Origin of the sequence: Nocardia fusca NBRC 14340 (assembly GCF_001618425.1) — a bacterium.
Classification (GTDB): Bacteria; Actinomycetota; Actinomycetes; order Mycobacteriales; family Mycobacteriaceae; genus Nocardia; species Nocardia fusca.
Window position 1 is genome coordinate 1 of sequence record NZ_BDCU01000015.1, and the last position, 56,460, is coordinate 56,460.

The 56,460-nt window shown below is 68.7% G+C and carries 55 protein-coding genes and 1 riboswitch (1 of these 56 only partly in view); of the genes, 26 read left to right on the forward strand and 29 right to left on the reverse strand.

Annotated features, from left to right (window positions below; translation table 11 throughout):
• Positions 1-143 precede the first annotated feature (143 nt).
• Positions 144-1,154 (reverse strand): glucose-6-phosphate dehydrogenase (coenzyme-F420), encoded by a 1,011-nt coding sequence (gene fgd, locus NF4_RS04615; RefSeq protein WP_030524780.1) that lies wholly within the window; start codon positions 1,152-1,154, stop codon positions 144-146.
• A gap of 294 nt (positions 1,155-1,448) precedes the next feature.
• Between fgd and NF4_RS04620 the strand changes: the two genes are divergently transcribed.
• Positions 1,449-2,225: an HAD-IIA family hydrolase gene (locus NF4_RS04620; RefSeq protein WP_084532865.1), complete on the forward strand. Its 777-nt coding sequence runs from the start codon at positions 1,449-1,451 to the stop codon at positions 2,223-2,225.
• Between the two features lie 396 nt (positions 2,226-2,621).
• Here the strand turns inward: NF4_RS04620 and NF4_RS04625 are convergent, their stop codons facing one another.
• The 3 genes from NF4_RS04625 to NF4_RS04635 all read right to left on the reverse strand — a co-directional run bounded on the left by NF4_RS04625 (position 2,622) and on the right by NF4_RS04635 (position 4,914).
• On the reverse strand, positions 2,622-3,836 hold the full coding sequence (locus NF4_RS04625) for an O-succinylhomoserine sulfhydrylase (RefSeq protein WP_063126054.1): 1,215 nt from the start codon (positions 3,834-3,836) through the stop codon (positions 2,622-2,624).
• Entirely contained in the window at positions 3,833-4,249 is a 417-nt protein-coding gene (locus tag NF4_RS04630; RefSeq protein ID WP_063126113.1) for a rhodanese-like domain-containing protein, read from the reverse strand. The genes NF4_RS04625 and NF4_RS04630 overlap by 4 nt, the downstream gene beginning before the upstream one ends.
• Positions 4,250-4,266: 17 nt before the next feature.
• A riboswitch (SAM riboswitch) is annotated at positions 4,267-4,379 on the reverse strand.
• A gap of 64 nt (positions 4,380-4,443) precedes the next feature.
• The gene (locus NF4_RS04635) at positions 4,444-4,914 is read right to left on the reverse strand and encodes an Rv0361 family membrane protein (protein ID WP_157119971.1); all 471 of its coding nucleotides are present in this window, start codon (positions 4,912-4,914) and stop codon (positions 4,444-4,446) included.
• A 228-nt stretch (positions 4,915-5,142) separates the two neighbouring features.
• On the opposite strand from NF4_RS04635, the gene NF4_RS04640 reads away from it, so the two are divergent.
• Together NF4_RS04640 and NF4_RS04645 are read left to right on the forward strand one after the other, a co-directional pair.
• Positions 5,143-6,531, forward strand: a complete 1,389-nt coding sequence (locus tag NF4_RS04640; protein ID WP_063126056.1) for an FAD-dependent oxidoreductase — start codon at positions 5,143-5,145, stop codon at positions 6,529-6,531.
• A gap of 71 nt (positions 6,532-6,602) precedes the next feature.
• Positions 6,603-7,469, forward strand: coding sequence for an amidohydrolase family protein (locus tag NF4_RS04645; protein WP_063126057.1), 867 nt, complete (start codon positions 6,603-6,605; stop codon positions 7,467-7,469).
• Positions 7,470-7,493: 24 nt separating this feature from the next.
• Here the strand turns inward: NF4_RS04645 and NF4_RS04650 are convergent, their stop codons facing one another.
• Positions 7,494-7,976, reverse strand: a complete 483-nt coding sequence (locus NF4_RS04650) for a DUF456 domain-containing protein (RefSeq protein WP_063126058.1) — start codon at positions 7,974-7,976, stop codon at positions 7,494-7,496.
• Positions 7,977-8,010: 34 nt separating this feature from the next.
• Positions 8,011-8,547 carry a TetR/AcrR family transcriptional regulator gene (locus NF4_RS04655; RefSeq protein ID WP_063126059.1) on the reverse strand — a complete coding sequence of 179 codons (537 nt, stop codon included), beginning with the start codon at positions 8,545-8,547 and terminating at the stop codon, positions 8,011-8,013.
• Between the two features lie 94 nt (positions 8,548-8,641).
• On the opposite strand from NF4_RS04655, the gene NF4_RS04660 reads away from it, so the two are divergent.
• Positions 8,642-9,592, forward strand: coding sequence for a quinone oxidoreductase family protein (locus NF4_RS04660; protein ID WP_063814501.1), 951 nt, complete (start codon positions 8,642-8,644; stop codon positions 9,590-9,592).
• 75 nt (positions 9,593-9,667) lie between these two features.
• Here the strand turns inward: NF4_RS04660 and NF4_RS04665 are convergent, their stop codons facing one another.
• Positions 9,668-10,573: a helix-turn-helix transcriptional regulator gene (locus NF4_RS04665; protein WP_063126061.1), complete on the reverse strand. Its 906-nt coding sequence runs from the start codon at positions 10,571-10,573 to the stop codon at positions 9,668-9,670.
• 132 nt (positions 10,574-10,705) lie between these two features.
• Here NF4_RS04665 and NF4_RS04670 point away from each other — a divergent pair, with 132 nt between their 5' ends.
• Both NF4_RS04670 and NF4_RS04675 read left to right on the forward strand, forming a co-directional pair.
• Complete coding sequence (locus NF4_RS04670) at positions 10,706-11,353, forward strand: short chain dehydrogenase (RefSeq protein WP_063126062.1); 648 nt, start codon at positions 10,706-10,708, stop codon at positions 11,351-11,353.
• A 167-nt stretch (positions 11,354-11,520) separates the two neighbouring features.
• Positions 11,521-11,886 carry a DUF4345 family protein gene (locus NF4_RS04675; RefSeq protein WP_063126063.1) on the forward strand — a complete coding sequence of 122 codons (366 nt, stop codon included), beginning with the start codon at positions 11,521-11,523 and terminating at the stop codon, positions 11,884-11,886.
• A gap of 88 nt (positions 11,887-11,974) precedes the next feature.
• On the opposite strand, the gene NF4_RS04680 is transcribed toward NF4_RS04675, so the two are convergent.
• A complete protein-coding gene (locus NF4_RS04680) occupies positions 11,975-12,853 on the reverse strand; it encodes a TIGR03854 family LLM class F420-dependent oxidoreductase (RefSeq protein WP_063126064.1) in 879 nt (292 codons plus the stop codon).
• Positions 12,854-13,796: 943 nt separating this feature from the next.
• Between NF4_RS04680 and NF4_RS04685 the strand changes: the two genes are divergently transcribed.
• The gene (locus NF4_RS04685; RefSeq protein ID WP_157119973.1) at positions 13,797-15,623 is read left to right on the forward strand and encodes a cutinase family protein; all 1,827 of its coding nucleotides are present in this window, start codon (positions 13,797-13,799) and stop codon (positions 15,621-15,623) included.
• A 121-nt stretch (positions 15,624-15,744) separates the two neighbouring features.
• On the opposite strand, the gene NF4_RS39015 is transcribed toward NF4_RS04685, so the two are convergent.
• Both NF4_RS39015 and NF4_RS04695 read right to left on the reverse strand, forming a co-directional pair.
• Entirely contained in the window at positions 15,745-16,122 is a 378-nt protein-coding gene (locus tag NF4_RS39015; RefSeq protein WP_063126066.1) for a YdeI/OmpD-associated family protein, read from the reverse strand.
• 74 nt (positions 16,123-16,196) lie between these two features.
• Positions 16,197-17,150: a helix-turn-helix transcriptional regulator gene (locus NF4_RS04695; RefSeq protein ID WP_063126067.1), complete on the reverse strand. Its 954-nt coding sequence runs from the start codon at positions 17,148-17,150 to the stop codon at positions 16,197-16,199.
• Between the two features lie 95 nt (positions 17,151-17,245).
• On the opposite strand from NF4_RS04695, the gene NF4_RS04700 reads away from it, so the two are divergent.
• On the forward strand, positions 17,246-17,638 hold the full coding sequence (locus tag NF4_RS04700) for a VOC family protein (RefSeq protein ID WP_063126068.1): 393 nt from the start codon (positions 17,246-17,248) through the stop codon (positions 17,636-17,638).
• A gap of 31 nt (positions 17,639-17,669) precedes the next feature.
• Here the strand turns inward: NF4_RS04700 and NF4_RS04705 are convergent, their stop codons facing one another.
• Complete coding sequence (locus tag NF4_RS04705) at positions 17,670-18,215, reverse strand: methylated-DNA--[protein]-cysteine S-methyltransferase (RefSeq protein WP_063126114.1); 546 nt, start codon at positions 18,213-18,215, stop codon at positions 17,670-17,672.
• Between the two features lie 141 nt (positions 18,216-18,356).
• Here NF4_RS04705 and NF4_RS04710 point away from each other — a divergent pair, with 141 nt between their 5' ends.
• On the forward strand, positions 18,357-19,457 hold the full coding sequence (locus NF4_RS04710; protein WP_063126069.1) for a CaiB/BaiF CoA transferase family protein: 1,101 nt from the start codon (positions 18,357-18,359) through the stop codon (positions 19,455-19,457).
• Between the two features lie 156 nt (positions 19,458-19,613).
• Here NF4_RS04710 and NF4_RS04715 read toward each other — a convergent pair whose 3' ends face one another.
• The 5 genes from NF4_RS04715 to NF4_RS04735 all read right to left on the reverse strand — a co-directional run bounded on the left by NF4_RS04715 (position 19,614) and on the right by NF4_RS04735 (position 26,841).
• Positions 19,614-20,789, reverse strand: coding sequence for an aminotransferase-like domain-containing protein (locus tag NF4_RS04715; protein ID WP_063126070.1), 1,176 nt, complete (start codon positions 20,787-20,789; stop codon positions 19,614-19,616).
• Between the two features lie 37 nt (positions 20,790-20,826).
• Positions 20,827-21,279, reverse strand: a complete 453-nt coding sequence (locus NF4_RS04720; protein WP_063126071.1) for a cupin domain-containing protein — start codon at positions 21,277-21,279, stop codon at positions 20,827-20,829.
• 278 nt (positions 21,280-21,557) lie between these two features.
• Complete coding sequence (locus NF4_RS04725) at positions 21,558-23,939, reverse strand: serine/threonine-protein kinase (RefSeq protein WP_063126115.1); 2,382 nt, start codon at positions 23,937-23,939, stop codon at positions 21,558-21,560.
• 524 nt (positions 23,940-24,463) lie between these two features.
• On the reverse strand, positions 24,464-25,486 hold the full coding sequence (locus NF4_RS04730; protein ID WP_063126072.1) for a glutamate ABC transporter substrate-binding protein: 1,023 nt from the start codon (positions 25,484-25,486) through the stop codon (positions 24,464-24,466).
• Positions 25,483-26,841, reverse strand: coding sequence for a GlnX family signal transduction membrane protein (locus tag NF4_RS04735; RefSeq protein ID WP_063126116.1), 1,359 nt, complete (start codon positions 26,839-26,841; stop codon positions 25,483-25,485). The genes NF4_RS04730 and NF4_RS04735 overlap by 4 nt, the downstream gene beginning before the upstream one ends.
• A gap of 185 nt (positions 26,842-27,026) precedes the next feature.
• On the opposite strand from NF4_RS04735, the gene NF4_RS36280 reads away from it, so the two are divergent.
• The 3 genes from NF4_RS36280 to NF4_RS04750 all read left to right on the forward strand — a co-directional run bounded on the left by NF4_RS36280 (position 27,027) and on the right by NF4_RS04750 (position 29,090).
• Positions 27,027-27,782, forward strand: a complete 756-nt coding sequence (locus tag NF4_RS36280) for an NUDIX hydrolase (protein WP_084532860.1) — start codon at positions 27,027-27,029, stop codon at positions 27,780-27,782.
• Between the two features lies 1 nt (position 27,783).
• Positions 27,784-28,488 carry a RibD family protein gene (locus NF4_RS04745; protein ID WP_269749580.1) on the forward strand — a complete coding sequence of 235 codons (705 nt, stop codon included), beginning with the start codon at positions 27,784-27,786 and terminating at the stop codon, positions 28,486-28,488.
• Positions 28,489-28,634: 146 nt separating this feature from the next.
• On the forward strand, positions 28,635-29,090 hold the full coding sequence (locus tag NF4_RS04750) for a deaminase (protein ID WP_063126073.1): 456 nt from the start codon (positions 28,635-28,637) through the stop codon (positions 29,088-29,090).
• An 8-nt stretch (positions 29,091-29,098) separates the two neighbouring features.
• Here the strand turns inward: NF4_RS04750 and dnaE are convergent, their stop codons facing one another.
• A complete protein-coding gene (dnaE, locus tag NF4_RS04755; RefSeq protein WP_063126074.1) occupies positions 29,099-32,638 on the reverse strand; it encodes a DNA polymerase III subunit alpha in 3,540 nt (1,179 codons plus the stop codon).
• Positions 32,639-32,796: 158 nt separating this feature from the next.
• Between dnaE and NF4_RS04760 the strand changes: the two genes are divergently transcribed.
• Entirely contained in the window at positions 32,797-33,783 is a 987-nt protein-coding gene (locus NF4_RS04760) for a LysR family transcriptional regulator (RefSeq protein WP_198165214.1), read from the forward strand.
• Between the two features lie 141 nt (positions 33,784-33,924).
• Here NF4_RS04760 and NF4_RS39020 read toward each other — a convergent pair whose 3' ends face one another.
• From NF4_RS39020 to NF4_RS04775, 3 genes are all read right to left on the reverse strand, one after another.
• Positions 33,925-34,689, reverse strand: a complete 765-nt coding sequence (locus NF4_RS39020) for an adenylate/guanylate cyclase domain-containing protein (RefSeq protein ID WP_063126118.1) — start codon at positions 34,687-34,689, stop codon at positions 33,925-33,927.
• A gap of 563 nt (positions 34,690-35,252) precedes the next feature.
• Positions 35,253-36,020: an ABC transporter permease gene (locus tag NF4_RS04770; protein WP_063126076.1), complete on the reverse strand. Its 768-nt coding sequence runs from the start codon at positions 36,018-36,020 to the stop codon at positions 35,253-35,255.
• Positions 36,020-37,021: an ABC transporter ATP-binding protein gene (locus tag NF4_RS04775; RefSeq protein WP_084532867.1), complete on the reverse strand. Its 1,002-nt coding sequence runs from the start codon at positions 37,019-37,021 to the stop codon at positions 36,020-36,022. Before NF4_RS04775 ends, NF4_RS04770 begins: the two co-directional genes overlap by 1 nt.
• 396 nt (positions 37,022-37,417) lie before the next feature.
• On the opposite strand from NF4_RS04775, the gene NF4_RS04780 reads away from it, so the two are divergent.
• A complete protein-coding gene (locus tag NF4_RS04780; RefSeq protein WP_063126077.1) occupies positions 37,418-38,176 on the forward strand; it encodes a helix-turn-helix transcriptional regulator in 759 nt (252 codons plus the stop codon).
• 111 nt (positions 38,177-38,287) lie between these two features.
• Here the strand turns inward: NF4_RS04780 and NF4_RS04785 are convergent, their stop codons facing one another.
• From NF4_RS04785 to thiO, 3 genes are read right to left on the reverse strand one after another with little or no spacing between them, the layout of a single operon-like run.
• Positions 38,288-39,046 carry a thiazole synthase gene (locus NF4_RS04785; RefSeq protein WP_063126078.1) on the reverse strand — a complete coding sequence of 253 codons (759 nt, stop codon included), beginning with the start codon at positions 39,044-39,046 and terminating at the stop codon, positions 38,288-38,290.
• Positions 39,039-39,287: a sulfur carrier protein ThiS gene (gene thiS / locus NF4_RS04790; RefSeq protein ID WP_063126079.1), complete on the reverse strand. Its 249-nt coding sequence runs from the start codon at positions 39,285-39,287 to the stop codon at positions 39,039-39,041. Before thiS ends, NF4_RS04785 begins: the two co-directional genes overlap by 8 nt.
• Entirely contained in the window at positions 39,284-40,381 is a 1,098-nt protein-coding gene (thiO, locus tag NF4_RS04795) for a glycine oxidase ThiO (protein WP_063126119.1), read from the reverse strand. The genes thiS and thiO overlap by 4 nt, the downstream gene beginning before the upstream one ends.
• A gap of 183 nt (positions 40,382-40,564) precedes the next feature.
• Between thiO and thiE the strand changes: the two genes are divergently transcribed.
• On the forward strand, positions 40,565-41,260 hold the full coding sequence (gene thiE, locus NF4_RS04800) for a thiamine phosphate synthase (protein ID WP_063126080.1): 696 nt from the start codon (positions 40,565-40,567) through the stop codon (positions 41,258-41,260).
• Between the two features lie 292 nt (positions 41,261-41,552).
• Here the strand turns inward: thiE and NF4_RS38440 are convergent, their stop codons facing one another.
• Positions 41,553-41,708, reverse strand: a complete 156-nt coding sequence (locus tag NF4_RS38440; protein WP_198165215.1) for a CG2302 family histidine operon protein — start codon at positions 41,706-41,708, stop codon at positions 41,553-41,555.
• A 178-nt stretch (positions 41,709-41,886) separates the two neighbouring features.
• Here NF4_RS38440 and NF4_RS04805 point away from each other — a divergent pair, with 178 nt between their 5' ends.
• The 7 genes from NF4_RS04805 to NF4_RS04835 are packed head-to-tail and all read left to right on the forward strand — an operon-like array spanning position 41,887 to position 51,026.
• Positions 41,887-43,602, forward strand: coding sequence for an acyclic terpene utilization AtuA family protein (locus tag NF4_RS04805; protein ID WP_063126081.1), 1,716 nt, complete (start codon positions 41,887-41,889; stop codon positions 43,600-43,602).
• A complete protein-coding gene (locus tag NF4_RS04810; protein ID WP_439956732.1) occupies positions 43,599-44,750 on the forward strand; it encodes an acyl-CoA dehydrogenase family protein in 1,152 nt (383 codons plus the stop codon). The genes NF4_RS04805 and NF4_RS04810 overlap by 4 nt, the downstream gene beginning before the upstream one ends.
• The gene (locus tag NF4_RS04815) at positions 44,747-46,345 is read left to right on the forward strand and encodes an acyl-CoA carboxylase subunit beta (protein WP_063126083.1); all 1,599 of its coding nucleotides are present in this window, start codon (positions 44,747-44,749) and stop codon (positions 46,343-46,345) included. Before NF4_RS04810 ends, NF4_RS04815 begins: the two co-directional genes overlap by 4 nt.
• 8 nt (positions 46,346-46,353) lie before the next feature.
• On the forward strand, positions 46,354-48,390 hold the full coding sequence (locus NF4_RS04820; RefSeq protein WP_232330322.1) for an acetyl/propionyl/methylcrotonyl-CoA carboxylase subunit alpha: 2,037 nt from the start codon (positions 46,354-46,356) through the stop codon (positions 48,388-48,390).
• Between the two features lie 3 nt (positions 48,391-48,393).
• A complete protein-coding gene (locus NF4_RS04825; protein ID WP_063126084.1) occupies positions 48,394-49,554 on the forward strand; it encodes an acyl-CoA dehydrogenase family protein in 1,161 nt (386 codons plus the stop codon).
• A 53-nt stretch (positions 49,555-49,607) separates the two neighbouring features.
• Positions 49,608-50,414: an enoyl-CoA hydratase family protein gene (locus NF4_RS04830; RefSeq protein ID WP_063126085.1), complete on the forward strand. Its 807-nt coding sequence runs from the start codon at positions 49,608-49,610 to the stop codon at positions 50,412-50,414.
• A 6-nt stretch (positions 50,415-50,420) separates the two neighbouring features.
• Positions 50,421-51,026 (forward strand): TetR/AcrR family transcriptional regulator, encoded by a 606-nt coding sequence (locus NF4_RS04835; protein ID WP_063126086.1) that lies wholly within the window; start codon positions 50,421-50,423, stop codon positions 51,024-51,026.
• Between the two features lie 23 nt (positions 51,027-51,049).
• Here NF4_RS04835 and NF4_RS04840 read toward each other — a convergent pair whose 3' ends face one another.
• Together NF4_RS04840 and NF4_RS04845 are read right to left on the reverse strand one after the other, a co-directional pair.
• Positions 51,050-51,526 carry a type II toxin-antitoxin system VapC family toxin gene (locus NF4_RS04840; RefSeq protein ID WP_063126087.1) on the reverse strand — a complete coding sequence of 159 codons (477 nt, stop codon included), beginning with the start codon at positions 51,524-51,526 and terminating at the stop codon, positions 51,050-51,052.
• Entirely contained in the window at positions 51,516-51,785 is a 270-nt protein-coding gene (locus NF4_RS04845) for a type II toxin-antitoxin system prevent-host-death family antitoxin (RefSeq protein ID WP_063126088.1), read from the reverse strand. Before NF4_RS04845 ends, NF4_RS04840 begins: the two co-directional genes overlap by 11 nt.
• A 263-nt stretch (positions 51,786-52,048) precedes the next feature.
• Here NF4_RS04845 and NF4_RS04850 point away from each other — a divergent pair, with 263 nt between their 5' ends.
• The 4 genes from NF4_RS04850 (at position 52,049) to NF4_RS04860 (ending at position 54,673) form a co-directional block, all read left to right on the forward strand.
• The gene (locus NF4_RS04850; protein WP_063126089.1) at positions 52,049-52,354 is read left to right on the forward strand and encodes a WXG100 family type VII secretion target; all 306 of its coding nucleotides are present in this window, start codon (positions 52,049-52,051) and stop codon (positions 52,352-52,354) included.
• A gap of 14 nt (positions 52,355-52,368) precedes the next feature.
• Positions 52,369-53,760 (forward strand): hypothetical protein, encoded by a 1,392-nt coding sequence (locus tag NF4_RS38445; RefSeq protein WP_063126090.1) that lies wholly within the window; start codon positions 52,369-52,371, stop codon positions 53,758-53,760.
• Positions 53,761-53,774: 14 nt separating this feature from the next.
• Positions 53,775-54,095, forward strand: coding sequence for an immunity protein CdiI family protein (locus NF4_RS40380; RefSeq protein WP_501193524.1), 321 nt, complete (start codon positions 53,775-53,777; stop codon positions 54,093-54,095).
• Between the two features lie 164 nt (positions 54,096-54,259).
• On the forward strand, positions 54,260-54,673 hold the full coding sequence (locus tag NF4_RS04860; RefSeq protein WP_063126091.1) for a hypothetical protein: 414 nt from the start codon (positions 54,260-54,262) through the stop codon (positions 54,671-54,673).
• Positions 54,674-54,745: 72 nt separating this feature from the next.
• Here the strand turns inward: NF4_RS04860 and NF4_RS37495 are convergent, their stop codons facing one another.
• The 3 genes in view from NF4_RS37495 to NF4_RS04870 are tightly spaced (at most 34 nt apart) and all read right to left on the reverse strand, a layout consistent with a single transcriptional unit that may run on beyond the window.
• Positions 54,746-54,931 (reverse strand): hypothetical protein, encoded by a 186-nt coding sequence (locus NF4_RS37495; RefSeq protein ID WP_157119975.1) that lies wholly within the window; start codon positions 54,929-54,931, stop codon positions 54,746-54,748.
• A gap of 19 nt (positions 54,932-54,950) precedes the next feature.
• Positions 54,951-55,838, reverse strand: a complete 888-nt coding sequence (locus tag NF4_RS04865; protein ID WP_063126092.1) for a hypothetical protein — start codon at positions 55,836-55,838, stop codon at positions 54,951-54,953.
• 34 nt (positions 55,839-55,872) lie between these two features.
• On the reverse strand, positions 55,873-56,460 hold the 3' portion of the coding sequence (locus NF4_RS04870; RefSeq protein WP_063126093.1) for a TetR/AcrR family transcriptional regulator. 30 nt of this gene lie beyond the right edge of the window; only the last 588 of its 618 coding nucleotides appear in the window; its start codon lies off the right edge, out of view; the stop codon is at positions 55,873-55,875.

Sequence of the window (56,460 nt, forward strand, 5' to 3'; positions counted from 1 at the left end):
CACAGCACCTTCGCGAGAGAGTCAACTCGGCATCACCGCCCCGGACCGCCAAGGACCTGTCACAGGCTTATCGAGTGCAGCCCGGCCGCCCCCGCCCGACCGGTGTCTGCGGTCGAACTCGCCCGGCCGCAGTCGGCGTTTTCCTAACCCAGTTTCCGCAGGCGCGGCGCCAGGTCGCGCTGGAACAGGTCCAGGAAGCGCTTCTGGTCGTGTCCGGGTGCGTGGAAGACCAGATGGTTCAGTCCGGCGTCGACGTAAGGCTTTACCAGTTCGACCGCTTCGTCCGGGTCGCTGGCCACGATCCAACGCTTGGCGATCTGCTCGATCGGCAGCGCGTCGGCCGCTTCCTCCATTTCGATCGGGTCGTGGATGCTGTGCTTCTGCTCGGGGGTCAGCGACAGCGGCGCCCAGAAGCGGGTGTTCTCCAGCGCGAGTTCGGGGTCGGTGTCGTAGGAGATCTTGATCTCGATCATCCGGTCGATTGTGCCGACCTCGCGGTCCACCTTCGCCGCGCCTTCGGCCACCGCCGGCATCAGCTTCTCCGTGTACAGGTCCATGCCCTTACCGGAGGTGCAGATGAACCCGTCGCCGGCGCGGCCCGCGTACCGCGCCACCACCGGGCCGCCGGCCGCGATGTAGACCGGGATCCCGCCTTCGGGGACGTCGTAGATGGAGGCGCCGACCGTCTTGTAATAGGTGCCGTCGAAATCGGTGCGGGCGCCGGTCCACAGGGCGCGCATCAGGTCCACCGATTCGCGCAGCCGCGCGAAGCGCTCCTTGAACTCCGGCCATTCCCCGGAGTAACCGGTGGCGATCTCGTTGAGCGCCTCACCGGTGCCCACGCCCAGCATCACCCGGCCCGGATAGAGGCAGCCCAGAGTCGCGAACGCCTGCGCGATCACGGCCGGGTTGTATCGGAAGGTGGGGGTGAGTACCGAGGTACCGAGCAGGATCCGCTCGGTACGCTCACCCGCCGCGGCCAGCCAGGCCAGGGAGAACGGCGCGTGGCCGCCCTTGTGCCGCCACGGCTGGAAATGATCGCTGACCGTGGCGCTGTCGAGGCCGTGTTCCTCGACCAGTACCGCCAGCTCTACCAGTTCCCGGGGTCCGAATTGTTCCGCCGATGCTTTGTATCCGAGCTTCAGTTCACCCATGTGCGCCCACTCCTGTCGCGTTGTGGTCGGACCGTCTCCGTGCCCGGATTCGACACTAATAGGCGCAGTTGGGCCCAGCCCACCCGCAACCCACGGACGACCGGCGTGAAGGCGGAAGCGCGCCCGGGCCCGCCTCGGCCGGGCGCGTCGGTACGCGGGAGCGGCGGTCGCCGACGGGGTCGGTCCCACCGCGTGTTCCCCGCACCGGGCGCGGCATACCCGCCCCGCGCGCCACGAAAGAGCAGAATCGACGGGGTGAGCCCTGATGACCGGATTTTGTCCTACCTCACCGATATGGACGGGGTGCTCGTGCACGAGGACCATATGGTGCCCGGCGCCGACGAGTTCCTCGCCGAATTACGGGCCGAGGAGATCCCGTTCCTGGTATTGACGAACAACTCGATCCGCACACCCCGCGATCTCCAGGCCCGATTGCGCCAGACCGGGCTCGAGATCCCGGAACAATCGATCTGGACCTCGGCGCTGGCCACCGCCAGTTTCCTCAACGAGCAGCGCCCCGGCGGCACCGCCTATGTGGTGGGCGAGTCCGGACTCACGACCGCGCTGCACGAGATCGGCTACGTGCTGACCGAGGTGGACCCCGACTACGTGGTGCTGGGCGAGACCCGCACCTATTCGTTCGAGGCGATCACCACGGCCATCCGGCTGGTCGAGCGCGGGGCACGGTTCATCGCCACCAACCCCGACCCGACCGGACCGTCCCGGGACGGCGTACTGCCCGCGACGGGTTCGGTGGCGGCCCTGATCACCCGGGCCACCGGACGCGACCCCTACTACATCGGCAAACCGAACCCGCTGATGATGCGCTCGGCGCTGCGCCGCATCGGCGCCCACTCCCAGACCAGTGTGATGATCGGCGATCGGATGGACACCGATGTGATCTCGGGGATGGAAGCCGGTATGCGCACCATCCTGGTGACCTCCGGTATCTCGACGAAGGTATCGGTCGAGCAGTATCCGTACCGGCCGACCTCGGTGCTGAGCTCGGTCGCCGACCTGGTCGGGCGGGTCCGCACCCCGTTCACCGAGGTAGCGAATCCGCTGACCTGAGCGGGCTGTCTCCGGGTGTTGTCCGTGGACGAGGTCTGGTCGAGGGCAGAGCTTGTCCGGCGAAGGTCGAGATGCGGGCTTGTTCGTGAAGGTGCTGTGTTTATTTGCGGCGCCTCCGGCGCCGCGGGGTCGAGGCCCCCGAAGGTCCCGCCGTTCAGGCCTCGAGACTCGCGCTTCGCGCATGCGATGTGCGGTGGGCCGTCCACAGAGTGCGACCATTGAGCACCTCCGGCCAAGGGCGGGACGGGCCTCGACCCTTTGTGGGCCTCGCTGAACTCGGCGCCGAGAGGGCGCGGCTGTTTGCAAAGGCAATCGGGTAGGAAGGTGCGGTAGCGGTGCTGGAGCCGAGACCGCCGGTCAAGGTGCACATACCGGCGATCCACGGCCTCCGCGCGATCAGCTCAATGCCTGGTCCAGGTCGCCGAGGAGGTCTTCGATGTCCTCGAGGCCGATCGAGACCCGGATGACCCCGTCGGAGAGGCCGATGCTCGCGCGGCCTTCGGGGCCCATGGCCCGGTGAGTGGTGGTCGCCGGATGGGTGATCAGGCTTTTCGCGTCGCCCAGGTTGTTGGAGATATCGATGATCCGCAGCCCGTTCAGTACCTCGAAGGCGCGTTTCTTGGCGAGGTCGGCGGCGGCCTTCAGTTCGAAGGTCACCACGGTGCCGCCGCCGCTCATCTGCTCGGCCGCCAGCGCGTACTGCGGATGCGATTCCAGGAACGGGTACCGGACCCAGCTCACCGCCGGATGTTCGTCGAGGTAGCGCGCGATCCGCAGCGCCGAATCGGTGGACTGGCGCACCCGCAGCGGCATGGTTTCCAGACCCTTGAGCAGCGTCCAGGCGTTGAACGGGCTCAACGCGGGGCCGGTGTGGCGCATGAGCGTCTTGACCGGGCCCTCGATGTACTCGGCGGTCCCGAGGATCGCGCCGCCCAGCACCCGGCCCTGACCGTCGATGTGTTTGGTGCCCGAGTAGACCACCACATCGGCACCGAGTTCGAAGCCGCGCTGCAGCAGCGGGGTGGCGAACACATTGTCCAGCACCACCTGCGCGCCCGCGGCGTGCGCGAGTTCGCAGACCTTGCGCACGTCGACCAGGGTCTGCATCGGGTTGGCCGGAGTCTCGAAGAACACCGCGGTGGTGGGTACGGACAGCGCCGCTTCCCACTGGTCGAGATCTTCGCCGTCGACGAACACGGTCTCGACACCCCAGCGGGGCAGGATCTCGTTGCACACCACGAAACAGGATCCGAACAGGCTGCGCGCGGCCACCAGCCGATCGCCCGCCTTCAGCAGCGCGCCGAGGGCGACGAAAACAGCCGCCATACCGCTGGCGGTCGCGAAACAGGCTTCGGCGCCGTCGAGCAGGCGCATCCGTTCCTGGAAGGTGGTCACCGTGGGGTTGCCGTAGCGGGAGTACACGTAGTGCGGGTTGTCCCCGGTGAACGCGGCCTCGGCCGCTTCGGCGCTGGCGTAGACGAACCCGGAGTTCAGGTACAGGGCCTCGGAGGTTTCGTCGAACCCCGAGCGGCTCAGGCCGCCGCGCACACCCAGTGTCGCCGGACCGACTCCTTCGGGTAACGGTCGTTCGAACGAACCGCCGCCGATCACGACTGCCGCCAGGGCAGTCCGCGGGCCCGCCAGCCGGAGCCGCCGCGGTGCCCGAGTTCGTCCAGCGGACCCTCGAAGCCGTCGCTGATGTTGTAGGAGGGCGCGATACCCGCGGCGGTCGCGGCGTCGGCCGCATGCGCCGAACGCTGACCGGAGCGACACAGGAAGAGCACGGGCGCGTCCGCGGGGCGGTCGGACAGGGCGCTACGCAACTGGTCCAGAAATTCGGTATTGCGGGTGCCGGTGCCGTCGACCCACTCCACCAGCAGCGTCGGCTTGGCGATGGAGCTGGTGTCGGGTACTCCGACGAACTTCCATTCGGCTTCGGTCCGCACGTCCACCAGGACTGCGTCCGGGTTCTCGGTCAGCAGGTCCCATGCCTGCTCCGGGCCGATATCCCCTGCGTAACTCATACGTGGCACCTCCTGTGAATCCGCACTTGCCGCATCCGATCGATGCGCGCCGGGTCGTCACCCGGAGCACCCCACCGCGGAGGAGGGTTGCCGACCAGCGAGCCGGGGCTTGGCACTGGTACTCATGACCTAACGGAAAAGATTGCCCGGCGAGGTCGGGCCGTGTCAAACATCGGTTGACGCCTTCGGCGGGCTCAGCCGGCCGGCTGGTTGCACACCAGCCAGTCGCCGTCGGACAGGAACAGCCACCAGGTCGCGGTCCGCTCCTCGCCTTCGACCCGGCTGGTCACTTCGATGTTCGCGGTATCGCCGTCGATGTGGACGGGCCCGAACCCGGTGATCTCGATATCTTTTCCGGTTTCGCCGGGTTTCAGCTGTCCGGCCAGCGGCGAGCGGGCGGGAACGAAGCCGGGGCAGACCGCCTGGCGGGGCGGTTCGGGCCCGTAGCGGTTGCTCACATCGGCGAACTCCCGCACCGCTCCCGCGATCCGGTCGGAATCTGTGACATTTTTCTCAGCGGGCGCCACCAGGCCGGCGATGAGTACACCCGCCAGGACCAGGGCCGCGACCGCCGCGGCCACGACGAACGGGGTGATCGAGCGCGGTCGCTCGTCGTCGCCCGATTCGGTGGGCGGCTGCTCGTCGGCTCCTCCTGGATCGCTCATACCGACGATCATCCCTGGTCCCCGGATCGCATCGTGCCCGCACCCCGATAGAATCGCGGGTGCGGCGGGTACCGCAGCACAGCGCTACCCGCGGAGACGTGGGACGACGAACGGTGAACAGCCACCCACGGACGGCGCGATGTAGGTGCATACGAGCCGCCCGTCAAGTTAGCCTAAGCTAACAACAACGCCAGTGATTCTTTCGACCGATAAGGGTGCGCGTAACAGATGACCGAGCAGAAGGAAGCGAACCGCCCGCTTCGGATCGCGATCGTCGGGGCCGGGCCGGCCGGTATCTATGCCGCCGACGCGTTGATGAAATCCGATGCGGACGTCTCGATCGATCTGTTCGAGCGGATGCCCGCCCCGTTCGGACTGATCCGTTACGGCGTGGCGCCGGACCATCCGCGGATCAAAGGCATTGTCACCGCCCTGCACAAGGTGCTGGACAAGGAGCAGGTGCGCCTGCTCGGCAATATCGACTACGGCACCGATATCACGCTGTCGGATCTGCGTCGCTTCTACGACGCGGTGATCTTCTCCACCGGCGCCAACGCCGACCGGGCGCTGCCGATCCCGGGCATCGACCTGGACGGCTCCTACGGCGCGGCCGACTTCGTCTCCTGGTACGACGGGCATCCGGATGTCCCGCGCACCTGGCCGCTGGAGGCGGAGAAGGTCGCGGTGCTCGGTGTCGGCAATGTCGCCCTCGACGTGGCGCGAGTGCTGGCCAAGACCGGTGACGAACTGCTGCCGACGGAGATCCCGCCGAACGTGTACGCGGGCCTGAAGAACAACAAGGCCGTCGAGGTGCACGTGTTCGGCCGCCGCGGCCCGGCGCAGGCCAAGTTCACTCCGTTGGAGCTGCGCGAACTCGACCACTCCCCGACGATCGAGGTGATCGTCGATCCGGAGGACATCGACTACGACGAGGGTTCGGAAGCGGCCCGGCGCCATTCCAAGCAGGTCGATATGGTCGCCAACACCCTGGAGCAGTGGGCCATCCGCGACCAGGGTGACCGCCCGCACAAGCTGTTCCTGCACTTCTTCGAGTCGCCCGCCGAGATCCTCGGTGAGGACGGCCGGGTCGTGGGCCTGCGTACCGAACGCACCCAGCTCGACGGCACCGGCAATGTGAAGGGCACCGGCACCTTCAAGGAATGGGATGTGCAGGCCGTCTACCGGGCCGTCGGATACCTGTCCCAGAACATCTCGGAGCTGCCCTTCGACGATCAGGCCGGGGTCATCCCGAACGAGGCCGGCCGGGTCCTGGTCGACGAGGATGCCGACGGCGCCGCGCGCTATATGCCCGGCACCTATGTGACCGGCTGGATCAAGCGCGGTCCGGTCGGGCTCATCGGTCACACCAAGGGTGACGCGAACGAGACGGTCGCCTGCCTCGTGGACGACAGCACGAATTTCGTGCCGGCCGAGAACCCGGAGCCCGAGGCCGTACTCGAGTTCCTCGAAGGCCGGGGTATCCCGTTCACCACCTGGGCCGGTTGGTACCGGCTCGACGCGCACGAGCGGTCCCTCGGTGAGCCCGAGGGCCGCGAGCGGGTCAAGGTCGTCGAGCGCGAAGATATGTTGCGCGCGAGCGAACCCCACAAGGTCTGATCCATCGTCCGCTGCTCCCGATCCATGGTCGAGAGCAGCGGGCGCCCCGATCTATCAGGCATGCTGTAGCAGTGTTCGACGCCCATGTGCACATCATCGATCCGCGTTTTCCGCTGATCGAGAACGAAGGCTACCTACCGGAGCCCTACACCGTCGCCGACTATCGGCGGCGAATGTCCCGCTTCCGGCCTTCCGGCGGTGCGGTGGTGAGCGCCTCGTTCCAGGGCAACGACCAGAGCTATCTGCGTGCTGCCCTGGCCGAACTCGGACCCGGCTGGGTCGGCGTGACCCGTCTGGACCTGGATGCCTCCGACTCCGAGATCCTCGATCTGCACGAGGCCGGCGTGCGCGCGGTCCGGTTCAACCTCAAACGCGCGGCCGCCGATATCGCGAGTATGACCCGGCAGGCGTTGCGGGCCTACGAATTGGCGGGCTGGCATGTGGAGATCTACGTCGACGGCCAGATGCTGGCCTCGCTGCAACCGGTGATCCTGAAACTGCCGAAGGTGTCCATCGACCATCTCGGGATGTCGGAGGAGGGTCTGTCGTACCTGCTGGACCTGGTCGACCGGGGTGCTCGGGTGAAGGCAACCGGTTTCGGGCGGGTCGATATGGATGTCGCGACGGCGTTGCGCCGGATCCACGCGGTCGATCCGGAGGCGCTGATGTTCGGCAGCGATCTGCCCGGCACCCGCGCGGGCCGGCCGTTCCGGGAATCGGATGTGGAGCTGATCTGCGATGTGGTCGGCACCGATATGAACGCGGTGCTGGAGGACAATGCCCGCGCGTTCTACGGATTACCTGCGATCGACCGCACCACCGAGGACCCCGCCCCCACCCTGCCGCTGTTCGTGCCGCCGCGCGACGACCGGCCGTCGGTTCACGACGGGACGACACGGCCGCTGCCCATCATCGAAAGGCGTTCCGGCCCGAGCTGACTCGGCCCGGTGGTGGCCGGCGGCTCAGGTGGCGATCGCGCCGATGACCCACACTCCGCTCGCGAGTAGTGCGCCGAGTAGTTCCACCAGGATCGAGAGCCCCACACCTTTGATCGCGTGTTTGCTCGATACCCAGGCCTGCCGGTTGTCGGGGAGTCGCTGCAGCTCCGAGAGATATACGCCGACCACGAAACCCACGAACAGGCCGACCACCGGAATGACGAAGAACCCGGCTATGCCGGCGAGACCGCCCAGCAGCAGTGTCCGGTTCGGCACCCCCGCTTCCTTCAGTTTGCGGCCCGGCCAGGTGTACTTCACGACTCCGGAGATGACCAGCAGGACGGTGCCGACCGCCAGTACTGCCCACGCGGTCGTCCCGCCGGTGACGAAGGCCCAGACGGCGATCGCCCCGAAGATCAGGATCACCCCCGGCAGAATCGGCACCACGATGCCGATGAGGCCGACCAGGATCACCAGGCCGACAACGATTTCTCCCCAAGCGCTCACCGCACCAAAGTAGCCCGGATCGGACGCGGTCGCCTCAGGACGGATCGCCGGCGGCCAGCATGCGCGCGGTCAGGTCCAGTACGCCGGCGCGGTGGCGGCGGGCGCCGATCATATCGGTGATCTCCGGGCGCATGCTCGCGAAGATCGCCATTGCCAGGTATTCGGTGTCGGCATCGGGAGTGACCTGCGCGATCAGATCGGCCAGCAGGGTGCGCCAGGGTGCCCAGGTGTCGGATTCGCAGACGTCGGGAAGGGCGCGCATCAGCGGGGCGAGTTCGATCGCGGTGAGGTCGAACACCGCGGCGACGACCGCCGCGATCCGATCCCGCACGGGCACAGCCGTATCCGCCGCGAGTTCGCGCACGGTGTCCCACCCCCGGGCGGTGCGCTCCTCGACCAGTGCGCGGACCAGTCCGTCACGGTCGGTGAACCTCCGGAACAGCGTGCCCTTGCCGACTCCGGTGGCCGCCGCGATGTCGTCCATGGAGACGTTGTCGCGTCTCTCGTCGCAGATCAGCCGCCCGGCGACCGCCAGGATCGCGGCGCGATTGCGTTCGGCGTCGGCACGCACCCGGACTCCTCAGTGTTGACAAAAGCGGACTGTTGGTCCGTATGATACCGAATGCATAAGCGGACTGTTGGTCCGCATGGAGAGGTGGAGTGCGATGCGTGCGGTTCGATATCACGAGTACGGAGCGCCGGAGGTGCTGCGTGTCGAAGAGGTCGAGGACCCGGTGCCGGGAGCGGGCGAACTATTGGTCCGCGCCGCGGCCACCGGCGTCAACTACTTCGAAGTGCAGGTGCGGGCCGGCGTGCTACCCGACCCGCTCGGCTCGCCGTTGCCGCATATCCCGGGGATCGAAGTGGCCGGCACGGTGGTCGCCGTCGGCCCCGGTGTCACGGCACATCGGATCGGTGCGCGGGTGGTCGGAAAGGTCGCCGCCGGAAGTTATGCCGAATTGGTGGTCGTACCCGCGGCGGATGCCGCGCCGCTCGACGACCGGCTCGGCGAGCATCGCGCGCTCGCGCTGCTCGGGCAGGGCGCGACGGCCGTGGGGGTGTTCGAAACCGCCGAGATCGGACCCGGTGACACAGTCCTGGTGGAGGCGGCCGGCGGCGGTATCGGAACCCTGCTGGTGCAGCTGGCCAAACGGGCCGGTGCCCGGGTCGTGGCCGGCGCGAGCGCGGAGGCGAAGCGGCGTCTGGCCGCCGACCTGGGCGCCGACACAACTGTGGACTACTCACGACCCGGCTGGACCGAGGAGGTGGGCCCGGTATCGGTGGTGCTGGAAACCGTCGGCGGGCAGACCGCGCGCGAGGCCTACGGTCTGCTCACCGCGCCGGGCGCCCGGATGGTCGTCTTCGGTTCGGCCAGTGGCAATCCGGTGAAAATCGGTTCGGATCAGCTCCTCCCGGTCGGCGCCGCGCTCATCCCGTTCAGTCTCGGTTACCGTCCGCAGCGCTGGCCGGAACTGGTCCGCCGGGCCGAGGAACTGGTCGTGCGCGGCGAACTCGATCCGGTGATCGGCACGGTACTGCCCTTGGCGGAAGCCGCGGCGGCCCATCGCGCCTTCGAGGCCCGTACCGCGCTCGGTAAGACCATCCTCACCCCCTGAGCGGGCGGGCCGTCCTTCGGCCGGGGTTTTCCACCCAATGGAGACCGGCGTTCATCCGATGCAGGCCCTCCAGCGTCAGCCAGGCCGGTCACCCCTGGCCATCAACGGATTTCGCATTTCCAGCACTTCCAGTCCCTCGGCGGTCAGGTCGGCGAGCAGCCGCAGCGCGGAATCGGACGGCGAACCGGGTTCGGCGTGGAAGATCGCCAACCGCTGCCCTTCGTCGGGCAGTGCCGGCAGTTCGCAGTTCAGTGTCAGTTCGCCCACCACCGGATGGTGGTAGACGCGGGTCGCCGTGCCGCAATCGCCCACGGCGTGCGCGGTCCACAACTTCGCGAACTCCGGACTGCCGACGGCGAGCTCGCCGATGAGGTTGGTCAGGCCCGGGGAATCGGGATAGCGACCGGTGATCAGGCGCAGGTCGGCGACGGTGGAGCGGGCCTTACCGGTCCAGTCGGCATAGAGTTCGCGGCTGTGCCGGTCCAGGAACAGCAGACGGGCGATATTCGGACGATCCTCCGGGCGCTCGGGCGCCGCGCGGTCGAGGTGCCCGGCAAGCAGGGCGTGCGCCATCGGGTTCCAGGCGAGGACATCCAGGAACCGGCCCAGGACCAGTGCCGGCACCGCGCCGAACGATTCGATCATGGTTCGCACACCGGGCCGGACCCGCTCCGGCCGGTCGGGGGTGCGGTGCGTGCGCGGCCGCGGCCGGGCCAAGGTGTAGAGGTGGGTCCGTTCGGTGTCGTCCAGGCACAGAACGCGGGCGACGGCATCGAGTACCGCGTCCGAGGCGTTGGGACTCAGACCCTGCTCGAGGCGGGTGTAATAGCCGGCGCTGACCCCGGCGAGCTGCGCCAACTCCTCGCGCCGCAGTCCCGGCACCCGGCGTCGCCCGCCGAGAACCGGCACGCCGGCCTCCGCCGGCCCGATCCGTGCGCGGCGCGCTCGCAGGAATTCACCGAGTTCGGTCCGTGTCCGCATACCGGCAATTCTGCTCGTCCGGTGGCCGCCGAGCCTGCACCTGCCGGATGTACTCACCGCGCAGGGCTGGGTGCGGCGGGCGGGTCGGCGCACTCTTGTCCGGGAACCGGACTCGTCGGAAGGAGTGCCACGGTGAAGATCATCGTGATCGGTGCGTCGGGAACGATCGGGACGGCGGTGCGCGAGGAACTGGCCCGCCGGCACGAAGTGCTGGCCGCCGCGCGCCGGGGCCCGCTCCGGGTCGATATGGGCGACAGTGCGTCGATCGATGCGCTGTTCGCCGGGGTGGGGCACGTCGACGCGGTGGTGTGCTGCGCGGCGAGCGGGCGGCCGGCACCGCTGGCCACGCGGTCGGAGACCGAGTTCTGGTACGGGCTGGAACCGAAACTGCTCGGCCAGGTGAACCTGGTACGCCGGGCACTCGGTCGGGTATCGGACGGCGGATCCATCACGCTCACCAGCGGCCGGTTCGCCGAGCCGGTGGTGGGCAGTTCCGTCGGGTACCTGGTGAACGCGGGGTTGGAGGCCTTCGTGCACGCGGCCGCCGTGGAGACGCCGCGGGGAATCCGGCTGAACGTGGTCTGCCCGGGCTGGGTGAGCGAAACATTGCGGGCGTTGGGGATGGACGCCACCACCGGTACGCCGGTGTCGGAGGTCGCGGGTGTCTACGCGGAGGCGGTCGAGGGGGCCGCCCATGGCCGCACGCTCACCGTGGGCGTTCCCGACCGGCCCGCGGGCGCCGAGGGCGGCCGTGGGGAACGGGTCGCCGGGTCGCGCTGAGCGGTGGCAGCGAATCCGCGCCGGCCTGCGGTCCGCGGCTGCGCTAGGCGTGTTCGGGGCGGCCGTCCGGCCGGGGCCGCAGTGGTGGGCGGGAGCACGTTTCCGGAAGCCGGGCCGGCAGGCCGGGCGGATGATGGGCCGATCAGTAGACGAACGTGGAGGTAGTGATGCGGCCGGTGGTACTGCTCGTGGCAGCAATCCTTTTCGCGGCAATGGGTCTGTACGCGCTCGCCGTGCCGGCGAAGCTGACCGCGCCCTTCGGTATGCCCGTGACCACGGCCACCGGGCGCGCCGAGGTCCGCGCGGTGTACGGCGGGTTCGGGCTCGCGGTCGCGGGCGCGCTCGGCTGGGCGGCTCTGGACACCGGGGAACTCGGCCGGGGTGTGGTGCTGGCGGTGGCCGTCGCGCTCGCCGGGATGGCGGCCGGCCGGGTCATCTCCCGGGTACTGGACAGCTCGGTCGCGTTCTACCCCATCTGGTTCTACTTCTGGGTGGAGGTGGTCGCGGCCGCCGCACTGGTCGCGGCCGCTTGACGGCTGCGGGGTACGGGCCCGGCCGCGGCTGCCGACCGGCGATCGCTGCTCGGCGTCGGACGAGTCGGCTCGCGCCCGGGCGCCGATCTCAGTTCTGGCGCGGCAGGAGTTCGGTGACGAAACGGTCCAGGAACCCGTCCAGCGGTTTGCCGGCCGCCGGGACCACCACGAACTTGCTCAGCCCGGCGTCGAGGTAGCCGTCGATCAGCCGGTGCAGGTCCGGCCAGCTGCCCGCGACCAGGTCGGCGGGGTCGGTTCCGGGACGTTGGTGCGCGATCCCCGCCGCCAGGTCGGCCGGGATGCCGTCCGGCGCCAGCAGCAGTGTGATCCCGAAATGGTCGGCTTCGATCTCCCGCCCGGCCGCCGCGGCCTCGGTGTTGATCGCCGCCACCCCGGCGGCCGCCTCGGCGGGGGTGAGGAAACTGCCCAGCCAGCCGTCGCCGTACCGGCCGATGCGCCGGAACGCGGCGGGCGCGCGACCGCCGAGCCAGATGTCCAGGGGCCGGGCCGGGCGTCTGCCCACCCGCGCCGCGCGCACGGTGAAGTAGTCGCCGTCGAAGTCGACATCGTCTTCCCGCAGTACAGCGCGCAGCAGCCGCAGGGATTCGTCGAAGACGTCGCCGCGCCGCCCGGCCACCGGGAACAGATCGCGTTCCTGCGGGGTCGCCGGCTGCAAGCCGAACACCGGCAGCACCCGCTTGGGCGCGAGCGCCGCCAGCGAGGCCAGCTGTTCGGCGACCAGAACGGGGTGGCGTCCGGGCAGGATGGCCACCGAAGTCCCGACCTTCAGATGATCGGTGCGCGACAGCGCGAACGCCATCCCGACGGTGGGGTCCACGGCCGGTGCGTAGATCAATTCGGAGAACCACAGGGAATCGATCCCTTCGGCCTCCAGCCGATCCACGAGCTCCGGCAGGTCCTCCGGATCGCTGCCGGAGCCGGTACCGACGCCGAATCGAATCTTCATCACACCACTCCTGGTCTGGACGAATTGCCCGTACCGCGACCCTACGGCGTCGGGTCAGAGGTGGCCCAGCCCCCGGTTCGCGTCGGGGCAGGGTGGATCGGCCGGTATGCCGTAGTGGTCGCCGGCCCGGGCCCCGCGGGATCGGCGGGCCCCTCGGCCGGTCGGGTCGGACGTGAGCACATCGCCGATGGACGCGCGGGAGGGGGTCGCGGTTTACCACCGGAAACACCGGGGAAGTCAGGTGATCGGCTCCTGCGCGGCTCTTGTGTGTGGCGGTTGCGGGCCGTCGCTCGGAGTGCGGAATTCGTTACAGATTCTGCCCATCCATTTGTGAACCGGCGCCGAATATCAGATGGTATGTCTCATAGCTACAAGCCATAACTGCTGCTAGGGAGCTATTTTAGAGCTCGTTCATCGGCTGTCGGGGGCTTGGGTGAGAGCGCAACCGTAAGAGTCCGGGCGCCCGCCCGGGCGGACAACGAAACCAGAGAAACGAGGATTGAAATGGGACTGCTCGGTGGTTTGCTGAATCTCGTCGGTAGCGTCGTCACGAACCTCGCCGGTGTTGTCGGTGGCCTCGGCGGCGTCCTCTTCTGAGTAGGTCGCCCCGCCGGCGGATGCGCTCGTGAACACTGCACCTGACGAGCATTTCCGTGCGGGCGAATTCGTTGTGCGGTGCCCGCTCCGGCCCATCGTTGCGCGGTGACGGCCGGAGCGGGCATTCGGATGTAGCAACTCTTTTCGTGTCGGCATCTCGGATACATCCCGGCGCATTCGCGTTCGTTGTGAGGAGTTCAGTTGCTTCTGAGTGTTGTCGGACAGCTCGTCGGCACGGTGCTGGATCTCGTTATCGCGCTACTCGTTCCCTAGCGAGTCCACGCGAGATCGATTGCCGCGCGGCACTGCCCGGGGCCGCGCCGTTCTGCTCGAGTCGGAGGTCTGGATGAGCCGCGCCCGCACGGTGTTCGAGCGAGTGGTCTGCGCTGTCGCCGGTGCGGTGACCGTATCGGTCGCCGCACCCTCGATCGGACCACCCGCGGTCGCCCGTGCCCAGGACGGCGTCGAAGTGGCGTTGGCGGAGGCAGGGGGCTGCCCCGGCCTTTTCGTTCTCGGTGTGCAGGGGACCGGCGAGTCCACCCCGAACTCCCCGGTGGCCACGGATGCCGGCCTGCTGTCGCTGGTGCTGGGACCGCTGACCGAAATGCTGAGCGGGCCGGCCGTGGGCCGCGCCTATGTTCCCTACCTGGCCGGTTTCGGCGGCGCCCTACCCGGTGCCACCACGGCACCGTATTCCGTCTCGGCGGGCGAGGGGCTGGAACGGTTGCGCGATATGGCCGCCGAGGTCGCCCAGCGCTGTCCGAGTTCTCAGCTGGGATTGGTCGGATACTCGCAGGGCGCGCATGTCGTTTCGATGTTCGCGCGCGAGGTGGGCACCGGCGGGGGTGCGGTGCCGGCCGACCGGGTCGCGGCCGTGGCACTGCTGGCCGACCCCACCCGTGCCCCCGGGGCGGCGGTGTTCCCCGGACTACCGGATGCCGGGCGTCCGGCACCGGCGCCCGGTACCACGGGTGCGGAACTGGCGGCGCTGCAAGAGTTTCCGCGGCATCCCGCACCGGGCGGCGGTATCGGGCCACTGCGTGATATCGCGCCGGACTTCGGGGAACTCACCGGCCGGGTCGCCTCGCTGTGCCTGCCCGGTGACCTCGCCTGCGACGCACCCGCCGACGCCCCGCTGCTGCATATGGTGGTCAACATCCTCGGCCAGGCCGAATTGCTCCCCTCGGACCCGGTGGCGGCGCTGGCGTCGATCGGCGACGGTTTCTCCTCGACGCTCTCGCGCACCGCGACCGCGGTCGTCACCCACGATCTGCGCGGATATTCTTTGGGCACACTGTCGTTGACACCGGAGAAACCGCTCGGCGTCCGACTGGCCGAAGCCGCCGACCCGCGCTCGGACAGCGAACCGCAGGCCCGCGAAGCGCTGCTGAAACTGGGTACCAGCGCGCTCAACACCCTGCTGGCCATCATCGGAATCGCCCTCGAACCCGCCGAGGTCGCCGGTGTCGCCACCGCGCCCGACCCGCTGACCGGTATCGAACGGGCCACCGACGCGCTCGTCGTGGCCGCCCGCCGCCCGCTGCCCCGGCGCACCGTGTTCAACCTGATCAGCAAGTCGTTCGACGCGCTCGGCCAATTGAGCGCCGAGAACGCCGAACTCCTCGACCCCGGACTGTGGCTGCGCTACGCGGATACGGTCCGCAAACACGGCGACTACTTCCACGCCGCCTACACGGCGGACGGCCGCCCCGCGGCCGATCTCGTGCTGAACTGGTTCACCGCGGTCGCCGAAGACCTCGCCACCAATCGCATCCCGGTACCGTCCCCGGTGCAGCCGGCTCCGGCCGCTCCCGCACCCACCGCTCCCGCTCCCGCCGACCCCGGCCCCACGCCTGCGCCGCAGCGGCCGGCGCCGCAGCCGGCTCCGCCCGTCCGCGAGCCCGATATCCGTAATGTCGCGGTAGGCGCCGAATCGCCACCTCGGGCGCGCACGATGGCCGACGCCGCGGCACCGCGACCCCGGCACGGCCTCGCCCTGTATCTGCTCGGGCTGGTGCTACTGGCGGCGGTCTCGGCGGGCGCGTGCGGTGCGATCAGGGTCGCGCATCGGACGCACGGCGGGCGGTCGGTGGCGGCCGCGCTCCGCGTCCTCTGGTACGAGGGCCGAGAACGAGCAGCCGAGTTCGTCCACCGGGTGAGGGAGCGGACGTAGCCTTCGCGGCGACCCCGGCGACCCCGGCGACCCCGGCGACCCCGGCGACCCCGGCGACCCCGGCGACCCCGGCGACCCCGGCGACCCCGGCGACCCCGGCGACCCCGGCGACGAGGCGCAATCAGGACCTGTTCGGCGACCACCGGCCGTCCGCCTTCGCCGATTCGATCGCCGCGTAACCCGGCTCCCGCATCCGGCCCGCGGCGATCAAGCTCTCCGCCTTACCCCGGTTGATCGCCGACCACGGGCTCCTGGCTGTGCGCGGCGAGTAGCGCTGGAGGTAGTGGTCGGCGTCGAAGGCGCGGCGGTGGCTGTCGATCCAGCCGTAGCAGAGGGCGACGTGGAGGGCCTCGGTGATGGTGACGGTGGGGACGGGCGCGTTCTTCTTGGCGATCTTCAACCAGATCTCGGCAGCGGTGGCGTGGTTCGCCGAAAGCCATCTCTCGTAGTCCTCGGCGGCATCGAAGGTGGCGGCTTCGGTGTGGTCGGCGGTGGGCATATGCGGGCCTCTTCCGTCTGGAGTGTGGTGGTCTGCTTCGATCATCCCGCGATAAGTGCGCACCGAATGAGCACTTATTTCCGGGCGCCGCCGTAGCGTTCGACCAATTCCGCGCCCAGCGCCGCGAGCTCACGGCGCACCGAGTCCGGTTCCACGACTTCCACGGTCGCGCCCCAGCCCGCGAGTTGTTCGGCGATCGCCCGCGGTGTGTGCGCGGTGAACCGGACCTGGACGCGTCCGTCGGGCGCGGGCCCGGTGACCTCGCAGTGCCTGCCGTGCCGATCGCGCAGCACCGGCAGCAGCCGTTCGCCGACGAGAACGGTGGCGGAAGTGGTCGCGCGGCGCTGTTCCATCTGTTCGACGACCTCGGCCCAGACGGTCGGCAGATCGAGATCGGCGGGCCGGTGCGCTTCCTGGTCGATGGGTTCGGCGTGCGAAATCCGGTCCAGCCGGAAGGTCCGGCGGCCGTGCTCGGTTCCGGCCAGCAGGTACCAGACGGCGTCCTTGTCGACCAGGCCCCATGGATCGACCACCCGATCGGTGGCGGTACCGGCGCGGCCCCGGTACCGAAACGCGACCCGGCGGCGTTGCACCACTGCCTGCTGCAACAACCGCACCGTCTCGGGAAGTTCGCGTTCGGTGCGGCCCCAGCCTGCCGGATCGATCGCCACCGCGTCGGCGGCGGCCTCGGCCTCGCCGCGGAAGGTCGCCGGGAGGGCGCGCAACAGTTTGCGCAGGGCCGAGCGCGCCTCCGGTACCGCACCTGCGGACGGACCGGTGAGCAGGAACAACGCCCGCGCCTCGCCCGCGGTCAAGCCGCTCAGGTCGGTGCGCGCCCCGCCGACCAGCTGCCAGCCGCCGCCGCGTCCGGGCTGCGGATATACCGGGACACCGGCGGTCGAGAGCGCCTCCAGGTCACGACGCGCGGTCGCCACCGACACCTCCAGTTCGGCGGCGATCTCGGCGGCGGTGACCCGCCCCCGCGTCTGCATGAGCAGCAGGGTGGCCACCAATCGATCGGCTCGCATGGTCACCGATTATTCCCCGGAAAGTGCTCAGAAGTTGAGCACTTTGCTCGAGAAGATGGTTTCACCAGCTCGAACCAAGACCGAGGAGAACGACGATGCTGCGCGGAATGACGACCGTGAACTTCTACGCCGACGACCTGGCGGCCGCCCGGGACTGGTACACCGAATTTCTCGGGACGCCGCCCTACTTCGCGGTGCCGGGGTACTACGAATTCCGGGTCGGCGACTACGAACACGAGTTCGGCCTCATCGACGGCGCGTACCGGCCGCAGCGTGCCGAACCGGGGCCGGGTGGCGCGATTCTGTACTGGCACGTGGACGATTTGGCGGCCACCTACGATCGGCTGCTCGGACTCGGCGCCACCGAATACGAGCCGATCACCACCCGCGGACCGGGTTTCGTCACCGGCTCGGTGGTGGACCCGTTCGGGAATATCCTCGGCATCATGAGCAATGCCCACTATGTGGAGGTGCTCGGCCGGGAATGACGCTTCCCACGTGCCCCCGGCCCGTTTCCGATCAGAACAGGGTCGGTTCGCCGAAGCCGGGGGTGCGTTCGATCGCCAGCAGCTTCGATTTCGTATCGATACCGCCCGGTGCCGAGAAACCGTGCAGGGAATGGTCGGCGGCCAGGACGCGGTGGCAGGGCACGATGAGGGGAATCGGATTGCTGCCGAGCGCCCGCCCGACCGCCTGCGCGGCTCCGGCCGCGCCGCAGCGGCGCGCGACCTCCCCGTAGCTGAGCGTGTGCCCGGGGTCGATGTCCCGGGTGACCGCGTACACGGCGCGGTGGAACTTCGGTGGTCCCGTGAGGTCGAGCGGTATCCAGCGCAGATCGTCGAGATCGCCGTCGAGGTGGGCGCGGATGCGGGCGAGCGCCTCGCCGCGCGGGCCGGTGGTCGGCTCGGGGACCGGGCGGGCGTCGCCGCCGCGGAACCCGGCGCCGGGGTCGTCGCCGGGGAGGGCGAAGTGGGCCACGGCATCCGCCCGCCAGGCGATGGCACAGCGGCCGATCGCGGTGTCGAAATTCGTCGCGTCCAGCGGCGCGACCGCACTGTCCGGCATACCGACAGTCTGCTCGTGCCCACCGACAACCACCGGCCCCGGGGCGGACCGCACCGACCCCGTGACTCGGAGCCGCTGTTGTCATACTGTCAATATGCCCCGCGGGGCTGACACTGGATCGACGACGAACCGAGGTAGGGCGTGAGTACACCATCCACCGCCACCAAGCAGGGCCCGCTCGCGGGCATTCGCGTGATCGAACTGGCCGGAATCGGGCCCGGGCCGCATGCCGCGTTGCTGCTGGCCGATCTCGGCGCCGATGTGGTGCGGGTCCAGCGCGCCGGTCAGCTGCCCGGCGGCGCCGACCGGCCGCAGCTGCGCGGCCGCACGGTCGTGGAGGCCAACCTCAAGGACCCGGCCGATATCGAGAAGGTTCTCGGGCTGGTGGACAAAGCCGACGTCTTCATCGAAGGCTTCCGGCCCGGCGTCACCGAACGGATGGGACTGGGGCCGGACGATCTGCTCGAACGCAACCCGCGCCTGGTCTACGGCCGGATGACCGGCTGGGGCCAGGAGGGTCCGCTGTCGGACCGGGCCGGGCACGATATCAACTACATCAGCCTCACCGGCGTCCTGCACGCCATCGGCCGCAAGGGCGAACGCCCGGTGCCCCCGTTGAACATGGTCGGCGATTTCGGCGGCGGCTCCATGTTCCTGGTGTTCGGCATCCTGGCGGCCCTGGTGGAACGCCAGAACTCCGGTAAAGGCCAGGTCATCGATGCCGCGATGGTCGACGGGACGCTGGCGCTGTCGAATATGATCTGGGCCTTCCGCGGTACCGGTGCCTGGTCGTCGGAACGCGGAACGAACCTGCTCGACACCGGTATGTCGTTCTACGACACCTACGAAACCTCCGACGGCAAGTACATGGCCGTCGGCGCGATCGAGCCCCAGTTCTATGCCCAGCTGCTGGCCGGTCTGGAGATCGACCCCGAAGGTCTGCCCTTCCAGATGGATCCGGCCGGGCAGGACACGCTGAAGAAGCTGTTCACCGAGAAGTTCCGCAGCAAGACCCGCGACGAATGGGCCGCGATCTTCACCGGCACCGACGCCTGTGTGACCCCGGTGCTCACCTTCGACGAGGCGGGCGAGAACGAACATATCGCCGCGCGCGGTTCGCTCATCGAACTGGACAACGTCACCCAGCACGCCCCGGCGCCCCGTTTCTCCCGCACACCCAACGGCGTGCCCACTCCGCCGCCCACCGAGGCGACCCCGATCGAAACCATCTGGACCGACTGATCTACGCGGGCGGGCCGGTGCGCGCCGGCCCGCCCCTGCTCCGGCGGAACGGCGCAAGCGCGTGGCTATGGTGCCGGAATCAGCGCGAATGCGCCGAACCGGCGCTTTCTCGCGACAGACGGACAGCTCCCCATACTCCGGCGAGATCGAAACCGTTCATACCGCACACACCCGGGCCAGCAGTTCGATGCCGTGATCGATCTGTTCCACCGGTGCGCCGGCGAAACTGAGCCGTAGCGCCGGACTCTGGGTCTCCGCCGCGAAGAACACAGAGCCGGGCAGGAACGCCACTCCGCATTCGAGTGCCGGCCCGAGGAGGGCATCGGTGTTCAGGCCGGGTGGGCCCTCCAGCCACAGGAACATTCCACCTTCCGGCTCCGTCCAGCGATACCCGGCGGGAAAATGCCGGGCCAGCGCGGCGGTCATCGTCGCCAGCTTCGCCGCATAGGTCTCGGTCAGCAGTTCGAGATGGTCGGCCGCGGCGGGACCGGCGAGGAACCGAGCCGCGATGGCCTGCGTGAACGCCGAAGTCTGCATATCGATCCCCTGTTTGAGGGCCAGCACATGGTCGACGAGTTCGCGCGGCAGCACCTCGATCCCGATCCGCAGGGCCGGGGCCAGTGTTTTCGACAATGAGGTGATGTAGACGGTGTGATCGGGTGCGAACGACCAGAAGGCGGGGACCGGAGTCCCTCGGTAGCGGAGGTCGGAGTACACATCGTCCTCCACCACCAGTGCACCGCGGCGTAGGACGATATCGGCGATCTCGGCCCGCCGGGATACCGGCATCGTGCGGCCGGTGGGATTCTGAAAGGTCGGCAGCAGATAGATCAACGCCACATCCTGATCCGCCAGTGCCGCGTCCAGCGCCCGCGGCACCATACCCTCGGTATCGGATTCGACCTCGATCACCCGTGCCCCGTGGCTGCGGAACACCTTCACCGCCGGGCCGTAGGTCGGCGCTTCGACCAGCACCACCGCCCCCGGTCCCAGGAGTGCCATGCACAGATTGTGCAGCGCCCCGGACCCGCCCGTCGCGATGTGCAACCGGTCCGTCGGGCAGCCGATACCGCGCCCGGACAGCAGGGTCCGCGCTTGCTCCAGCAGTGCCGGAAAGCCTCGGGTGACGCCGTATTGCAGAGCGGTGCTGCCGTATTCGGCGAGCACCTCACCGGCCAGTGCCGCCACTGTATCGACCGGTAACAGGCCGGGATCCGGTGCACCGACCGCGAACGAGATCACTTCCGGGCGCCCGGCCAGCGTCGCGAAGGCCTCGTCGATCGGGCCGCTGCGTACGACAGGCCGGTGACCGGGCCGCAGAATGGCGGTCATACTGAGTCCCTTTGGGGTTCGTGGAGACCGCAGTCGCTCACGCCGCGGCGCGTTCGCGCCGCAACCGGGCCGCGATCTCGGCGGCGGCCTCGTCGAACTCCGGTGTCAGGATCAGGTCTTCGCTGAACTTCGGGTCGGTGCGGATATCGAGGGCCACCACCTCGTCGGTATCGCTGAGGTTGACCGCGACATGCACGACCCCGGGCGGTACGTAGAGGAATTCACCGGGTCCGTGCTCGTGTGGCACCAGTTCCGGGCCGATCAGTGTCGCGGCATGTCCCCGCGTGCACACCACGATCGTCTCGGAGTGTGCGTGATAGTGGGCGCGGGCGACTTTGCCCGGCGGCATGTTCACCAAACCCGCCGAAATCGCTTCGGCACCGCAGGTGTCACTGGTGACACACGGAACCAAGAACTGGTTGTGCGGACCCACTACCTCCTGGATATCGGCGGTGGATATGACGCGGGCGGTGCTGATCAGGTCCTTCATTCGAACTGCTTTCAAGTTTGTGCTTCGGTCGCCCCGGTGAAGTTACCGACGGCAAACTCCTGGCTGACCCGGCCGGAGTCGCCGGTGCTGGGAGGACGGTGACTCGGGACCGGAAAACTACGGCCGGTGGCCGGGCGGTGCTGAGCGGTGTCGGCCGGTTTCACACCGAAGGCTATGGCCGGGGCAGGCCGAAGACATCCGCCGCCCGTTCCGGAACATCGGTACGGCGGACCATCGCGCTACCGCCGGAACCTTGTCCCGTAAGGGCGCGCGGCGGTTCAGAACCAGGTGTTGGGCCGGATGTAATTGGCCAGATCCACCAGCGCGTAGCGGTGGCGGCGGCCGGGCGCGAAGCGGGCCAGTGTGCGCAGCCCGGACTCGGTGCCGTCGCGCAACGCGTGCTCGGTGAACGCGACGCCCATGAGGGGTGGCCGGGGCCGCCGCGGCGTATTACCGGCCTGCAACCAGGCCAGTGCACAGCCCAGCACCATCACCCGCAGCTGGACGGCCCGGCGTTCGTCCGGCGGGAGGGCCTCCACGCGGGCCGCCGCCTCGCGCAGGGTGTGTTCCGGCAGTTCCGCCACGGGTGCACTGGTGAGCAGCAGCAGGACCACGGTCATCCGGGCGATGGTGAAATAGCGGGAGGAGCCCGGGACCTCGTCCAGGGCGGTGACGGCCTCGCGGTGGCGGCCGGCGGCGGTGAGCAGGCGAGCCGAACCGAAAGCCGCGCTCACCAACCCGTGATCGGTGCGCCAGGTGGTGGCGTAGAAGTTCTCGGCGTAATCGCGCCAGGCGCGGGTCTCGTCCGGTGCCCAGTGCTGGAGCACGAGTTCGGCGGTGGCGGCCAGGGCCAGTTTCGGCGCCAGTTCACCCGGAAGGACCCGCAATACCGCGTCGAACGCCGAATAGGCTTTCTCGTAATCCTGCTCGCGTAGACCGGCCATGCCCGTGTACCAGTCGATCCGCCAATCCCGGCGGGCGGTATGCGGTATGGCCTCGAGCAGATCGGTGGCCTCGGTGACGCGGTCCAGATCCAGCAGGATGCGGGCCTCGGCCAGGCGCAATTCGCGTTCCAGGTTCTCCGGTGCCGCGGCCGGGTCCTCGGCGAGTCGCTCGCGTGCCTCGTGCAGCGCGGCCAATGCCTGGTCCGGATCGGATTGCAGGGTGTCGGTCAGCCGGGCGGCGGCCGGGTCGGTGCGGGGCAGCAGCGGGATCGGCAGCGCGGCGGCGATATCGGTGGCCGAGAGCAGGGTGTCGCGCGCGATCCCATCGGCGTAGGCGTCGGTCTGGGCGATCAGTTCCTCGGCGCCGAACGCGCTGCGCTGTTTCCCGAAAACCGTGGACCGGTGCGGACGCTCCACCCCGGTATCGAAGGCCAGGATCTCCCGCAACACCCCGGACAGCTGGTCGGCCATGGCTCCGGCGGACGGGAATCGCCGGTCCGGGTCGGTATCGGTGGCGCACAGCAGCAACCGGTGGAACGACTCGTACCGGGCCAGGATCGGTTCGTCCTCAGGGGCGGGCAGACCGTCGCGGTAGGCGCCGTGTTCGGTCGGCATGTTCAGGGTGAGCACGGCCAGCGTGCGACCCACCGTGTAGATATCGGACGCGACCGTCGGGCCGGTGCGGGCGATCTCGGGCGCCTGGAAACCGCGGGTGCCGTACAGGTTCCCGTAGGCATCGATCGGTGCGACGGCCCCCAGATCGAGCAGTTTGACCTGGTCCTCGGTCACCATGATGTTGTCGGGTTTGAGGTCGTTGTAGGTCAGCCCGGTCGCGTGCAGGTAGTCCAGCGCGGGCAGCACCTCCAGGATGTAGGCGATGGCCTGCGCCACCGGGATCCGCTCGGGCCGCTTGTGGTCGTCGAGCATGCTGCGCAGGGAACGGCCGCCCACGTACTCCATCACGATGAAGCCGATCGGCTCACCGCCGGGCGGCAGGTGCTCGACGAAATTGTGGATCTTCACGATGCCCGGATGGGCGACCTCGGCCAGGAACTCCCGCTCCGCCACGGCCACCGCCTGCGCTTCGATATCGTCGGCGTGCAGCAGACCCTTCAGTACCACCCAGCGGTCGCTGACATTGCGGTCCACGGCGAGATAGATCCAGCCCAGCCCGCCGTGCGCGAGGCAACCCTGGACCTCGTACTGCCCGGCCACCATATCCCCGGGGCTCAGCGTCGGGCGGAAATCGAACGCGGCGCCGCACTTCGGGCAGATACCGCGGGTGGTGGCCGGACCGCTCGCGCTCGCCCGGCCCACGGGTTTGCCGCATCGCCAGCAGAACCGTTTGCCCTCCGCGACCACCGGATCGGTCAGGACCGCGGCGACCGGGTCGGCGGCTTCGACCGGTGGTATCTCGACCAGACCGGCGACCAGGGTGCGCACCGTGGGCCGGGACCGCACGGTGCGGCTGCTGCGGCCGGTACGCAGCTGGGAACCGCTGCCGCGCCCGGAACTCCCGGTGGCCCCCGAGCCCGTCCGGTCGCCGGTGCCGGCGGACGGCACGGCCGCCGCGGTACCCGGGGAGGCGGCGGTACCCGCGACCGCGGCGGTTTCCGGGGAGGCGGCGGTTCCCGCGACCGCGGCAGTTTCCGGAGCGGAGGCAGATTCGGCGGCAACGGGTTCCGAGTGCACGTCGGAACGGGCGACGGCGGTGATGCTCGGGGCGCCGGCCGGACGCGCGCCGGCAGCGGTTTCCGCGTATGCGGCCGTACCGGCGATGGCAGCGGTTTCCGGGTGCGCGTCGGTATCGGCGGCGGCGGTTGCCGGGTGGTCGGCCACACCCACTTCGGCAGCGGCTTCCGCGTCTGTGACGCCGGCGGTTTCCGAATGCCCGGCGGGACCCGTGCCGGCGGCGGTTTCCGGATAGCCGCCGGTGCCCGCATCGGCAACGGTTTCCGAATATCCGGCCTGACCCGCGACGGATTCCGCGTGCCCGGTCGTGCCCGCTCCCTCAGCGGTTTCCGGGGAGGCGGCGGTACCCGCTGCGGCGGTGGTTCCCGGGCCCGCGACGGACCCGGAAGTGCCGTGATCGTCACGCACGCGGCCCGCCCCGAGCCGGGTGGCCGCACTGGGCTGCCCGTCCGGTTGCCGGAGGCGGGCGTCGACGGCACGGGTCGGCGGCGGCTCCGGAACGTTCCCGGAGCCGGACCGGTCGACCGACTCGTCCGTCGTCACGGCGATCAGTCCCGATAGGTCGGCGGCGGGGGTCCGGGGGAGGGGCCGAGAGCCGAGAGCCACTGGTTGTAGAGGCGGTTCCAGGTACCGTCCGCGCGGATACGGTCGAGGGTGCCGTTCACGAAGCGCACCAGGTCTTCGTCGCCCTTGGGGATGCCGATTCCGTACGGCTCTTCGCTGATACTCGGACCGACCAGCTCGGTGTACGGGTCCTGTTCGGCCAGTCCGGCCAGGATCGCGTCGTCGGTACTGACCGCGTCCACCTGCCGCTGCTGCAGGACCACCAGACAGTCGGCCCAGGTGGGGACGGTGAGAATGGATGCCTGCGGCTGGATCCGGCTGATTTGCTCGAGCGAGGTGGTGCCACGGATCGTGCACACCCGCTTGTTCGCCAGATCCCGCAAGCTCTGGATCCCCGAATTCTGCACGGCCAGCACCCGCTGGTGCGCCTTCAGGTACACGGTGGAGAAGGACACCCTGGCCAGGCGGGCGCAGGTGATGGTCATGGTTTTGACCACCATGTCCACCCGGTGCTCGATCAGCGCCGCTTCCCGCTCCTCGGAACCGAGACTGCGGTATTCGATCTTGTCGGGATCGCCGAACAGGTCCCGGGCCACCTCGCGGGCGATATCGGCGTCGAAGCCGACGATCACCCCGCTCTCGGGATCCCGGAAGCTGAACAGGTTGCTGCCGGTGTCCAATCCGACCACCAGCCGGCCGCGGGCCCGGATCCGGTCCAGTACCGGGCCGATCGCGCCGGGGCCGGTGGGACGCAGGCCGGCGGTGGGATCACCGCAGTTGGTGGGGTCGTCGGGCAGGGGTAGCGGGCCGTCGGCCTCCATCGCCGTCGCCTGTGCGGGCAGGGGCGGCTCGGAGTAGTCGCTGTGCGCTACCTCGTGGTGCGGGCCCGGGCCGGTGGCGCACCCGGCCAGGAGCAGCGCGGTACACGCCACCCCGACCCGCAGCGGCCACGATCGCCGCGACGGCCGGGGGGCCGCCGGTCGGACCGGGTTTCGCGCAAACCTCATCGATACTCCCGCAGTCTTGGCCAGATGCCGAAGGCGATGTACGCCGCGGCGGCGAAGCCGAGGATCAACGCACCTGGTGCCAGATAGTCGAGTACCCGGGCGCTGTGGAAAATATTGCTGCGTAGCGTGTCCCGGGTCTCGGTGATCCCGTTACCCAGCGCGTTGTCCAGAGCTTCCACATGAACGGTAGCGTTCTCGGTGCCCGGCGCGGTGGCGATCGTGGCCGCGCGGGCGAATTCGCCGCGGTTGAGTGCCTCGTTCATCCGCTGGTGCGCCGCCAGCCAGTGCAGCAGCGCGGCCCGCGCGTCGGCGGTCGCCCGGTCGGTATGCCCGGCGAGCAGTTCGTTGAGCCGGGTGACGTTGGCGTCGAACGCGTGATCGTAGTCGCCGGTGGTGTCGCGGCGTACCAGTTTCAGTGTTTCCGCCGAACGCGCCTGCTGTGCCAGGATCCGGCTCTCGGTGAGCCGGGCGGCGGGCACCGTCCCGTCGGCCCGGCCGCTGGACATCGCCACCGACGAAACAGATCCGGCGATCACCGTCCACAGCATCAGCGTGAGCAACGCGCCGGAGGCCAGCAGCAGGCCCGGATTGAAGGTGCGGTGCCACCGCCGGGCCAGCAGCCGTTGCGCCCACACCAGCGCGATCACGGCGACCACGAGCAGCGCGATCGCCGACCACGGCGGCCGGACGTGCCGGTCCTGGGCGGAATCGACCGCGGCCGCGCGCCGCACATACAGCTGTTCGGCGGTCGGCAGCAGCACCGTCTGCATCTCCGACGACGCCTCGCTCATGTAGGCCGCCCCGACCGGGTGGCCCTCCCGGTTGTTCGCCCGCGCGGTCTCCACCAGGCCCGAGTACACGGGTAGTCCCGACCCGATACCCATCCGCTGCAGGACGTCCTGGGGGTCGTCCCCGGACAGCGTCACCAGATCGGCGCCCGCTTCCCCCAGCGCCTGGCTGTAGCGGTCGCGCACCTGTTCGGGTTCCAGGCCGCCGGAGATGAATGCCGTGGCCGCGGCGGCGTCGGCCACCGAGAGCGCGGTGTAGAGCCGATGTGCCGCGTTCGCATCGGGTTCGGTATGGGCGAGCAGCACGTCGAGGTCGCTCTGGCGGTCGTGCACGGCGCCCGCGGTGATCACCCCCGAACCCAGGGAAAGCACGATCAGCAGGAGCCCGACGCCGAGCAGCCGCCCGGGCGAGGATTGGGCGAACAGGCGTAAACGTGCAGGATTCAACCGCTTCCAGGCCTGCGCGAGCCGGGGGCGGACGAGCCTCGCCCGCCCGGGGGCGGGCGCCGGTTCCGGGTGGGCCGGGTCGGGTTCGGATACCACCCGATCCACCGCCAACCGCGTCATGTCCACCCTCCAACTCTGGGCGCCGTGTGCGCTGTATCGCTCCGCCGGTGCCGCGCGAGATCGCTCACACCGCTGCCATGAGCGTATTCGGTATTCTCCACGCGCGCGCCCCGACCTCCACAACGCGCCACCCACCACCACCGGTGGGGCAGGATGGAGGTAACGGTCGACGAGGGCGGTGCGAGATGCGTGGTGACGGTGACGGGTGGTCCATAAGCCCCGGTGGTGTGCGGCACTGGGGCCTGTTCGGTGCGGCCGGCCTGCTGCTGCGCGCCCCGATCGGTAGCGGTGGTTCGGCGGTGTTGCTGCAGCATCGCGCGCTGTGGAGTCACGAGGGCGGGACCTGGGCGTTGCCCGGCGGGGCCCGCGACAGCGACGAGTCGGCGGTGCACGCGGCGGTCCGCGAAGCCGACGAGGAGGCCGGTATCAAGGCCGCGGACATCCGGGTGCGCGCCGAACGGGTCACCGCCACCGCCCCGAGCGGCTGGACCTACACGACGGTGATCGCCGATGCGGGCAAACCGCTGCCGGTGCGTCCGAACATGGAGAGTGTGGAACTGGCCTGGGTGCCGGAGGACGAGGTGGATCAGCGTCCGCTGCACGCCGGGTTCGCGCACGCCTGGCCCGGCTTGCGGGCCACGTTCGCCTGGATGGACCCGGGTGAGTACCCGGCGGCGGACGCGGCGGAGCTGGCCGCGACCCTGCCGCGCACGGTCGACCTGGGTGCGGAGTTCGTCTGGTTGCACGCCGAACCCGACGGGCCCGGTGACCGTGCCGTCCTGCTGAACCCCCCGTACCCGCCGGAGAATCCGGAACCGAGTGGGTCCCCGAATCCGGCGGGCGAAGCGGACGATCCGGGTGCGGGGCTCGGTGGGTCCGCAGACGCGGAGGCCAGAGTGCTGGGGATTCCGCGCAGCGCGGTGCTGGGATCGGAGCGCTGAATTGGGAAACGGCGCGGAGGAAGCCGCGCGGCCGGCCCGGCCGTACGTGCTGCTCTCGGTCGCGATGAGTGTCGACGGCTATATCGACGATATGGAGCCCGAACGCCTGCTGCTGTCCAACGACGCCGATTTCGACCGGGTGGACGGTATCCGTGCCTGGTCGGACGCGATTCTCGTGGGAGCCGAGACGCTGCGCCGAGACAATCCGCGGTTGCTCGTACGCGACGAGTCGCGGCGTGCGCAGCGGATCGCCGCGGGCCGGCCGGAGTACCCCCGCAAGGTGACGGTGACCGCGCGCGGCGAACTGGATCCGGAGGCGCGTTTCTGGCGGTACGGTACCGCCGAACACGCCCCGCTCGTCTACACCACCGACGCGGGCGCACGGCGGCTGCGCGACCGGTTGACCGTACCGGCCGAGATCGTGGCCCTGGGCCCGGAACTCGAATTCGGGCAGTTGCTCGACGATCTCGGCGCCCGGGGCATCGGGCGGTTGATGGTGGAGGGCGGCGGCCGGATCCACACCGCGTTCCTGTCCGCCGGACTGGCCGACGAACTGCTGGTCGCGGTCGGGCCCACGCTCGTCGGCGACCCCGCCGCCCCGCGTTTCCTGCATCCCGCGCGGTTTCCCGGCGGTTCCACCCATCGCATGCGCCTGGTCGAGGTGGAGCGGCTCGGGGATGTGGCAGTGTTGCGGTACAGACCCTAGGCGTACCTCCGCATCCGCGCCGGCCATGCGCTCTTGCGTACCTCCGCATCCGCGCCGGCCGTGCGCTCTTGCGTACCTCGGCATCAGCTCCGGCCGTGCGCGGACTGTGGACGGGTTACGCCCGACAGCGCCATCTAGGAGGCCCGGTGCCCGAACCCGACCACCACTACTGGATGAACCGGGCGATCGAACTCTCGCGGCGGAGTCCGCAGGCACCCGGTGCTTTCTCGGTGGGCGCCGTGATCGTCGCCGACGGCGCCGAAATAGCCACCGGCTATTCGCGGGAAACCGATCCCAAGGTGCACGCCGAGGAATCCGCCCTGGACAAACTGGATCCGCACGATCCGCGGTTGCGGCAGGCCACCCTCTACAGCACCCTGGAGCCCTGTTCGGAGCGGGCGACCAAAACGCGGCTGCCCTGTACCGATCGCGTGCTCGCCGCCGGTATCCCGGTGGTGGTGATCGCGTGGCGCGAGCCGTCCACGTTCGTCGAGAACTGTGTGGGAGTGGAGAAACTGCGCGAGCACGGGGTGCGGGTACTCGAACTCCCGGATCTGGCCGAGGCCGCCATGGCGGTGAACCGCCACCTCGATCTGTCCTGATCGTCTCGTCAGCGCAGACAAGCCGGTCCGAACAGTGCTTTCAGCTCACCCATCAGCGCGGGTGAGGTGGTGATGCGGAAACGGGGGTCCAGGGCGAGCAGCCGGGGACCCCGGGCGCCGATCAGGTCGATTCGCAGGTCGGTGGGGCCGGGATGCCGCTGCAGGGTCTCGCGCAGGGCGCGGACCGTGTGCGGGGTACAGGCCGCCACCGGGAGGGTGAGGGTGACCGGCCGCCCGGCGGTACCGGCGGTGAGATCCGGTGCGGTCACCTGATCGCCCAGCAGCGACCGGCGCCCGTCGCGGACGCTGACCGTCGCGGTGATCACCACGATCGCGTCCTCGGTGAGATATCCGGCGGCGGTGGCGTGGGCAGCGGGGAAGAACAGGATTTCGGCACCGGCCTCCAGGTCCTCCAGACGCACGACCGCCCAGGGTTCGCCCTTCCTGGTGACGCGCCGGTCGACGGCGGCGATGATGCCGGCCAGCCGCACCCGGCGGCCGTGCGGGACGCGACCGTCGTGCAGGGCGGCGAGTGGGGTGTCACCGGCGGCGCCGAGCGCGGCGGCGATATCGTCGAGCGGATGCCCGGAGACATAGAGCCCGAGCATCTCCCGTTCGTAGCCCAACCGCTCCCGTGTTTCCCATTCCTCGTCGGGGACGGGCACCTCGAAAACGGAGGTGTTCGCGGCGGGGTCGGCGGTAGCACCGGAGAAGAGGTCGAATTGCCCGCGTGCCGCGGCTTTCTTGGTGACCGTCACCGCGTCGATCGCTTCGCTGTGGATCGTGTACAGACCTTTGCGGGGATGGCCGAGGGATTCGAAGGCGCCCGCTTTGACCAGTGATTCGACCACCTTCTTGGTGCACGCCACACTGTCGGCTTTCGCCAGGTAGTCGGAGAAGCAGGTGAACGCACCGGCCGACTCCCGCGCCCGGATCACCGCCCGCACCACCGGTTCACCGACATTGCGGACCGCACCCAGGCCGAAGCGGATATCGGGCCCGACGCTGGTGAACGTGGCCGCCGACTGGTTCACATCCGGTGGCAGCACTCGGATACCACGTTTGCGGCAGTCGGCCAGATAGATCGCCGATTTGTCCTTGTCGTCACCGACCGAGGTGAGCAGGGCAGCCATGAACTCCGCCGGATAGTTGGCCTTGAGGTAGGCGGTCCAGTACATCACCAGGCTGTAGCCGGCGGCGTGCGATTTGTTGTAGGCGTAGCCGGCGAACGGCAGCACCGCCTCCCACAGCGCGGTCACCGCCGCGTCGCTGTAGCCGTTGCCGCGCATACCGTCCCGGAAGTTCTCGAACTCCATGGCCAGAACTTCCGGTTTCTTCTTACCCATCGCCCGGCGCAGCAGATCGGCCTGGCCCAGGGAGTATCCGGCGACCTGCTGCGCGATCTGCATGATCTGCTCCTGATAGACGATCAGCGCGTAGGTTTCGGCGAGGACCGCGCGCAGCGCTTCGTCCAGTTCGGGATGGATCGGCGTGACCGCTTCCCGCCCGTTCTTGCGATCGGCGTAGGACCAGTGCGCTCCCACGCCCATCGGCCCCGGCCGGTAGAGGGCGTTGGAGGCCACCAGATCGTTGAACTCGGTGGGGGCCATCCGCAGCAGCAGTTCCCGCATACCGGCCGAGTCCATCTGGAACACCCCGAGATTGTCGCCGCGCGCCAGCATGGCGTAGGTGGGCTCGTCGTCGAGGGCGAGGGTGTCCAGGTCGATCTCGATACCGCGGTTGCCGCGGATATTGTCGAGGCAGTCACCGATCACGGTGAGGGTGCGCAGACCCAGGAAATCCATTTTCAGCAGACCGACGGCCTCACACGACGGGTAGTCCCAGCCGGTGATGATCGCCCCGTCCTGCGGGCGCTTCCACAGCGGCACGATATCGAGCAGCGGTTCGCTGGACAGGATCACCGCGCAGGCGTGGACCCCGGCGCCGCGGACCATCCCCTCGAGCCCGACCGCAGTGTCGTAGATGCGACGCATATCCGGGTCTGCCTCGATGAGTGCCCGCACCTCCGCCGCCTCGCCGTAGCGTTCGTGGCCGGGATCGGTGATCCCCGCCACCGGGATGTCCTTGGCCGCCACCGCGGGCGGCAGCGCCTTGGTGATCCGGTCGGCGAGGGCGAATCCGGGCTGACCGAACTGGACGCGGGCGGCGTCCTTGATGGCCGCCTTGGTCTTGATGGTGCCGAAGGTGATCACCTGGGCGACCTTGTCCGCGCCCCAGCGCTCGGCGGCGTAGCGGATCATCTCGCCGCGGCGGCGGTCGTCGAAATCGATATCGATATCGGGTGCCGACGGGCGCTCGGGGTTGAGGAACCGTTCGAACAGCAGCCCGTGCTCGATGGGGTCGATATTGGTGATCGCCAGCGCGTAGGCCACCAGCGACCCCGCCGCCGAACCACGGCCGGGGCCGACCCGGATACCGACCCGGCGGGCGTGCGCCACCAGATCGCCGACCACCAGGAAGTAGGCGGGAAAACCCTTGTCGCGGATGATGTCCAGCTCGAACCGCGCGCGGCCGTGGTAGCTGTCGGGTACGCCCGCGGGGAAACGCCAGCGCAGGCCCGCGTCCACCTCGCGGCGCAACCAGCTGTCCTCGGTATGGCCTTCCGGCACCGGGAACACCGGCATCCGGTCGCGGAATTCCCACACCTCGTCGTACGGTTCGATGCGTTCGGCCACTGCGAGGGTGGTATCGCAGGCGCCGGGCACTTCCGCGTCCCACAGGGCGCGCATCTCCGCCGCGGACCTGAGATAGAAACTGTCGCCGTCGAACCGGAACCGTGCCGGATCCGACAGCGTCTTGCCCGTCTGCACACACAGCATCGCCTCGTGTGCCGCCGCCTGCTCCCGTAGTACGTAGTGACAGTCGTTGGTGGCCAGTGCCGTGAGCCCGGCCTTCCGGCCGACGGCGAGCAGATCGTCGCGGACCCGGCGTTCGATCGTCAGGCCGTGGTCCATCACTTCCAGGAAGAAGTTGTCCGGGCCGAAGATATCGCGCCAGCGGCCCGCGGCCGCGTAGGCGGCGTCGAACTGCCCCAGCCGCAGGCGGGTCTGGACCTCGCCGGACGGACAACCCGTGGTCGCCAGGACACCTTCAGCGTGTTCGGCGACGAGTTCGGCGTCCATCCGCGGCCATTTCCCCAACTGCCCCTCGAACGACGCGCGCGAGGACAGCCGGAAGAGATTGCGCAGACCCACCGCGTTCCGGGCGAACAGTGTCATGTGCAGATACGCGCCCGACCCCGACACATCGTCGGATTTCTGCCCGGGCTCGCCCCAGAAGACCCGTTTGCCGGAGAACCTGGATTCCGGTGCGATATACGCCTCGATACCGATGATCGGTTTCACCGGCGAATCCCGGGATCGGCGGAAGAACTCCGCCGCCCCGTACATGTTGCCGTGATCGGTCATCCCGACCGCCGGCATCCCCAGGCGCTCGGCTTCCGCGAACAGCGGACCCACCTTGGCCATACCGTCGAGCATCGAGTACTCGGTGTGGTTGTGCAGATGCACGAAAGACGCGCCCGTCATCGATCACCCCGTGCCGTAGAACCGGGCCCGTGGCCGATTCGGTTGTCGAACCGGCGGGCCTATAAGGTCATTTCGGCTACATATGACCAGCTCAAAGGTGCTGAGTCGAACAATCGACACGACAGCGGAGACAACCGATGGATGTATCAGGAGGTGGAGTGCCCGAGCTCGATCTGGCGACGGTCCGGGCTTTCGTCGCCGTCGCCGACGAAGGCCGGTTCGGCGCGGCCGCGGCGCTGCTCGGCATCAGCCAGCAGGCGGTGTCCAAACGTATCGCCCGGCTGGAGAACCAACTCGGCCTCGACCTCTTCGACCGGGCTCCCACCGGCGCGGCCCTGACCGCGTCCGCCGCCCGGTTCCTGCCGCACGCGCGCTCCCTGCTCGCCGTCGCCGACGAAGCCGTGGCCACCGTGGTACGCCGACCGCGGCCGCTGCGGGTGGCGGTGCTGGGCGAGCGGGCGACCGAGATGCGGGCCATGCGGTACTACCTCGGCCGCCACCCCGACCGCGATACCGAGATCGTGCTGACCAACGCCTTCGTCACCTCCCGGGACGCCCTGGTCGCGGGCCGGGTGGACGCGGCCGTCGCCCGCGCCGAGGGCGGGCCCCGGCCCCTGCCGGGGCGGATAGCGGCCGTCCCGTTCCTCTTGGATCCGCTGCATCTACTGGTCGGCAAGGACCATCCGCTCGCCGGACGTGCGGCGGTCTCGCTCGCCGAACTGGCCGGGGTGACGGTGTGGGTGCCGGGGACATCGGTGGAATCGGAGTGGACCGACTACTACCGCGAACTGAGCCGGTACAGCGGAGTCGTGATCGACAGCAGTCGCCGGTCCGAACTGTTCCCCGAGGTCGCCACGGGTCGCGGGCCGGCGCCGATCGCGATGGTGATCGAGCACATCGCCGATTCGGACACCCTCGCGACCTTCAGCGCGGAAGGTTTCGAATCCCCGTGGCATCCGCATATCCGCCGGGTGCCGATTGTGGATCCGACCCCCGCCTACCCGCACGCGCTGTTGTGGGACCGGACCGACCCGCATCCGGGTATCGCGGATCTGATCGCCTATTTCCGCGACAACTACAACCGCGATATCGCGCGCGACTGCTGGATCCCGGAGATCGACCGGCCCCTGTTCGTATCCGCGTAGCCGGGCCGCGCACGCGCGCTACCCGGCACCGCCCCGCGCTGTCGGCGTGGTCCGGCTATCGGAAGCATGCGGACCAGCGGATCGAGCAAACCGCCGGGCGCGCTGCGCACCGGTCGGTGCAGACGTGGACGGGCGGGTGGCTCAGCCCGAGCTGATCCGGTAGATGCGCAGATCCTCCGGTACTCCGCTCAGGGGCGCGGCGAAGAAACTGCGGCGGTAGGGGCGGGCTATCTGCCCCAGCTCGGCCAGGGTTTCGGGCTGCAGCGCGGTCAGCGTGGTGTGGGAGACCATCATCTTGCCGTTGCCGCCGGCCTCCATCACCCGGGCGGCGATGGTGACATCCACACCCAGCCAGTCGCCGCCGATCTCCCGCGGTGAACCGGTGTGCAGGCCGATCCGCATCCGGGGTCGGTAGTCGCCCGCGGTCACCTCGGCCAGATTGCGTTTCGCGGCGATCGCGGCCTGTACGGCCCGATCGGCGGAGGGGAACACCGCCATGACGCCGTCGCCCATCCGCTTCACCACTTGGCCGCCGCGTTCGGCGATGGGGGGTTCGATGGCCTTGGCCACCTTGCGCAGCAGGTCCAGGGTGGCTTCGTCGCCCGCGGTGAGCGACCAGGACGAGAACGACACCAGATCGGTGAACATCACCGTCATCTCCTGGGTGCCCTTACCACGACCGAGGCGTTCGAGCATCGCCTGCCAGACCTGCAGCGCACCGAACCCGATCTCGCGGGCAGCGCTGGGGCTGTCGCCGACCAGCCGGTCCGCGGCTCGTGCCACGGCGCGGGCGCCGCCGGGGCCGGTGACCGACAGCGGGTCACCGAAGGCGGGATCGCCGGGGAGCTGATGACGGGCCCGCCGCAGGACCTCGATCACATCCGGTCGCTGGTTGGCCGCGTTCATCAGGGCCGAGAGCGGATGGACACGGCGTACCGCGCCGACGGCGGCGCCGTTCTCGGAGGCCGGCCCGACCGTCGGCTCGTCGGTGGACGCGTGATCGGCGCCCGGCGCGGCGGCGCTGTCGACCTCCGGCTCCGGTACGGCTCGGCCGGAGGGCTTTTCGTTCACGCCCCGAGGGTATCTCAGGGAATCGGACGTGCGGGGAACGCTGATAATCGTCACCTGTCGCCTCTCTATCGGAGGAGTGCGGCACGCCGTTGGGTCCGCCGATGGAAAACGTTCGGTGCCTGACCCCGATCGTAGCGACGACCGGCGGGCTGCCGGTGAACGCTTGGTTACAGATATTTGGCAAGTCGCGAAGAGTCTCCCCGCCGCCGGCGGCGGCCAGGGGAAACAACCACACTGTGTGATCACGACCACCGGCCCGGTGCGTTGCGCACCGGGCCGGTGGTAAGTGCACTCCGACGACCGGGCAGTGGCCGCCGGCGTGCGGGGCGCGCGATCCTCCCGACAAGGCCGCGCCACCCCATACCCGAGCGGCGAGGGAAGCGGCTCGGGCGATTCGGTCAGGCGTCGCGCTGGTTGACAACCACCAGGGCGGCGCCGGTGACGAGTGCGACGAAGGCGATGAAGTAGACGAGGCTGCCCCATACGCCCCAGTGCCAGTTACCCGACGCCATCGACTCGTCCATCAGCGCGAAGCGGCTCGCATTCTGGAACGGCAGGAACGCGCTGATCTCACGTCCCACTTTACCCAGTGCGCCGACCAGCGGTTCGATGATCAGTTGCCAGAGCACGATCAACGAGATCGCCGCCGCCGACTGCCGGACCAGCACACCGATGGCGATGGCCAGCACCACATTGAGAAAGGCGAGGACCGGTATCGAGTACAGGGCACGCCAGTTGCCCTCCAGGATCAAGGTGGAGCCGGCGTCCCCGGCGACCGCCTTGGCCACCGCGTACGCGGCGAAGGCCAGCACCGTGGTCAACACGGCCGCGTAGAGCCCGACCAGGCCCGCCTTGGTGCCGATCACCAGGATGCGGTTGGGCACGGCCTGGAAGGTGGTCCGGATGATGCCGAACCGGTACTCGCTGGTCACGGTGAGCGTGGCCATGATGGCCAGCACCATCACCCCGAACCCGCTGATCCCGAGGAAGGCGGTGTCCACGGTCAGCGCGGGGGCTCCCGAGGCCTGCGGGTCGTCGGCGGCGATCCGCCCGATCAGCCCGAACAGTGCGGCGAACCCGACCGCGAGGGCCACCACGATCAGCGAGCACCACCACGGCGAGCGGGTCGAGGTGAGTTTGATGCGTTCCGCGGCGATCACACCCATTACTTGGTACCTCCGAGAACCTTGGGCTCGACCGGCTGCGGTCCGGGGGCCCCGGGCGGGGCCGCCGCGACATCGCCCTGCGGGCCTACCTCACCGTGATACTGGACATCCCCGCCGGTCATCCGCATGAACGCCTCCTCCAGTGAGCCCCGCTGCGGGGCGAGCTCGTAGAGGGTGATGTTGTGCTCACCGGCCAGTGCGCCCACCGCGTCGCTGGTGACCCCGTTGACCACGAGTGCCGCGCCGTCGGCGTTGCCCTCGTTCTGTTTCACGGTCATCCCGTTGGAGGTGAGCAGGCTGCGCAGCTCGTCGAGCTGCGGACTGCGCACCCGCACCGACGACTCCGACGCGCGTTCGATGAACTCCGCGGTGGTGGAATCGGAGATGAGCCGGCCGCGGCCGATGACCACCAGATGATCGGCGGTCTGCGACATCTCCGAGAGCAGATGGCTCGACACCAGGACGGTGCGGCCCTCGGCGGCCAGTCGCTGCATGAACCGCCGGATCCAGAGGATGCCCTCCGGGTCCAGGCCGTTGACCGGCTCGTCGAAGAGCAGGACTTTCGGATCGCCCAGCAGGGCGCCCGCCAGGCCCAGTCGCTGCGACATGCCCAGGGAGAATCCGCCGGCCGATTTACCGGCGACCTCCGACAGACCCACCAGCCGCAGTACCTCTTCCACCCGGGATTTCGGCAACCCGTTGGAGGCCGCCATCCATTCCAGATGGGCTCGCGCCGACCGGTTGGGATGCACCCATTTCGCGTCCAGCAGCGCGCCGACTTCACGTAACGGATGCTTCAGCTGCCCGTACGGTCTGCCGTTGATGAGCGCGCTGCCCGCGGTGGGGCGATCCAGGCCGAGGATCATGCGCATAGTGGTGGATTTACCGGCGCCGTTCGGTCCCAGGAACCCGGTGACCTGACCGGGTTGCACGGTGAAGGTCAGGTCCTGGACCGCGACGGTCTGCCCGTAGTGCTTGGTCAAGCCCCGGACTTCGATCATGCCGACCAGCATGCCCTATCCAGGGAGCGCTCGCGTCGCCCGATGGTCGCCATCCGCACTCATCCTGGAGGATGACGGCCGGACCGTTTTGGTGGGTACAAGTCCGTACGGGGCAGTGCGGTCACGCCGCCGGATAGATATCCAGCCGCCTCAGACCCGCGGCGACCCGACCCAACGTCCGCAAATCGGTAAGCCATTCCCCAACCACTACACACCCCTGCATCCCCGACCCCCTGCAGATTGGAAGGCACCCGCCGCCGGGGAGTCGGGGTCACACCCGGCGGCGGGGCTCCCTTCACATTGGCTGTCCTGCCTCGGGTGATACGACGACGGTTGAGGCGTCAATATGTACATATTTCAGACGACATTCAGGCGTCCAAGCATTACTGTCGGGACATGGCCACCACACCGAACACTGCACTGCGGGCGGCCCGTAACGCTCGCCTGATGAGCCAAGACGATCTCGCGCGGGCACTACGGGAAGCAGGATGCGCCAGCGCTACCAAACGACTCGTACAGCGCTGGGAGGCCGGACGCACACTCAACCCGCGGCCCTCGCACGCACGGGCACTGGAGAAGGTCATGGGTCTACCGATCGAAACGCTCGGGTTCGGCGCGGTCATGGCCGGCCGGAGCCTGTCCGGCCCGGACGGAAGCCAGAACGTCGAATCGCCCATCGGCGCTGTCGATCCCGGCCAGGCGACCGCGGCGGCGGGCGGTTCGCGCGCCCGACTTCCAGGCTCGTACTCGGGCGTCTGGCTGTCCCGGTACGAGTACTACTCCAGCGGCCGGGATGCGACATTCACCACAGCGCATTACGTGGTGATGTTGCAGCACGACGACCGGCTCACCGTGCGCAGTCTGCCCGGCTCGTCTCCGTCATCACTGGAGATGGATCTGACAGTGGACGGCCATGTGTCGACAGGCACATGGAGCGAGATCACCGCGCAGGAAGGCTACTACCGCGGCGCCCGGTACCACGGTTCGGTCCAACTGCTGATCGAGTTGACCGGTAGCCGGATGGCCGGGAAGTGGGTCGGTTTCGGGAAGAATTTCGAGGTGAACACCGGGCCATGGGAACTGGTATTGCAGGACTCTTCCACCACGAAGGCGACCATCGACGCCTACAACAAACCCCCAGAGCTGGACACCTGATGTCACCGTGACACCTGGTGTCCAGCTGGAGCGGACATCAGACCAGGGCGTCACCGAGGATGGCCCGAGCCCGCACCGGTACCCACTGGTGGAGTTGCCGGTCACGGGGATCTACCGGCCGGGTGAGGACGCCTGGGCCCAGAACCGCTTGGGGATCCGGCCCGCTTCCCGCGCCCGGTAGCCGGCCCGTACCGCGTCGGCCATGGCGGCAGCCATCAGGGCCGGATGCTTGGCCCGGGTCACCGCGGTGGCCAGCAGGACCGCGGAGCAGCCGAGTTCCATGGCGAGCGCGGCGTCGCTGGCGGTCCCGATACCGGCGTCCAGGATCACCGGCACCTGGGCGCGGCTCACGATCATCTCGATATTGTGCGGATTGCCGATACCCAGGCCGGTGCCGATCGGGGCACCCAGCGGCATCACCGCCGCGCACCCGGCGTCCTCGAGCCGCCGCGCCAGCACCGGATCGTCGTTGGTGTAGGGCAGCACAGTGAAACCGGCGTCCACCAGTTGTTCGGCGGCGTCGATCAGTTCTATGGGGTCGGGCAGCAGCGTCCGGTCGTCGGCGACCACCTCGAGTTTGACCCAATTCGTATCCAGCGCCTCGGCTGCCAACTGCGCGGTGAGCACCGCCTCGGCGGCCGTGCGGCAGCCCGCGGTATTGGGCAGCGGCGCGATATCGAGCTGTTTCAGCAGGTCGAGTACACCGGTACCGCCCGCGGCGTCGACCCGCCGCATGGCGACCGTGGTCAGCTCCGTACCCGAGGCCAGCAGGGCCTCCTCCAGCACGGTCAGATTCTCCGCGCCGCCGGTGCCCATGATCAGCCGGGAGCCGAAGGTGCGGTCGGCGATGCGCAACGCTTCGTCAGCCACCCTGGACCGCCGTGAGCACATCGATCTCCCAGCCGCGACCCACCGGCTCATCCCAGCGGGAGCGCGGGAACACGGCGCCGTCGACCGCCAGCGCCACGCCCTGGCACGGCAGTTCGAGGCGTTCCAGCAGTTGGCGCACCGTCAGCTGTTCGGTGAACTCGTGCTCGGTCCCGTTCACCGTGACCCCGATCGGCGCGGACGATCCGTGCGCTGGTGAGCCCTGTGTGGACGACTGTGTCATCGACTACCTCCTGAGGGTGTGGATGCCGTGAACCGGTTCGGATCGGCCGCCGCGACCTCGGCCAGTGGTTGCCCGTTCAGCTCGGCCACCACCGCTTCGGCGGTGAGCGCGCTGGTCAGCATGCCGTTGCGGCCGTGCCCGGTGGCCGCGATCACGCGGTCCGACAGCCGCCCGACGAGAGGGAGATTGTCGGGGCTGCCGGGTCGCGCGCCGGCGGCGGCTTCGAGCAGTTCGTATTCACCGATCCCGGGCAAAACGGTCTCGGCGTCCCCGATGAGGTCGCGGACCCCGGCGACCGTGACCGCGGTATCGAAACCGGCCTCGTACTGGGTGGCGCCGAGCACCAGACCGTCGGCGCGGGGCACGAAGTACACGGGCCGCCCGTGCACGCGGGCCCGCACGACCCGGGTGGGCGGCGGTTGGGCGCCGGGGCGGTGGCGTAGGCGCAAGATCTCGCCCTTCACCGGGCGGACCGGCAGTCCGGGCCACAATTCGGCCGAGGCGGCGCCCGCGGCCAGCACCACCTGCCGCTGGTCGAGTGCGGTCAGGTCGCGGACCCGGTCCGCGCGCACGGTCACCCCGGCTCCGGCCACGGCCTTGCGCAGCGCGGTCAGCAGCCGGCGGTTGTCGAGGGCCGGTTCGGTGGGTGCGAGCAGCCCGGCCCGCACTGTGCGGGCCAGCGCCGGTTCCAGCTCCCGGACCCCGGCCCGGTCCAGTACCCGGAGTTCGTGGCCGCGCTCGCCGACCCATTCGGCGACCGTGCGCAGGTCGGCGGCATCGGCGGCGTCCTGGGCGATCGTCAGGGTCTCGGCGGCGACGAAGACGTCCACGCCGGTGACGGCCTCGAGTCGCGCCGCGAAATCCGGCCAGCGGGCCAGTGCCGCGGCCCCGAACTCCAGGACTGCGTCTTCGCCGGGCCAGCCCTCCGACAGCGGTGCGAGCATCCCGCCGGCCACCCAGGAGGCGCCGCTGCCCACCGCCGGATCGAACAGGGTGACCGTCCAGCCCGCCTCGGCGGCCCGCCAGGCCACGGCCAGCCCGATCACCCCACCGCCGACGACGGCGAGGGTCGAATCGGTGGCCTGGCCGCTCACCTGCGCCACCTTCTCCGCAAACCACGGTGGACGGCGTCGGCGGTACGGCCGGATCGATGGACCGGCGCCGGGCTACATCGCACCGGTCGGGCCCGGCTCGCCGCCCGCGCCGCGCGCGCGGATGTTCGCACTACGTTCCACCTCCTGCAACTTCTCCACGTTAGCGCGGTTACGGTGGCAACTGTGCAACCGTCCTCCGCTCGCCGACCGCTGCCCCCGCGCGACCGCCTCGCGACCGCCCGGCTGTACCTGTGCACCGACGCCCGCCGGGAGAGGGGGGATCTCGCCGAGTTCGCGGAAGCGGCCCTCGCCGGTGGCGTGGACATCATCCAGCTCCGGGACAAGGGTTCGCCCGGGGAGCGGCAGTTCGGCCCGCTCGAGGCCAAGGGCGAACTCGCGGCGCTCGCCGAGCTGAAGGCCGCGGCCCGCCGTCACGGCGCGCTGCTCGCGGTCAACGATCGTGCCGATATCGCGCTGGCGGCGGGTGCCGATGTGCTGCATCTGGGTCAGCAGGATCTGCCGCCCTGGTACGCCCGCAAGATCCTCGGCCCGGATGTGGTGATCGGGCGGTCCACCCACGACCGGGAGCAGGCCCGGCTGGCCGCGGGTGACGAGAACCTCGACTATTTCTGCACCGGCCCGGTGTGGGCGACCCCGACCAAACCGGGGCGCACACCGGCCGGGTTGGAGCTGGTACGCGAGACCGCGGCAGCGGCGCCGACCCGGCCGTGGTTCGCCATCGGCGGTATCGACGCCGCGACCCTTCCCGAAGTTCTGGCGGTGGGCGCGGAACGGGTGGTCGTGGTGCGCGCCATCACCGCCGCCCAGGATCCGGAGTCCGCGGCGCGTGCACTGAAGGCCGCGCTGCTGCACGCCTGAGCCGCGCTGCCGGAAGCCCGGCCCGAGGGAAAGCGCGCCGGCCGTGCCCGGCGCAGAGGGGCAGGGCCGGCGCGTGTTCCGGCGGTGCCAAGGGGAGGTGCCCGGTGGAGCCCGGTCGCATCCCCGGGCTCTGGTTCACCGCGACGTCCCGCCTGTCGCGCAACGCGCCGTGCCCTGAGTGTTGACCCCGACGGCGCTTCGGAAACATGTCCGGGCGCCGGCTCCTGTAACGGGTGGTCACCGGGCTGCGGTCCGGGCTGTCCAGCGTTCGGTGCCGACGTCGTCTCCGGCGTCAGAGCAGCCAGAGCACCGCGCCCAGTGCCGCGAGCACAGCGCAGATCCCCAGGGCCACCGCGAGCGGCCGAGCGGTCTTCCAGGTGGTGTAGGCGCCGCCGATGAGAAATCCGGCGAGGGTGAACAGCAGAACTACGGCGACATCGGTGGACACGGAGCCCTATTGTGCCTGGTCTCGGCGCTGCTCGAGGCTTCGACCCGAAGTCCGGAAATTAACAAGCACGCGTGCTTGATTTTTTACCGGTCGCCTGTGATGCTGGGGCGGTACGCGGACAGCCACGGGCGCATATCGGCGACCCCGCCCGGTGCCGCGGTAGGAGGCGAAACCGCTGATGGGTGGTCTGGCGGCCGATCCCGACCTGATCCGGATCGGCAACTGTTCGGGGTTCTACGGTGACCGGTTCGGCGCGATGCGCGAAATGCTCGAGGGCGGGCATCTCGATGTGCTGACCGGTGACTATCTCGCCGAACTCACCATGTTGATCCTGGGCCGCGACCGGATGAAGGATGCCGGTCTCGGCTATGCCAAAACCTTCCTGCGCCAGCTCGAGGAATGCCTCGGGCTCGCGCTGGAACGCAATGTGCAGATCGTGACCAATGCCGGTGGCCTGAATCCGGCCGCGCTGGCGGAGAAGGTGGGGGAGCTGGCGGACCGGCTCGGCCTCGAGGTCCGGATCGGATACGTGGACGGCGACGATCTCACCGGCCGCGCCGCCGAACTCGGCCTCGGCACCCCGCTCACCGCCAACGCCTATCTCGGGGCCTGGGGTATCGCCGAATGCCTGGCCGCGGGCTCGGATGTGGTGGTCACCGGCCGGGTCACCGACGCGTCGGTGGTGGTGGGCCCGGCCGCCGCCCACTTCGGTTGGCAACGCACCGATTACGACCGGCTGGCCGGCGCGGTGGTGGCCGGTCATGTGATCGAATGCGGTACTCAGGCCACCGGCGGCAACTTCGCATTCTTCCGCGAACTCCCCGACCTCGGCCGCCCCGGATTCCCCCTCGCCGAGATCCGCGCGGACGGTAGCAGCGTCATCACCAAACACGCGGGCACCGGCGGCGCGGTCACCGTGGACACCGTCGCGGCCCAGCTCATGTACGAGATCCAGGGCGCGCGTTACGCCGGCCCCGATGTCACCGCCCGGCTCGATACGGTCGATCTCGCCGCCGACGGCCCGGACCGGGTGTCGATCCGCGGCGTCGTGGGGGAACCGCCGCCGCCGACGGTGAAGGTTTCGCTGAACACTCTCGGCGGATTCCGCAACGAAATGGAGTTCATCCTCACCGGTCTCGATATCGAGGCGAAAGCCGATCTGGCGCGGCGGCAGCTGGAGTCCTGGTTGCCCGAACGTCCGGCCGAACTGGACTGGACCCTGGCCCGGCTCGACCGCCCCGATGCCGACACCGAGGAGAGGGCCAGCGCCCTGCTGCGCTGTGTGGTCCGCGACCCCGATCCGAACAAGGTGGGTCGCGCGTTCTCCGGCGTCGCGGTCGAACTCGCGCTGGCCAGCTATCCGGGCTGCAGTTTCACCGCCCCGCCCGGCAACGGTTCGCCCTACGGGGTCTACCGCCCGGGGTTCGTCGACGCCGCCGAGGTCGCCCATACCGCCCACCCGCCGGCCGGATGCAAGGTCCTGGTGGGGGCACCGTCGGAGACCCGCGAACTGGCCGAGGTCCCGGAACCCGAACTACCCGCGCCGCTTCCACCCACACCCACGAAACGGGTACCGCTCGGCGAGATCGCACTGGCCCGCAGCGGCGACAAGGGCGGGGACGCGAATATCGGCGTCTGGGTGCGCACCGAGGAGCAGTGGCGCTGGCTGGCGCACACCCTCACCGTCGAGCGGCTGCGCGAACTACTGCCCGAGACCGCCGCGCTGCCGATCACCCGGCATGTGCTGCCGAATCTACGGGCGCTCAACTTCCTCATCTCGGGTTTGCTCGGCGAAGGCGTGGCCTACCAGGCCAGATTCGACCCGCAGGCCAAGGGACTCGGCGAATGGCTGCGGTCCCGTCATCTCGACATACCGTGGGAGCTGCTGCCGTGAGTGCTGTCTGGAACACCGCCGAGCGCCGCGAACTCCGCGCCACCGTGCGCGCTTTCGCCGAGCGGGAAATCCTTCCCTATCAGGACGATTGGGAACGCGAGGGGGAAATCCCACGGGAACTGCACAAGAAGGCCGGGGAACTCGGTCTGCTCGGCATCCAGTTCCCGGAGTCCGCCGGCGGTGCGGGCGGAAACGGGATCGACGGCGCCGTCGTCTGCGAGGAACTGCACTACGCCGGGGTCTCCGGTGGAGTCTTCGCCTCGCTGTTCACCTGCGGTATCGCGGTACCGCACCTGATCGCCGCGGGCGATCCCGCGCAGCTCGACCGCTGGGTACGGCCGACACTGGCCGGTGACAAGATCGGTTCGCTGGCGATTACCGAACCCGGGGGCGGTTCCGATGTGGGACACCTGACCACCTCGGCCCGCCGCGACGGCGACCACTACATCGTCAACGGCGCCAAGACCTACATCACCTCCGGCTGCCGCGCCGATTTCGTGGTGACCGCCGTCCGCACCGGCGGTCCGGGCGCGTCCGGGGTTTCGCTGCTGGTGGTCGAAAAGGACACCCCCGGTTTCGCGGTGGGCCGCAAACTGGACAAGATGGGCTGGCGCGCTTCCGATACCGCGGAACTGTCCTACCAGGATGTCCGGGTCCCGGTGTCGAACCTGGTGGGGCCGGAGAATTCCGGTTTTCTGCAGATCGCCGCGGCATTCGTCAGCGAGCGGGTCGGACTCGCCGTGCAGGCGTATTCGAGCGCCCAGCGCTGCCTTGACCTCACCCTGGATTGGGTGCGCAACCGGGAAACCTTCGGCCGCCCGCTCATCGGCAGGCAGGCCGTGCAGAACACCGTCACCGAGATGGCCCGCCGGGTCGATATCGCCCGCGTCTACACCCGGGACGTGGCCGCCCGCGCCGCGGCGGGGGAGACCGATCTGATCGCCGAGGTCTGCTTCGCCAAGAACACCGCGGTCGAATCCGGCGAATGGGTGGCGAATCAGGCGGTGCAGCTGTTCGGCGGACTCGGCTATATGCGCGAATCCGAGGTGGAACGCCAGTACCGCGATATGCGGATCCTGGGTATCGGCGGCGGTACCACCGAAATCCTCACCGGCCTGGCCGCGAAGCGATTGGGATACCAGTCATGACGACACTGCGCAGCACCCTCGACACCACGAGCGGCGACTACATCGCGGCAGCCGCGGCCATGACCGCCAAACTCGCCGAGGTGGAGGCGGAATTCGAGAAGGTCATCGCGGGCGGCGGCCCGGAGAAACTCGCCCGTCACCGCAAACGCGGCAAACTGACCGCCCGCGAACGCATCGAACTGCTCATCGACGAGGACTCTCCGTTCCTCGAACTGTGCCCGCTCGCCGCCTGGGGCAGCGAATTCCAGGTGGGCGCCAGCACCGTCGCCGGTATCGGCGTGGTGGAGGGTGTGGAATGCATGATCGTCGCGCCCGACCCCACCGTCCGCGGCGGCACCTCCAATCCGTGGACGCTGCGCAAGACGTTGCGGGTCAACGACATCATCCGGGAGAACCGGCTCCCGGTGATCTCGCTGGTGGAATCCGGCGGCGCCGATCTGCCCACGCAGAAAGAGGTCTTCGTACCCGGCGGCCGGATGTTCCGCGACCTCACCCAGGCGTCGGCGGCGGGTATCCCCACCATCGCCCTGGTCTTCGGCAACTCCACCGCGGGTGGCGCCTACATCCCCGGTATGTCCGATCACGTGGTGATGATCAAGGAACGCTCCAAGGTGTTCCTGGGCGGACCGCCGTTGGTGAAGATGGCCACCGGTGAGGAATCGGACGACGAATCGCTGGGCGGCGCGGATATGCACGCCCGGGTCTCGGGGCTGGCCGATTACTACGCGCTCGACGAACAGGACGCGATCCGCATCGGGCGGCGTATCGTCAAACGGCTGAACTGGAAGAAGCAGGGGCCGGCGGCGCGGGCCTCGGTGCCGGAACCGCGCTACGACCCGGAGGAACTGCTGGGGATCGTCCCGCCCGACCTGAAGATCCCCTTCGATCCGCGCGAGGTGATCGCCCGGATCGTCGACGGCTCCGATTTCGACGAGTTCAAGCCCCGCTACGGGTCAAGCCTGGTCACCGGCTGGGCCGAACTGCACGGGTATCCGGTCGGTATCCTCGCCAACGCCCGCGGGGTCCTGTTCTCCGAGGAATCGCAGAAGGCCACCCAGTTCATCCAGCTGGCCAACAAGACCCACACCCCGCTGCTGTTCCTGCACAACACCACCGGCTACATGGTCGGCAAGGAATACGAGCAGAAGGGCATCATCAAACATGGTGCCCAGATGATCAACGCGGTCTCCAATTCCAAGGTCCCGCACATCTCGGTACTGATGGGCGCCTCCTACGGCGCCGGGCACTACGGCATGTGCGGCCGTGCCTACGACCCCCGTTTCGTCTTCGCCTGGCCCAGCGCCAAATCCGCGGTCATGGGCGGGGCGCAACTGGCCGGGGTGATCTCCATCGTCGGCCGCGCCGCCGCCGAGGCCCGCGGGCAGGCGTTCGACGAAGAGGCCGACGCCGGGATGCGTGCCATGGTGGAAGCGCAGATCGAGGCCGAATCGCTGGCCATGTTCATGTCCGGGCGGCTCTACGACGACGGGGTCATCGACCCGCGCGATACCCGCACAGTGCTCGGTATGGCCCTCTCGGCCATCCACACTGCACCTGTCCAGGGCGCCGAATCCTTCGGCGTCTTCCGAATGTGAGGCCGGTCGTGACGAATACGCAGCAGCTGATCACCAGCGTCCTGGTCGCCAATCGCGGTGAGATCGCCCGCCGCATCTTCGCCACCTGCCGCCGGATGGGCCTGGGCACGGTGGCGGTCTATTCCGACGCCGACGCCGAATCCCCGCATGTCGCCGAGGCCGACGCGGCGGTCCGGCTGCCCGGGAACACACCAGCGCAGACCTACCTGCGCGCCGACCTCATCATCGCGGCCGCGCAGGCCACCGGTGCCGACGCCGTCCATCCCGGCTACGGGTTCCTCTCCGAGAACGCGGAATTCGCGCGGGCGGTGGAAGCGGCCGGGCTGGTCTGGATCGGGCCGCCCGCCGCCGCCATCGAGGAGATGGGTTCCAAGGTCGCGTCCAAGAAGATGATGGACGCCGCCGGGGTGCCGGTGCTGGCCGAGCTCGACCCGGACGAGGTCACCGAAGCCCAACTCCCGGTGCTGATCAAGGCTTCCGCCGGTGGTGGCGGTCGCGGTATGCGGGTGGTGCGCGACCTGGCCGAACTCCCCGGGCAATTGGACGGCGCCCGCCGGGAGGCCGAATCGGCATTCGGCGACCCCACCGTCTTCTGCGAGCGCTATCTGGAGACCGGCCGCCATATCGAGGTCCAGGTGCTGGCCGATACGCACGGCACCATCTGGGCCGTCGGCGAACGGGAGTGCTCGATCCAGCGCCGGCACCAGAAGGTCGTCGAAGAGGCGCCGTCTCCGCTGGTGGAACGTATCGATGCCGGTCGGGGACCGGATTCGGGACCCGGTATGCGGGACCGCCTGTTCGAGGCGGCCCGCCAGGCCGCCGCCGCCATCGGCTACACCGGCGCCGGTACCGTCGAATTCCTGGCCGACGAGGACGGTGAGTTCTTCTTCCTGGAGATGAACACCCGCCTCCAGGTGGAGCATCCGGTCACCGAATGCACCACCGGTCTGGACCTGGTCCAGTTGCAGCTGGAGGTGGCCCAGGGGCACCGGCTGCCTCCGCAACCGCCTGCCCTGCGTGGCCATTCGATCGAGGTCCGGCTCTATGCCGAGGACCCCGCGCAGGATTGGCAGCCGCAGAGCGGAACCGTGCATCGGATGGAGATCCCCGGAGTCGCGGCGGAATTCGACCTTCTCGACCGCCCCGGGGTCCGGCTGGATTCCGGCGTGGTCGACGGTTCGGTGGTCGGGGTGCACTACGACCCCATGCTCGCCAAGGTCATCTCCTACGGCCGCACCCGAGCGGAGGCGGCCCGGCTGCTGGCCGGCGCCCTGCACCGGGCCCGGATCCACGGCCTGGTCACCAACCGCGACCTGCTGGTCCGGGTCCTGCGCCACCCGGCCTTCCTGGCCGGCGATACCGATACCGCGTTCTTCGCCACGCACGGGCTGGACGCCTTGGCCGCGCCCCTGGCGGGCGCGGACGAGGAGGAACTGTCGATCGTGGCGGCCGCGTTCGCCGAAGCGGCCGCCAACCGGGCGCGCGCCGGTGTGGTCGCGGGTGTACCGAGCGGCTGGCGCAATCTGCCGTCGCAGGCGCAACGCAAGTCCTACGAAAGCCGCGCCACCGGTACGCACGATATCGACTACCGGTTCACCCGCGGTGGGGTGGAGGTCGCCGGGTACGACGGTCTGGAATTGATCTCCGCCGCTCCCGATCAGGTGGTGCTGGCGGTGCCCGGTGCGCACGGCCCGGTCCGGCGGCAATTCGCCGTCGCCCGCTACGACGATCTGGTCTGTGTGGATTCCGCGCTCGGTCCGGTATCGGCGCGCCGCCTGCCGCGGTTCACCGACCCCGCCGACCAGGTGGCCACCGGGTCCCTGCTGGCGCCCATGCCGGGCAGCGTGATCCGGCTGGGCGCCGAGGTCGGCAGTTCGGTGACCGCCGGTCAGCCGATCCTGTGGCTGGAGGCCATGAAGATGGAGCACACCATCGCCGCGCCCGCCGCCGGTGTGCTCAGTGCCGTGAATGTCGAAGTCGGCCAACAGGTCGACGTGGGTGCCGTTCTCGCCGTGGTGGATCCCGCCACCGAAAACCAGGAGTAGGCAATGAGCTTCATCGAATCCGACGAACGCAAAGAACTGCGCGCCGCCGTGGCCGCGCTGGCCGCCAAGTACAACTACCGCGATTACGTGCTGCCCCGGGCGCGCAAGAGCGAACCGCTGGACGAACTGTGGGCCGAGGCCGGGAAGCTGGGCTTCCTCGGGGTGAACCTGCCGGAGGAGTACGGGGGCGGCGGGGCCGGCATGTACGAACTCGCGCTGGTGATGGAGGAGCTGTCCGCGCAGGGTGCCGGTCTGCTGCTCATGGTGGTCTCGCCCGCCATCTGCGGCACCATCATCACCAAATACGGCACCGACGAGCAGAAGGCCGAATGGCTGCCCAAGCTCTCCGACGGTTCGGCCAAGATGGTCTTCGGTATCACCGAACCCGACGCCGGGTCCAATTCGCACCAGATCACCACCACCGCCCGCCGCGACGGTGACGACTGGCTGCTCACCGGTCGCAAGATCTTCATCTCCGGCGTCGACCAGGCCGAGGCGGTGCTGATCGTCGCGCGCACCTCCGACCACAAGACGGGCAAGCTGAAGCCCGCTCTGTTCATCGTCCCCACCGATGCGCCCGGGTTCGAGAAGACCCCGCAGGATATGGACATCATCGAACCGGACCACCAGTTCACCCTGTTCCTCGACGATGTCCGGCTGCCCTCGACCGCCCTGGTCGGTAAAGAGGACGCCGCCCTCATGCAGCTGTTCGCGGGCCTGAACCCGGAGCGGATCATGGGCGCCGCCATGGCGGTCGGCGTCGGCCGCTACGCCCTGGACCGCGCGGTCGAGTACGCCAACGAACGCACAGTCTGGAAGACCCCCATCGGCGCGCATCAGGGCATCGCGCATCCGCTGGCGCAGGTGAAGATCGAACTGGAGCTGGCCCGGCTGATGATGCTCAAGGCCGCCACCCTCTACGACGCCGGTGACGAGATGGGGGCCGCCGAGGCCGCCAACATGGCCAAATACGCGGCCGCCGAGGCCAGTATCAAAGCCCTCGACCAGGCCATCCAGACGCACGGTGGCTCCGGCCTGACCTCGGAATACGGCCTGGCCGCCATGCTCGGCGCGGCCCGGATCGCGCGGGTGGCCCCGGTGAGCCGGGAAATGATCCTCAACTTCGTCGCCCAGCATTCGCTGGGCCTGCCGAAGTCCTACTGACCACCGGCGGGCCGGGGTTCGCGCCCCGGCCCCGCCGAGAAAGGCAGGCCGCCGTGACCGGAACCGAGACCCGGGTCGTCGACTACGCCGTCGAGGACGGGTTCGCCACGCTGACCCTCGACTCCCCGCACAACCGCAACGCCATCTCCTCGCGGCTGGTGACCGAACTGCTGGCGGGTTTGGAACGCGCCGCCGCCGACCCGCAGGTGCGCGCCGTTGTCCTCACCCACACCGGCAACACCTTCTGCGCCGGAGCGGACTTGAAGGAAGCGGTGGACGCCGACCCCGCCGCCGCATCCGATATCCGCACGCAGTGGATGGTGCGGCTGCTACGTGCCGTTTTGGAGCTCCCGAAACCCGTGATCGCGCAGGTGGACGGGAATGTGCGCGCCGGTGGGATGGGGCTGTTGGCGGCGTGCGATATCGCCGTCGCCGGCCTGGCGAGCAGTTTCGCGCTCACCGAGGCGCGGCTCGGCCTGGCCCCGTTCGTCATCTCGCTCACCCTGCTACCCCGGATGAATCCCCGTGCCGCCGACCGCTATTTCCTGACCGGTGAGAAGTTCGACGCCGATACCGCCGAGCGGATCGGCCTGATCACCCTGGCGACGAACGACCCGGCCGCCCGGACCGCCGAACTATTGGCTGAACTGCGCAAAGCCTCCCCGCAGGGCCTCGCGGAGAGCAAACGTCTCACCACCGCGCCGATTCTGGCCGAATTCGACCGCTCCGCCGACGAATTGGCGGCCCGCTCGGGCAGTTTCTTCGGCACCGAGGAAGTGATCGAGGGAATGACCGCGTTCCTGCAACGCCGTCTGCCCCGCTGGGCCGTCCCGGCCGTCGAGACGCCCTCGGCAGAATAGGCCGCTATGGCGACACCCCACGAACCCAAACAGGACCGCAGCCGGGCCACCCGGCAGCGGCTCCTGGAGGCGACCATCGACTGCCTGGCCGAAAAGGGCTGGGCAGCGGCGACGGTGGCGGTGGTCGCCGAACGGGCGGGGGTGTCCCGGGGTGCGGCCCAGCACCATTTCCCGACCCGCGAAGACCTCATCACCGCCGCCCTCACCTACATGTTCGACACCCGCACCGACCAGGCAGTGACGGCGGTGGTCACCGAACCCGGCCTGGCCCGTACCGAAGCAGTGGTGTCCGGGCTGGTCGAGTCCTACACCAGCACGCTGTTCAAAGCCGCCCTCCAGGTCTGGACCCACGCCGCCGCCGACCCGGCGCTCCGCGAACGCATCGTCCCACTGGAAGCCCGCTTCGGCCGCGGCGCCCACCGTCGCGCCGTCCGGGCACTGGGGGTCGACGACACCGATCCGGTCGCCCACCATCTGGTCCAGGCCACCCTCGACCTCGCGCGTGGATTGGGTCTGGCCGATGTCCTCACCGACGACTCGGCCCGGCGTAAACAGATCGTGCACCAGTGGGCGGTCACATTGCACGAGGCTCTGGAAGCCAGGAGGGGCTGATGCGGTTCCGGGAGACAGTCGGTCTATCCGGCACTGCTCTCGTGCGGCACACCCGGTCGAGCGACTGCCCGCACCGTGATGAGTTCTTCCAGTCCTTTGAAGTCGTCAGGGTTGGTCGTATAGAGGGGTAGGTCTTCAGCCAGCGCAACCGAGGCGATCATCAGGTCGGCGATACGCCGGCGTGGTTTGCGTCCGGTGGCGATCACCGCGGCACACACCCGCCCGAATGCGCGCGCGGCTTCGGCTTCGAAAGGGATGGGATCGAATTCGTGTTCGGCACGCTGGAGCACATCGAGACGCCGGGCTCGTTCGGAGTGCTCGTCGTAGACGTCCTGCTCGGTATTGCTGCGGACCTCGTGCGGTCCGGCCGACAATTCGGCGAGGGTGACGGCCGTGATCGCCATCTCGTCCGGAAGCTGTGCGGGGTCCACCCAGCGACGCAGAATCATGATGTTGGTATCGATCAGTCCGTATGTGCGAGCCGGACGATCACCGGGCATACGGGTCGTCCAAGTACTGATCGGCGGTGGCGTCCTGGTCGGCACGGAAAGTGTCGAGGTCGAGACCGGGCGCGGTGCGTGACATGGCCGCAAATTCCGCCCGGGGGACGAACCTACGACGGCGACGGAGCGGAACGAGTTGGCCGATCCGGTGTCCGTCCCGGGTGACTGTGAACGCCTGCCCGTCTTGAACGGCGTCCATTATCTCTTTTGATCTGTTACGCAGATCCCGCTGCGTGATTTCCGGCTGAACGCTCATAGTTCCAGGATACGGGCGTGTGCCACCTGGCGCTACCAGGTGCTACGGCAGGTCTCTATGGCTACGCTGCCAGCGGGTGCAATCACCTCTTCGGGCAAGGTGTCGAGTCTGCTCCGGATCAGTTCGGCGGTCTCGGGGATAGCGGCGCCACGCCGCTGGAGTCGTCCGGGCCGTATCGGCAGCGGCAGTGCGGCTCGGTTGACACGGCTGCGCGCGCCGGTACTGCCGGGACAGCTGCGGTTCGATCATCGAGGGGGACCCTCATGCCCGAGCCGTCCGAGGCCTTCCAGGTCGATCTCGACGAACTCGACAACCTCACCGCCCGCGCCGCGAACTTCATCGGCTTTCTCAACGACAGCCTCACCGGCCTCGAGCAACGAATGGCCGCCCTGCATCAGACCTGGTCCGGTGACGCGGCGCTCGCGCAGGCCGACGCATTCCGGCAGTGGTCCGCCGGGGCCACCGACGTCCGTGAGGGGGTCGACGCCATGCGTCAGGCCGCGGTCGACGCCCACAGCCGCTACACGACCGCTATCCAGACCGTGCAGCGTATGTTCGGCCCCCGATAGCCCGAGCCCGGTAGATGAATTTCATCAATGTGGATCCGGCCGTCTACTACGAGGCGGCCACCATCGTGAACAGGGCGGCGAGCGCCTTTTTCGCCGCCTATGACCAGCACTTGCAGGCATTGAAGGGCACCGCTGCGATGGCAGGCAGCGCCGGGCCGGGTAAGGAATGGGCGACCTCCTACGACAACCAGGTCCGCGAGACCAACAACCTCGTCAGCACCCTGATGCTGGCACTCGACAAGTACCCCCGGATCCTGAACCAGGCCGGGTACGTCTACGCGAGTAGCGACCACGACCCCAAGTCCGGAACTCCCGCACCACAGAAACCGGCCGACCCGCAGCTCGCCTACGTCAGCTGCGCCCAGCCGCCGCCGTCGGCGGGCGGTCCGGGTAGCGGCCTGATCGACGACGGTCTGGAACTGGCCAAGCAGATCGGTGTCGACCTGCCGGTCCCTGACGGTGATACCGACAAACTCAACACCGCCGCCACCGTCTGGAACAGCCTGGCCCATGCGCCGGGCGCCACCAACCTGCCCGTGGAGCTGGAACGGGCGGCGGCGATGTTCCAGCAGGTCACAGCGCCCGAGGTGGCGTCGATCGACGAGGATCTCCGGGAGATCAAAACCGCGGCCGAAGACCTGCTGGCCATCTTCGCCGATATCGCCGCCTCCTGCGCGGCCCAGAAAACCGCGCACGACAACATGAAGGCACGGTTGCACGACATGCTCGCGCAGTTCGCCGACGAACTGAAGAAGCAGGTCGCCATCACCCTCGCGCTCGCCGTCGCTGCCTCTGTGGTCAGCTTCGGAATCGGTGGTGGCGCTGTGGCGGCCATCCGTGCGGGCAAAGCCGTCGATCTGGTCAACGATCTGGTCAAAGCGCTGCGCGGTATCGTCGCCGCGGCCGGGCTGCGGACGGTGGTCGCCGTGACCCGTTCCACCGGCGACACGCGTGCCAAACTCGAGCGTATCCACGACCTCATCGAAACCATCGAAGATTCGGTCGAGGCTCAAAGCAAGCCGGAAAAGAAATCAGGGATCGCAACCACTCCGGAAGAAATAAATGCGCTGATAGACGAGCTGGAGCAGAGTGGTGTGAAATTCAGTAGGGAGGATATTGTGTCCATCGGCAGAGATGCCGACGGGAAAGTAGTTTTCTTGGAAAAAGGTAATGACCGCGCCGGGCTCGAGCATATATTGAGGCATTCGGGAGAGTTTGGCGACAAAGGAATACCGGAAAGCGAAATTCCAAACTTAGTGATGAAGGCGGTCACCGAAGGCGAAGTGGTCGGAACCCAGGGAAAAAACCGGCCGGTGTACGAAATATTGCACAATGGCCAGCCGGTGAGGATTGCTGTTAGTGTTGGGAGTAATGGGTTTGTGGTCGGGGCCAATCCGGCCTCGTGAGCGCTGGAGGGGTAGTGAAATATTTGAGGGTTCTGCCGGAGATCGAGTGCTGGCCTACCTGGGTGCGTAGGGGAAAGCAGTTCGAAAACGTGGACCCGGGTTCGCTCCCGATCTCGTTCGAACTTGCTGCGGCCCTGCGAGACTGGTCGGACAGATGGGACGCTACATACGACCTGGAAGATGACCCCGGGAATCCGAGATTCCTTTCCGTTGATGTGGAGCGACAATTCTGGCGTGAAGGAGCGGAAATAGCCGCCGGGCTCCGTAGTGAGCTCGGGCCGGACTGGACTATCGAATACGACCCGAGAACTTCGTATCCCTCAGCGCACGTCTAGCGCGACCGTATCGATTCGCGGCGCAGGGGGTTTTAGCGCTCGGACTCGGTGCGGAGCCGTGGGCAGTGGTGGTGCTGGTGATCGCGGCCGCTGTCGCGGCCGGAGCGGTGACCATCAGGCGGGGTTGGTGATACCGTGCGCCCCGTTATGCCCGAGGAGATTCCGTGACCGATCCCGACAAGACCCCCGTCAGCCTGGAGACCGCGTTGTCGAACTCCAGGAGCCCGGATGGCCTCACCAGGGACTCCGCCATCTACGAACTCGCGAACTTCATCCACGAAGACAGCGCGGTGAGACGTCTGCACGAGATGCTGGACGACGAGATTGTGACGATGCAGGTCGATTCGGCCGATGTACTGGCGAGGCTGGGTGGATTGAAAGGCCTTTTTCTGGTCTTGGACGAGATCGGGCGAAGGCGCGACGACCCTGATGCGGATTACATTGCAAATAGACTTTACGAGTTGGACGCTGGTGGGGATGTAGAAATCCTGGAAATGATCGAGCCGGTCGTCGGGCAACTGTCCGATTATGGATTTGTCGGGTTTCAGCAACTGAAGAGGCTCCGAGGTCGTGAGTAGATCTCGCTCTGAGAATGAAGGATCGCCCGATCTACGAGATCGTGCACAACGGGCAATCGCTGAGGAAATGAGCTATATTTTCGATATCGACGAGGTCACCGTTTGGAGTCCTGCTCTGCGAGTATCGCTGAGCGCATAGATGGTCCCCCGCACCCCGACCTGTCCGTCGCTCGGCCACGCCATCTCGACGCATGGACTCTTGCTACCGCTGTAACTGCCCTCCAACCAGATCACTCCGGATGGATCAACGATCGTCATGATCGAACTCCTTCGCCGTTCAAGGTTCTCGGCGTTGAACCAACAGGGCGGTCGGGTTCAGTACAACCCACTCTTTGTTCGAAAAGGTGGCGGATCCGTCGATGGCGTCCCAGCCGCGCAGTGCACCGTATTGGCCGATATCGGCGAAGGTCAGCTCTTTGTCCTGGAGCGCGGCGTAGCGAGCATTCTCCTCGTCCGTTCGGTTCGCTATACCGCGTACGGCCTCCAGTTCTCGCGTAACTTGCGACCAGGCCTGGCTCCGTTCCTTCTCCAGTTCGCGGAGCGTGATCGTCTTGGTCCCAGGGCGAAGCGCCATGCGCAGCACCCGGGCCTGCCGGGTGGCGCGGTCCAGCGTGCGAGTCGGATCGGTGTAGTCGAGTGCGATGTGTTCCAGCGGTGTGACATACGTTCCGGATCCAGTGGGGCCGCCGCCCGGCCGCACCGGGCCGGTGATGAAGGCATCGAGGTAGCGATCTTCCTCGAACCCTCGGAACAGCTGTCTCTGGCCCGCCGCGACTGCCCCGTCGACCTCGCCGCGGGTGGCGACCGTGACGGGTCCGTCGAATCCTTGTAGCCGTTGGATCTCTTCGAACGTCGGGGAGTTCCCCAGGGACCTGGGTCTCCCTGCCCGCCGCAGGGCGCTGTAGTCCACCTCGTCGATCAGATCGCGTCCGGGTACATAGGTGGAAGAGCTTGCGGTGCCGGCGACACCACCGGACATCTCGAAGGACGTGGTTGCCGGAGGCGATATCTCTGCCGAATCCGCCTTCACGACCCGGGAAGCGACCTCGTTGAGGCCGCCGGCGACTTGCGCGGGCAAAGCCGAGATCGCGGTGCCGGCGTCCTTGGCGGCCGTGCCGAGCACACCCTGCACACTCTGCCACACTTCGTCCAGGCTGCCGCTCACAACGGTCACTGTGCCGTACCGCGCACTCGCCGCGCTACGCCGGCCGCTGACGAGTCAGTGATCGGGTCCAGAAGGCGATCACGGCCGCCAGGCACTGGTCTGTGGTTCTGCCTTCCGGCGGGTCGAGCACCGCCCCGTGAACCTGGGCTTCGACGGCTTGCACGAACAGCAGGGCGTTCAGGTCGGGGTCGGGGCCGCCGACCCCGAGGCGGCACAGATGATAGGCGACTTCAGCGGCGAGGCGCTGTTCGAGTTCACGCAACCGGGCGATGCCTTCGGGAGTGCGCGGTGATTGTTCGAACAGCAACCGGTGCATCTGCGGCTGGGCACGGTGCAGGTCGGCGACCGAGCTGATCAGCCGGTGCACGGTCTCCTCCAGTGGCGGCCCCTCGCACCGGAGGGATGTGGTTTCGGTGAGCAGGGCGGCCGTGGCCTCGCGGAGGTGGCGGTCGGCCAGTGCGTAGAGCAGGGCGTCCTTGTTGGGGACGTAGTGGTAGAGCGTGCCGATCGAGACGCCCGCGAGCTCGGCGACCTTGTTGGTGGTGGTCGCCGCGTAGCCGAGCTGTTGAAAAAGTCGAGCAGCCGCGTCCAGGATCGCGTCGAAGGTGAACTCCGAGCGCTG

Coding starts and splice junctions, on each gene's coding strand:
- NF4_RS04720 (WP_063126071.1), bottom strand. CDS start 21,279: ATGAAGGACCTGATCAGCACCGCCCGCGTCATATCCACCGCCGATATC.
- NF4_RS04700 (WP_063126068.1), top strand. CDS start 17,246: ATGCTGCGCGGAATGACGACCGTGAACTTCTACGCCGACGACCTGGCG.
- NF4_RS04775 (WP_084532867.1), bottom strand. CDS start 37,021: ATGATCGAAGTCCGGGGCTTGACCAAGCACTACGGGCAGACCGTCGCG.
- NF4_RS04840 (WP_063126087.1), bottom strand. CDS start 51,526: ATGCCCGGTGATCGTCCGGCTCGCACATACGGACTGATCGATACCAAC.
- dnaE (WP_063126074.1), bottom strand. CDS start 32,638: ATGACGGGCGCGTCTTTCGTGCATCTGCACAACCACACCGAGTACTCG.
- NF4_RS04630 (WP_063126113.1), bottom strand. CDS start 4,249: ATGAGTTACGCAGGGGATATCGGCCCGGAGCAGGCATGGGACCTGCTG.
- NF4_RS04735 (WP_063126116.1), bottom strand. CDS start 26,841: ATGACGCGGTTGGCGGTGGATCGGGTGGTATCCGAACCCGACCCGGCC.
- fgd (WP_030524780.1), bottom strand. CDS start 1,154: ATGGGTGAACTGAAGCTCGGATACAAAGCATCGGCGGAACAATTCGGA.
- NF4_RS04715 (WP_063126070.1), bottom strand. CDS start 20,789: ATGACCGCCATTCTGCGGCCCGGTCACCGGCCTGTCGTACGCAGCGGC.
- NF4_RS04620 (WP_084532865.1), top strand. CDS start 1,449: ATGGACGGGGTGCTCGTGCACGAGGACCATATGGTGCCCGGCGCCGAC.
- NF4_RS04845 (WP_063126088.1), bottom strand. CDS start 51,785: ATGAGCGTTCAGCCGGAAATCACGCAGCGGGATCTGCGTAACAGATCA.
- NF4_RS04680 (WP_063126064.1), bottom strand. CDS start 12,853: ATGAAGATTCGATTCGGCGTCGGTACCGGCTCCGGCAGCGATCCGGAG.
- NF4_RS39015 (WP_063126066.1), bottom strand. CDS start 16,122: ATGCCCACCGCCGACCACACCGAAGCCGCCACCTTCGATGCCGCCGAG.
- NF4_RS04640 (WP_063126056.1), top strand. CDS start 5,143: ATGACCGAGCAGAAGGAAGCGAACCGCCCGCTTCGGATCGCGATCGTC.
- NF4_RS38445 (WP_063126090.1), top strand. CDS start 52,369: ATGAATTTCATCAATGTGGATCCGGCCGTCTACTACGAGGCGGCCACC.
- NF4_RS04815 (WP_063126083.1), top strand. CDS start 44,747: ATGACGACACTGCGCAGCACCCTCGACACCACGAGCGGCGACTACATC.
- NF4_RS04770 (WP_063126076.1), bottom strand. CDS start 36,020: ATGGGTGTGATCGCCGCGGAACGCATCAAACTCACCTCGACCCGCTCG.
- NF4_RS04835 (WP_063126086.1), top strand. CDS start 50,421: ATGGCGACACCCCACGAACCCAAACAGGACCGCAGCCGGGCCACCCGG.
- NF4_RS04850 (WP_063126089.1), top strand. CDS start 52,049: ATGCCCGAGCCGTCCGAGGCCTTCCAGGTCGATCTCGACGAACTCGAC.
- NF4_RS04805 (WP_063126081.1), top strand. CDS start 41,887: ATGGGTGGTCTGGCGGCCGATCCCGACCTGATCCGGATCGGCAACTGT.
- thiS (WP_063126079.1), bottom strand. CDS start 39,287: ATGACACAGTCGTCCACACAGGGCTCACCAGCGCACGGATCGTCCGCG.
- NF4_RS04705 (WP_063126114.1), bottom strand. CDS start 18,215: ATGCCGGACAGTGCGGTCGCGCCGCTGGACGCGACGAATTTCGACACC.
- NF4_RS04675 (WP_063126063.1), top strand. CDS start 11,521: ATGCGGCCGGTGGTACTGCTCGTGGCAGCAATCCTTTTCGCGGCAATG.
- NF4_RS36280 (WP_084532860.1), top strand. CDS start 27,027: ATGCGTGGTGACGGTGACGGGTGGTCCATAAGCCCCGGTGGTGTGCGG.
- NF4_RS04635 (WP_157119971.1), bottom strand. CDS start 4,914: ATGAGCGATCCAGGAGGAGCCGACGAGCAGCCGCCCACCGAATCGGGC.
- NF4_RS39020 (WP_063126118.1), bottom strand. CDS start 34,689: ATGAACGCGGCCAACCAGCGACCGGATGTGATCGAGGTCCTGCGGCGG.
- NF4_RS37495 (WP_157119975.1), bottom strand. CDS start 54,931: ATGACGATCGTTGATCCATCCGGAGTGATCTGGTTGGAGGGCAGTTAC.
- NF4_RS04685 (WP_157119973.1), top strand. CDS start 13,797: ATGAGCCGCGCCCGCACGGTGTTCGAGCGAGTGGTCTGCGCTGTCGCC.
- NF4_RS04825 (WP_063126084.1), top strand. CDS start 48,394: ATGAGCTTCATCGAATCCGACGAACGCAAAGAACTGCGCGCCGCCGTG.
- NF4_RS04695 (WP_063126067.1), bottom strand. CDS start 17,150: ATGCGAGCCGATCGATTGGTGGCCACCCTGCTGCTCATGCAGACGCGG.
- NF4_RS04730 (WP_063126072.1), bottom strand. CDS start 25,486: ATGAGGTTTGCGCGAAACCCGGTCCGACCGGCGGCCCCCCGGCCGTCG.
- NF4_RS04660 (WP_063814501.1), top strand. CDS start 8,642: ATGCGTGCGGTTCGATATCACGAGTACGGAGCGCCGGAGGTGCTGCGT.
- NF4_RS04665 (WP_063126061.1), bottom strand. CDS start 10,573: ATGCGGACACGGACCGAACTCGGTGAATTCCTGCGAGCGCGCCGCGCA.
- NF4_RS04780 (WP_063126077.1), top strand. CDS start 37,418: ATGGCCACCACACCGAACACTGCACTGCGGGCGGCCCGTAACGCTCGC.